General features: G+C 60.6%; 55 protein-coding genes (1 of these 55 cut by a window edge). 38 read left to right on the top strand and 17 right to left on the bottom strand.

Features of this window, described 5'->3' with window-relative positions; genetic code table 11:
- Positions 1 to 452, top strand: partial view of a methylated-DNA--[protein]-cysteine S-methyltransferase gene (locus SOP95_RS22955; protein WP_274074782.1) — the 3' portion only. Its footprint begins 49 nt before the window's first position; only the last 452 of its 501 coding nucleotides appear in the window; the start codon falls outside the window, past its left edge; the stop codon is at positions 450 to 452.
- Between the two features lie 15 nt (positions 453 to 467).
- Here the strand turns inward: SOP95_RS22955 and SOP95_RS22950 are convergent, their stop codons facing one another.
- Positions 468 to 905, bottom strand: coding sequence for a hemerythrin domain-containing protein (locus tag SOP95_RS22950; RefSeq protein ID WP_274074781.1), 438 nt, complete (start codon positions 903 to 905; stop codon positions 468 to 470).
- A 145-nt stretch (positions 906 to 1,050) separates the two neighbouring features.
- On the opposite strand from SOP95_RS22950, the gene SOP95_RS22945 reads away from it, so the two are divergent.
- Positions 1,051 to 1,476, top strand: a complete 426-nt coding sequence (locus SOP95_RS22945; RefSeq protein ID WP_323608418.1) for a GNAT family N-acetyltransferase — start codon at positions 1,051 to 1,053, stop codon at positions 1,474 to 1,476.
- A 125-nt stretch (positions 1,477 to 1,601) separates the two neighbouring features.
- On the opposite strand, the gene SOP95_RS22940 is transcribed toward SOP95_RS22945, so the two are convergent.
- The gene (locus SOP95_RS22940) at positions 1,602 to 1,952 is read right to left on the bottom strand and encodes a hypothetical protein (protein ID WP_046817189.1); all 351 of its coding nucleotides are present in this window, start codon (positions 1,950 to 1,952) and stop codon (positions 1,602 to 1,604) included.
- A gap of 148 nt (positions 1,953 to 2,100) precedes the next feature.
- Here SOP95_RS22940 and SOP95_RS22935 point away from each other — a divergent pair, with 148 nt between their 5' ends.
- The 9 genes from SOP95_RS22935 to SOP95_RS22895 all read left to right on the top strand — a co-directional run bounded on the left by SOP95_RS22935 (position 2,101) and on the right by SOP95_RS22895 (position 7,099).
- Positions 2,101 to 2,349 carry a hypothetical protein gene (locus SOP95_RS22935; RefSeq protein ID WP_034146936.1) on the top strand — a complete coding sequence of 83 codons (249 nt, stop codon included), beginning with the start codon at positions 2,101 to 2,103 and terminating at the stop codon, positions 2,347 to 2,349.
- 20 nt (positions 2,350 to 2,369) lie between these two features.
- A complete protein-coding gene (locus tag SOP95_RS22930; protein ID WP_323608417.1) occupies positions 2,370 to 2,699 on the top strand; it encodes a DUF6388 family protein in 330 nt (109 codons plus the stop codon).
- A 25-nt stretch (positions 2,700 to 2,724) separates the two neighbouring features.
- Positions 2,725 to 3,429, top strand: coding sequence for a YoaK family protein (locus tag SOP95_RS22925; protein ID WP_323608416.1), 705 nt, complete (start codon positions 2,725 to 2,727; stop codon positions 3,427 to 3,429).
- Positions 3,430 to 3,627: 198 nt separating this feature from the next.
- The gene (tusD, locus tag SOP95_RS22920; protein ID WP_274074802.1) at positions 3,628 to 4,020 is read left to right on the top strand and encodes a sulfurtransferase complex subunit TusD; all 393 of its coding nucleotides are present in this window, start codon (positions 3,628 to 3,630) and stop codon (positions 4,018 to 4,020) included.
- 1 nt (position 4,021) lies between these two features.
- Complete coding sequence (gene tusC, locus SOP95_RS22915; RefSeq protein WP_274074777.1) at positions 4,022 to 4,384, top strand: sulfurtransferase complex subunit TusC; 363 nt, start codon at positions 4,022 to 4,024, stop codon at positions 4,382 to 4,384.
- On the top strand, positions 4,384 to 4,677 hold the full coding sequence (gene tusB, locus SOP95_RS22910; RefSeq protein ID WP_274074776.1) for a sulfurtransferase complex subunit TusB: 294 nt from the start codon (positions 4,384 to 4,386) through the stop codon (positions 4,675 to 4,677). Before tusC ends, tusB begins: the two co-directional genes overlap by 1 nt.
- Entirely contained in the window at positions 4,674 to 5,009 is a 336-nt protein-coding gene (locus SOP95_RS22905; RefSeq protein ID WP_323608415.1) for a TusE/DsrC/DsvC family sulfur relay protein, read from the top strand. The genes tusB and SOP95_RS22905 overlap by 4 nt, the downstream gene beginning before the upstream one ends.
- Positions 5,006 to 6,007: a glycosyl transferase family protein gene (locus tag SOP95_RS22900; protein ID WP_323608414.1), complete on the top strand. Its 1,002-nt coding sequence runs from the start codon at positions 5,006 to 5,008 to the stop codon at positions 6,005 to 6,007. The genes SOP95_RS22905 and SOP95_RS22900 overlap by 4 nt, the downstream gene beginning before the upstream one ends.
- A 90-nt stretch (positions 6,008 to 6,097) precedes the next feature.
- Positions 6,098 to 7,099 (top strand): glutathione S-transferase family protein, encoded by a 1,002-nt coding sequence (locus tag SOP95_RS22895; protein WP_274074773.1) that lies wholly within the window; start codon positions 6,098 to 6,100, stop codon positions 7,097 to 7,099.
- 117 nt (positions 7,100 to 7,216) lie between these two features.
- On the opposite strand, the gene cysG is transcribed toward SOP95_RS22895, so the two are convergent.
- The 6 genes from cysG to SOP95_RS22865 all read right to left on the bottom strand — a co-directional run bounded on the left by cysG (position 7,217) and on the right by SOP95_RS22865 (position 14,892).
- Complete coding sequence (cysG, locus tag SOP95_RS22890) at positions 7,217 to 8,611, bottom strand: siroheme synthase CysG (protein WP_323608413.1); 1,395 nt, start codon at positions 8,609 to 8,611, stop codon at positions 7,217 to 7,219.
- Entirely contained in the window at positions 8,612 to 9,892 is a 1,281-nt protein-coding gene (gene serS / locus SOP95_RS22885; protein WP_323608412.1) for a serine--tRNA ligase, read from the bottom strand.
- A gap of 15 nt (positions 9,893 to 9,907) precedes the next feature.
- Positions 9,908 to 10,282, bottom strand: a complete 375-nt coding sequence (gene crcB, locus SOP95_RS22880) for a fluoride efflux transporter CrcB (protein ID WP_274074770.1) — start codon at positions 10,280 to 10,282, stop codon at positions 9,908 to 9,910.
- Positions 10,282 to 11,604 carry a replication-associated recombination protein A gene (locus SOP95_RS22875; RefSeq protein ID WP_323608411.1) on the bottom strand — a complete coding sequence of 441 codons (1,323 nt, stop codon included), beginning with the start codon at positions 11,602 to 11,604 and terminating at the stop codon, positions 10,282 to 10,284. Before SOP95_RS22875 ends, crcB begins: the two co-directional genes overlap by 1 nt.
- A 154-nt stretch (positions 11,605 to 11,758) precedes the next feature.
- On the bottom strand, positions 11,759 to 12,382 hold the full coding sequence (gene lolA / locus SOP95_RS22870) for an outer membrane lipoprotein chaperone LolA (protein WP_274074768.1): 624 nt from the start codon (positions 12,380 to 12,382) through the stop codon (positions 11,759 to 11,761).
- 68 nt (positions 12,383 to 12,450) lie between these two features.
- Positions 12,451 to 14,892: a DNA translocase FtsK gene (locus SOP95_RS22865; RefSeq protein WP_406592019.1), complete on the bottom strand. Its 2,442-nt coding sequence runs from the start codon at positions 14,890 to 14,892 to the stop codon at positions 12,451 to 12,453.
- A 274-nt stretch (positions 14,893 to 15,166) separates the two neighbouring features.
- Here SOP95_RS22865 and trxB point away from each other — a divergent pair, with 274 nt between their 5' ends.
- From trxB to infA, 4 genes are all read left to right on the top strand, one after another.
- Positions 15,167 to 16,126 carry a thioredoxin-disulfide reductase gene (trxB, locus tag SOP95_RS22860; RefSeq protein ID WP_274074766.1) on the top strand — a complete coding sequence of 320 codons (960 nt, stop codon included), beginning with the start codon at positions 15,167 to 15,169 and terminating at the stop codon, positions 16,124 to 16,126.
- Positions 16,127 to 16,188: 62 nt separating this feature from the next.
- Complete coding sequence (gene aat / locus SOP95_RS22855) at positions 16,189 to 16,869, top strand: leucyl/phenylalanyl-tRNA--protein transferase (protein WP_274074765.1); 681 nt, start codon at positions 16,189 to 16,191, stop codon at positions 16,867 to 16,869.
- 56 nt (positions 16,870 to 16,925) lie between these two features.
- Complete coding sequence (locus tag SOP95_RS22850) at positions 16,926 to 17,633, top strand: arginyltransferase (RefSeq protein ID WP_274074764.1); 708 nt, start codon at positions 16,926 to 16,928, stop codon at positions 17,631 to 17,633.
- 111 nt (positions 17,634 to 17,744) lie between these two features.
- A complete protein-coding gene (gene infA, locus SOP95_RS22845; RefSeq protein ID WP_002553999.1) occupies positions 17,745 to 17,963 on the top strand; it encodes a translation initiation factor IF-1 in 219 nt (72 codons plus the stop codon).
- A 239-nt stretch (positions 17,964 to 18,202) separates the two neighbouring features.
- On the opposite strand, the gene clpA is transcribed toward infA, so the two are convergent.
- Positions 18,203 to 20,473 (bottom strand): ATP-dependent Clp protease ATP-binding subunit ClpA, encoded by a 2,271-nt coding sequence (gene clpA, locus SOP95_RS22840; protein ID WP_046817173.1) that lies wholly within the window; start codon positions 20,471 to 20,473, stop codon positions 18,203 to 18,205.
- A 30-nt stretch (positions 20,474 to 20,503) separates the two neighbouring features.
- The gene (gene clpS, locus SOP95_RS22835) at positions 20,504 to 20,887 is read right to left on the bottom strand and encodes an ATP-dependent Clp protease adapter ClpS (protein ID WP_020799529.1); all 384 of its coding nucleotides are present in this window, start codon (positions 20,885 to 20,887) and stop codon (positions 20,504 to 20,506) included.
- A gap of 224 nt (positions 20,888 to 21,111) precedes the next feature.
- On the opposite strand from clpS, the gene cspD reads away from it, so the two are divergent.
- Positions 21,112 to 21,378, top strand: a complete 267-nt coding sequence (cspD, locus tag SOP95_RS22830; RefSeq protein ID WP_274074763.1) for a cold shock domain-containing protein CspD — start codon at positions 21,112 to 21,114, stop codon at positions 21,376 to 21,378.
- 80 nt (positions 21,379 to 21,458) lie between these two features.
- On the opposite strand, the gene icd is transcribed toward cspD, so the two are convergent.
- Positions 21,459 to 22,715 carry an NADP-dependent isocitrate dehydrogenase gene (gene icd, locus SOP95_RS22825; RefSeq protein ID WP_057399856.1) on the bottom strand — a complete coding sequence of 419 codons (1,257 nt, stop codon included), beginning with the start codon at positions 22,713 to 22,715 and terminating at the stop codon, positions 21,459 to 21,461.
- Between the two features lie 495 nt (positions 22,716 to 23,210).
- Here icd and SOP95_RS22820 point away from each other — a divergent pair, with 495 nt between their 5' ends.
- The 22 genes from SOP95_RS22820 to nuoN all read left to right on the top strand — a co-directional run bounded on the left by SOP95_RS22820 (position 23,211) and on the right by nuoN (position 49,374).
- Positions 23,211 to 25,436 carry an NADP-dependent isocitrate dehydrogenase gene (locus SOP95_RS22820; protein ID WP_274074762.1) on the top strand — a complete coding sequence of 742 codons (2,226 nt, stop codon included), beginning with the start codon at positions 23,211 to 23,213 and terminating at the stop codon, positions 25,434 to 25,436.
- Positions 25,437 to 25,626: 190 nt separating this feature from the next.
- Positions 25,627 to 26,073, top strand: coding sequence for an NUDIX hydrolase (locus tag SOP95_RS22815; RefSeq protein ID WP_323608410.1), 447 nt, complete (start codon positions 25,627 to 25,629; stop codon positions 26,071 to 26,073).
- Positions 26,074 to 26,132: 59 nt separating this feature from the next.
- The gene (gene mnmA / locus SOP95_RS22810) at positions 26,133 to 27,266 is read left to right on the top strand and encodes a tRNA 2-thiouridine(34) synthase MnmA (protein WP_274074760.1); all 1,134 of its coding nucleotides are present in this window, start codon (positions 26,133 to 26,135) and stop codon (positions 27,264 to 27,266) included.
- Positions 27,263 to 27,886 carry a high frequency lysogenization protein HflD gene (gene hflD, locus SOP95_RS22805; RefSeq protein WP_046817168.1) on the top strand — a complete coding sequence of 208 codons (624 nt, stop codon included), beginning with the start codon at positions 27,263 to 27,265 and terminating at the stop codon, positions 27,884 to 27,886. Before mnmA ends, hflD begins: the two co-directional genes overlap by 4 nt.
- Before the next feature lie 124 nt (positions 27,887 to 28,010).
- Positions 28,011 to 29,381 carry an adenylosuccinate lyase gene (gene purB / locus SOP95_RS22800; RefSeq protein ID WP_007940861.1) on the top strand — a complete coding sequence of 457 codons (1,371 nt, stop codon included), beginning with the start codon at positions 28,011 to 28,013 and terminating at the stop codon, positions 29,379 to 29,381.
- Positions 29,382 to 29,467: 86 nt separating this feature from the next.
- A complete protein-coding gene (locus SOP95_RS22795; RefSeq protein WP_323608409.1) occupies positions 29,468 to 30,637 on the top strand; it encodes a ribosomal protein uL16 3-hydroxylase in 1,170 nt (389 codons plus the stop codon).
- Positions 30,630 to 31,055 carry a GNAT family N-acetyltransferase gene (locus tag SOP95_RS22790; RefSeq protein ID WP_032831798.1) on the top strand — a complete coding sequence of 142 codons (426 nt, stop codon included), beginning with the start codon at positions 30,630 to 30,632 and terminating at the stop codon, positions 31,053 to 31,055. The genes SOP95_RS22795 and SOP95_RS22790 overlap by 8 nt, the downstream gene beginning before the upstream one ends.
- 353 nt (positions 31,056 to 31,408) lie before the next feature.
- On the top strand, positions 31,409 to 32,170 hold the full coding sequence (locus tag SOP95_RS22785; RefSeq protein ID WP_274074758.1) for a secretin N-terminal domain-containing protein: 762 nt from the start codon (positions 31,409 to 31,411) through the stop codon (positions 32,168 to 32,170).
- 476 nt (positions 32,171 to 32,646) lie between these two features.
- Complete coding sequence (gene aceA, locus SOP95_RS22780) at positions 32,647 to 33,972, top strand: isocitrate lyase (RefSeq protein ID WP_007970439.1); 1,326 nt, start codon at positions 32,647 to 32,649, stop codon at positions 33,970 to 33,972.
- A gap of 462 nt (positions 33,973 to 34,434) precedes the next feature.
- Positions 34,435 to 34,848: an NADH-quinone oxidoreductase subunit A gene (locus SOP95_RS22775; RefSeq protein WP_007905050.1), complete on the top strand. Its 414-nt coding sequence runs from the start codon at positions 34,435 to 34,437 to the stop codon at positions 34,846 to 34,848.
- A gap of 10 nt (positions 34,849 to 34,858) precedes the next feature.
- Positions 34,859 to 35,533, top strand: a complete 675-nt coding sequence (locus SOP95_RS22770) for a NuoB/complex I 20 kDa subunit family protein (RefSeq protein ID WP_046037844.1) — start codon at positions 34,859 to 34,861, stop codon at positions 35,531 to 35,533.
- A gap of 73 nt (positions 35,534 to 35,606) precedes the next feature.
- Complete coding sequence (gene nuoC, locus SOP95_RS22765) at positions 35,607 to 37,391, top strand: NADH-quinone oxidoreductase subunit C/D (protein WP_274074757.1); 1,785 nt, start codon at positions 35,607 to 35,609, stop codon at positions 37,389 to 37,391.
- A gap of 2 nt (positions 37,392 to 37,393) precedes the next feature.
- Entirely contained in the window at positions 37,394 to 37,891 is a 498-nt protein-coding gene (gene nuoE, locus SOP95_RS22760; RefSeq protein WP_008053447.1) for an NADH-quinone oxidoreductase subunit NuoE, read from the top strand.
- Complete coding sequence (nuoF, locus tag SOP95_RS22755) at positions 37,888 to 39,243, top strand: NADH-quinone oxidoreductase subunit NuoF (protein ID WP_034146908.1); 1,356 nt, start codon at positions 37,888 to 37,890, stop codon at positions 39,241 to 39,243. Before nuoE ends, nuoF begins: the two co-directional genes overlap by 4 nt.
- A 137-nt stretch (positions 39,244 to 39,380) precedes the next feature.
- Positions 39,381 to 42,095 carry an NADH-quinone oxidoreductase subunit NuoG gene (nuoG, locus tag SOP95_RS22750; RefSeq protein WP_323608399.1) on the top strand — a complete coding sequence of 905 codons (2,715 nt, stop codon included), beginning with the start codon at positions 39,381 to 39,383 and terminating at the stop codon, positions 42,093 to 42,095.
- Positions 42,092 to 43,099: an NADH-quinone oxidoreductase subunit NuoH gene (gene nuoH, locus SOP95_RS22745; protein WP_274074755.1), complete on the top strand. Its 1,008-nt coding sequence runs from the start codon at positions 42,092 to 42,094 to the stop codon at positions 43,097 to 43,099. The genes nuoG and nuoH overlap by 4 nt, the downstream gene beginning before the upstream one ends.
- 12 nt (positions 43,100 to 43,111) lie before the next feature.
- Positions 43,112 to 43,657 (top strand): NADH-quinone oxidoreductase subunit NuoI, encoded by a 546-nt coding sequence (gene nuoI / locus SOP95_RS22740; protein WP_007970449.1) that lies wholly within the window; start codon positions 43,112 to 43,114, stop codon positions 43,655 to 43,657.
- 9 nt (positions 43,658 to 43,666) lie between these two features.
- Entirely contained in the window at positions 43,667 to 44,170 is a 504-nt protein-coding gene (gene nuoJ, locus SOP95_RS22735; RefSeq protein ID WP_274074754.1) for an NADH-quinone oxidoreductase subunit J, read from the top strand.
- A 2-nt stretch (positions 44,171 to 44,172) separates the two neighbouring features.
- A complete protein-coding gene (nuoK, locus tag SOP95_RS22730; protein WP_007946416.1) occupies positions 44,173 to 44,481 on the top strand; it encodes an NADH-quinone oxidoreductase subunit NuoK in 309 nt (102 codons plus the stop codon).
- On the top strand, positions 44,478 to 46,331 hold the full coding sequence (nuoL, locus tag SOP95_RS22725; RefSeq protein ID WP_274074753.1) for an NADH-quinone oxidoreductase subunit L: 1,854 nt from the start codon (positions 44,478 to 44,480) through the stop codon (positions 46,329 to 46,331). The genes nuoK and nuoL overlap by 4 nt, the downstream gene beginning before the upstream one ends.
- A 39-nt stretch (positions 46,332 to 46,370) precedes the next feature.
- A complete protein-coding gene (gene nuoM, locus SOP95_RS22720) occupies positions 46,371 to 47,903 on the top strand; it encodes an NADH-quinone oxidoreductase subunit M (protein ID WP_274074752.1) in 1,533 nt (510 codons plus the stop codon).
- Positions 47,904 to 47,910: 7 nt separating this feature from the next.
- Complete coding sequence (gene nuoN / locus SOP95_RS22715; protein WP_274074751.1) at positions 47,911 to 49,374, top strand: NADH-quinone oxidoreductase subunit NuoN; 1,464 nt, start codon at positions 47,911 to 47,913, stop codon at positions 49,372 to 49,374.
- A 551-nt stretch (positions 49,375 to 49,925) separates the two neighbouring features.
- Here the strand turns inward: nuoN and SOP95_RS22710 are convergent.
- From SOP95_RS22710 to SOP95_RS22685, 6 genes are read right to left on the bottom strand one after another with little or no spacing between them, the layout of a single operon-like run.
- Entirely contained in the window at positions 49,926 to 51,668 is a 1,743-nt protein-coding gene (locus SOP95_RS22710; RefSeq protein WP_274074750.1) for an ABC transporter substrate-binding protein, read from the bottom strand.
- Between the two features lie 47 nt (positions 51,669 to 51,715).
- Complete coding sequence (locus tag SOP95_RS22705) at positions 51,716 to 51,988, bottom strand: DUF2160 domain-containing protein (RefSeq protein WP_274074749.1); 273 nt, start codon at positions 51,986 to 51,988, stop codon at positions 51,716 to 51,718.
- 10 nt (positions 51,989 to 51,998) lie between these two features.
- A complete protein-coding gene (locus tag SOP95_RS22700; protein WP_274074748.1) occupies positions 51,999 to 52,799 on the bottom strand; it encodes a carbohydrate ABC transporter permease in 801 nt (266 codons plus the stop codon).
- A gap of 7 nt (positions 52,800 to 52,806) precedes the next feature.
- The gene (locus tag SOP95_RS22695) at positions 52,807 to 53,673 is read right to left on the bottom strand and encodes a carbohydrate ABC transporter permease (protein ID WP_020801179.1); all 867 of its coding nucleotides are present in this window, start codon (positions 53,671 to 53,673) and stop codon (positions 52,807 to 52,809) included.
- Entirely contained in the window at positions 53,670 to 54,785 is a 1,116-nt protein-coding gene (locus SOP95_RS22690; protein WP_323608394.1) for an ABC transporter ATP-binding protein, read from the bottom strand. Before SOP95_RS22690 ends, SOP95_RS22695 begins: the two co-directional genes overlap by 4 nt.
- Positions 54,785 to 55,879 (bottom strand): ABC transporter ATP-binding protein, encoded by a 1,095-nt coding sequence (locus SOP95_RS22685; protein ID WP_274074746.1) that lies wholly within the window; start codon positions 55,877 to 55,879, stop codon positions 54,785 to 54,787. The genes SOP95_RS22690 and SOP95_RS22685 overlap by 1 nt, the downstream gene beginning before the upstream one ends.
- Positions 55,880 to 56,164: the final 285 nt, after the last annotated feature.

Below are 56,164 nucleotides of genomic sequence, written 5' to 3'. Positions count from 1 at the left end.
TGGTGGCGAACGGTTCACGTCTGGCGGCCATCCTCTGGGAAAACGACAAACCGGGCCGGGTGCGCCTGGGGCCGATGAGTGAAGCGCCGGACAACCCGCTCCTGCAACGCACCGCGCAACAACTGCGCGAATACTTCGCGGGCACGCGCCAGTCTTTCGAGCTTGAGCTTGATTTCGTCGGGACGGACTTTCAGAAGAAGGTCTGGATGGCCTTGTTGACCATCCCCTTCGGCGAGACCCGCAGCTACAGCCAGATCGCCACGCAGATAGGCAACCCGAGCGCGGTGCGGGCAGTGGGCGCGGCGAATGGCAGGAATCCGATTTCGATCATCGCGCCCTGTCACCGGGTGATTGGCGCGTCGGGGAAACTGACCGGGTTCGCCGGGGGGCTGGAGGCGAAGCAGACGTTGCTCAGCCTGGAAAGCCGAACACCTCGCCTGCCCGGGTTTTGATTTGTCGGGTTTACCTCACGCAAGCTGCGCCTGGTATTCCTTCTCGTATTGGCCCGCCAGCGACTCTTTCTGCTTGTCGTCAAGCAACTTGCCGGCCATCTGGAAGAACTTCTGCTCCTCTTCCTCGAGATGGTGATGAACCTTTTCCGACAGCTTCTTCGCGGTCGCGAGCCAGGACGGGCTGGACATCTCTGTACTGTCCAGTTCTTCCATCATTTCATCCATCTCGTGGTGCTCGGCGATCGCGTGCCGGCTCAAGTCGACGCCGTTGTCGAACTCCATCAGCGGGATGTAGAAATGCCGCTCTTCGGCGGTTTCGTGAGCCTGCAGTTCTGACTTGAGCTGCTTGTACGCCTCGACGCGTTCAGGGGTATCGCCGCTGGTGCGGATCAAGGCTTTGGCGTAGGTACGCTGGCGCTCGTGGCTTTCGCGCAAGGCTTCGAAAATATTCACGGAATGTCCTCATCGGTCGCACTCTGGAATGGCGCGTCACAGTAAATGACATCTGCGTATTGGCGAGGGTTCCACTGGCTGAGGGTGCTGGAACAATGACAGGGACCACGATAGGCTGCCGGTTCACTGCCATAAGGATATAGCCATGAACCTGCGAATAGAGTTTACGCCCACCCCCACGGAAGAAGAGCGCCAGGCCATCCTGCTGCCGCTGCGCGCCTACAACGCCTCGAAGGCCGACGGCGCGGTACCCGAGCACATCGCCCTGCTGGTGCGCGACGATAACGATGCGATCCTCGGCGGCCTCTATGCCCGGTTGTTTTACCAGTGGATGTTCATCGACCTGCTGTCGGTACCGGAACAGGCCCGGGGACAGGGCATGGGCACCCGGCTGATGCAGATGGCCGAAGAGCTGGCGCGGGAGAGGAAGTGCGTAGGACTGTGGCTCGACACCTTTGAATTCCAGGCGCCGGAGTTCTACAAAAAATGCGGTTACAGCGAGATCGGCCACATCGCCGATTACCCGCCGGGGTACAAGCATTTCTTCTTCCAGAAACGCCTGAGCTACTGACCACAACACAAAAACCCTGTGGGAGCGGGCTTGCTCGCGAAAGCGGTTTTTCATTCAACATCGATGCTGACTGACCCACCGGCTTCGCGAGCAAGCCCGCTCCCACATGGGGAATTGCATTGACCTTAAAGGCAGGTGGCCAACGCCGCCAACCGCCGCTTGGCGACAAAATCATCCTGCTGCGCGTAGTAACTCAGCACCGTGCCCGAGGCATCGGTGGTCACGTCGACAAAAGACTCCGCCGAGCGGGTGTACACGGTGGTGCTGCCCTTCTCTCCCGGTTCCAGGTACGCGGCAGCATCGACACCGAACACCGCTTCGTCCTGCCAGGAAAACTGCACGCACTGGGCGACGTCCTTGGCCGGCTTGTCCGAGTTGAGGGTCTTGTACGGGGCCTTGGTACGAGCGTCGTTCATCGCCGAGCTCGCGCATCCCGCCAGCAAGGTAACCGCCAGCGCCACCATCAGAATTCGCATTGCATTCACTCATCAGGAAAAAGCGGACTGTATCACCGTGGCACTGCGTATCGTTCTGCTTTACTTCATTTATACCGCGACAGCGCCTGACGATTCGCGCACCCTGTCGCGCCAATAGCGCTGAATTGCACTTTTCACTGGAAGCCCCATGACACCCAATGCCGAATTCTACAAACCGACCACTGAATACGCCGACAAACTGATCAGCCAGATCGGTCAGACACCTTCCTGGATCGCCAAGCGAATCGGCGTCACCGACAAGCGCATTCGTTACATCCTCGACGGCGAAAGAACCGTCAAGGGCGAAACCACGCCGATCCAGATGACCTATACCGAGCAGTTCGCCCTCGAGTGCCTGGCGGCAGCGGCCAAGGCCAGCAAGAAACAGTCTTCATAATCCGTTCCCAAGGAGTGACCATGGCGGCATCCGAGCAGCAACACGAACACGCACTGAAGAAGTTTCTCGACGAGCGTCCCGAACTGCGCGTCGAGCTCGACAACCTCAACCCGCTGCTTGCCCAGGCCAAGGGCGAAACCCTCGCGCAGTTTCGCGATGAGCGTTTGCATGAGGCCTTTGAGGCCGAAGCCGAGCGCTTGAAGTTGTTTGCCTGGGAGCTGACGCTGCTTTTGACCGCCGCCACACCTGAGGAATATGAGGCCCAGCGCCTGGAAGTACACAAGGAAGTGGCGGAAATGGCCGGCATGGACTGGCTGGCGTATTGCGACCTGTACGGGATAACCCCCTGACCACCGCTCGAGGACGTCACCGCCAATGCTGCCTTCCGCCTCCAGGCCCCACGCCAGCCCCGGACACCTGCACACGCAGAAATGGCGCGGACGAATCGGCATGAGCCTGGTGGCCATGCTCTCGGTGCTGGCCGGCATGACCGACGCGATCGGTTTCATGGCCAGCGGCGACTTCGTCTCGTTCATGAGCGGCAACACCACGCGAATGGCGGTGGCCATCAGTGCCGGCGACCTGGGGTTGACCCTGCGCCTGGTGATCCTCATCGCCACCTTCATTGTCGGCAATGCGCTGGGCATTATCGTCAGCCGCCTGGGCCGGCGCCGGTCACTGCCCTTGCTGTTGTGCATTGCCGCCCTGCTGTGCGCCGCAGCGGCCTGGCCCTACGACAATCAACTGCCCGCCCTGCTGGCGGCGATCATCGCCATGGGCATGCTCAATGCTGCCGTGGAAGAGGTCAACGGCCTGCCGGTCGGCCTGACCTACGTCACCGGCGCCCTGTCGCGCTTCGGCCGTGGGCTGGGGCGCTGGATGCTCGGCGAGCGCCGCAATGGATGGAGGGTGCAATTGATCCCCTGGACCGGCATGTTTGCCGGTGCGGTGCTCGGTGCGGTGCTGGAACATCACTTTGGGCTCAAGGCGTTGTTTGCCAGCGGCTTGCTGGCGGCGGCGCTGGGGCTGTTGTCGTTGAAGATTCCGCGGCGTTGGCAGTTGGGGTATATGCCACGCTGAGCTTTATGTCGCCTAGGCGGGCCTCTTCGCTGGCAAGCCAGCTCCTACAGTTGATCTGTGGCGATCTGCAATTTTGTGACCGACGCATTTCCTGTAGGAGCTGGCTTGCCAGCGATGAGGGCCCCACAGGCGACATCGATTTAGCCCCTGCGCCGATAAAGCTTTATCATGGCCGCAGTTTCGCTGATCGAGTCCGCCATGAAGTTCGCCATCGCCGTATTTTCCGCCGCCCATGCGCCCTCCTCGCGCCGCGCCTTGCTGTTCGCCCAGGCTGTGCTGGCCGGTGGGCATGAGATTGTCCGGCTGTTTTTCTACCAGGATGGCGTCTACAACGCGTCCGCCAGCGTGGTCACGCCCCAGGACGAGCTGGACTTGCCCAAGCAATGGCGCGCCTTCGTCAGCGAACACCAATTGGATGGCGTGGTGTGCATCGCCGCCGCCCTGCGCCGTGGGGTGTTGAACGAAGAAGAAGCCAAACGCTATCAGCGCGAAGCTGTCGCCGTCGGCGCGCCGTGGGAATTGTCCGGGCTCGGCCAGTTGCACGATGCGGTGCAGGACGCCGACCGCCTGATCTGCTTCGGAGGTGCGTGAGATGGCCAAATCCTTGCTGATCATCAGCCGCCAATCGCCATGGTCCGGGCCGGGCGCGCGGGAAGCGCTGGACATCGTGCTGGCGGGCGGTGCCTTCGATTTGCCGATCGGCCTGCTGTTTCTCGACGACGGCGTGTTCCAGCTCGCCGCGAAACAGGACGCCAGGGCCCTGCAACAGAAAGACTTGAGCGCCAACCTGCAGGCCTTGCCGATGTTCGGCGTCGAAGAACTGTTTGTCTGTGCCGACAGCGTTGCCGAACGCGGCCTGGACCCTGGCGCCTTGTCGCTTGCGGAAGCCCGCGTGTTGGCCGCCGACGAAATCACTGCGCTCATTGACCGTTACGACCAGGTGATCACCCTCTGATGTCGACTTTGCATGTGTTGTCTCATTCCCCGTTCGGCGACGACCGCCTGAACAGTTGCCTGCGCTTGATCGGTGCCAACGACGCGCTGCTGCTGTGCGGCGACGCGGCCTATGCCCTGCAGCCCGGCACCGCACCTTTTACGGCGCTGAATGCCCGCGGCCTGACACTCTACGTGTTGACCGAAGATGCCCAGGCCCGGGCTATCGACGTGCCAGGCTGGGCAACGGCTGTGGATTACCCGGCCTTCGTCGAACTGTCGATCCACCATGACAAGGTCAACAGCTGGTTATGAATGTATTGACGGTCGGCGCGCGCGCCATCGAGCTGGACAAGGACGGTTTTCTTGTGGATCTCAGCGACTGGTCGGCGGATGTCGCCAGTGCCCTGGCCGCCGCCGAAGACATCGAGTTGAGCCCCGAGCACTGGGAGATCCTCGAACTGCTGCGCAGCTTCTACGCCGAATTCCAGCTGTCGCCGGCCACCCGGCCGCTGATCAAGTACACCACATTGAAACTCGGCCCGGACAAAGGCAACAGCCTGCACCTGAACCGACTGTTCAAAGGCACCCCTGCCAAACTCGCCGCAAAACTGGCGGGCCTGCCCAAACCGACGAATTGCCTATGACCGACTACCCAGCGCTGACCCTCGAAACGCCCGCCGAGCACCCGTTCGCCCAATTCGTGCGGATCCTCGGCAAAGGCAAGCGTGGCGCCCGCGACCTGACGCGTGAAGAAGCCCGCGCCGCCATGGGCATGGTGCTTGACGACAAGGTCGAGGACACCCAGCTTGGTGCCTTCCTGATGCTGCTGCGCCACAAGGAAGAAAGCGCGCAGGAAATGGCCGGCTTCACCGAAGCCCTGCGTGAACGCTTGCAGGCGCCGGCCCTGGCGGTGGATCTGGATTGGCCGACCTATGCCGGCAAGAAACGTCATCTGCCGTGGTATCTGCTGGCGGCCAAGTGCCTGGCACAGAACGGTGTGCGCATCTTCATGCATGGCGGCGGCGCGCACACTGCGGGTCGGCTCTACAGCGAACAATTGCTGGATGAGCTGAACATCCCGTTGTGCCGCGACTGGCAGCAGGTCGGCACGGCGATGGACAACGGCGGCCTGGCCTTCATGCCGTTGGTGGACTGGGCACCGCAGCTGCAACGCATGATCGACCTGCGCAACACCCTCGGCCTGCGCTCGCCAATCCACTCGCTGGCGCGAATCCTCAACCCGCTAGGCGCCCGTTGCGGCCTGCAAAGCATCTTCCACCCCGGCTACCAGGCGGTGCACCGCGATGCCAGCGGCCTGCTCGGCGACACGGCGATCGTGGTCAAGGGCGATGGCGGCGAGATCGAGATCAACCCCGACGCTGACAGCCACCTGTACGGCACCCGCGGTGGCGAGAGCTGGGATGAGCAATGGCCGCAACTGTCGAGTCAGCGCCACGTCAAACCCGCCAGCCTGGAACCTGCGCATTTGAAGGCGGTATGGCGCGGCGATGTCGTCGACAGTTACCCGCAAATGGCCCTGATCTCGACCATGGCCCTGGCGTTGCGCGGCCTGGGCCAGAGCCGCGAGCAAGCGTTCGAAACTGCCCAGCAATACTGGGACGCGCGGGACAAATCGATTTAATCGATCATAACCCTTCAAGCTTTGCGCTTTTTTATCGAACCTAACAGCCTAGACTCTTCTCCAACGCTTATCGGTTGAGGAGTCTCGAACATGGGTTTGTTAGTAGAAGGTCGCTGGCAGGACAAATGGTACGAAAGCAGCAAGGACGGCGCGTTCCAGCGTGAACAGGCGCAGCGTCGCAACTGGGTCACGGCTGACGGCCAACCCGGCCCAAGTGGTGTCGGTGGCTTTGCTGCCGAGGCTGGCCGCTATCACCTCTACGTATCCCTCGCTTGTCCGTGGGCGCATCGCACGCTGATCCTGCGCAAACTCAAGGGCCTCGAAAGCCTGATCGATGTATCAGTGGTCAGCTTCTTGATGCTGGAAAACGGCTGGACCTTCGACAAGTCCCACGGCTCCACCGGCGACAAGCTCGATCACTTCGACTTCATGCACCAGCGCTACACCGCCGACACCGCCGACTACACCGGCCGCGTCACCGTGCCTGTGCTGTGGGACAACCAGCAGAAGCGCATCGTCAACAATGAATCGGCGGAAATCATCCGCATGTTCAACGGCGCCTTCGATGAATTGACCGGCAATGACCTGGATTTCTATCCGGCTGCGCTGCGCGGTGAAATCGATGCGCTGAACGAGCGGATCTATCCGGCTGTGAACAACGGCGTGTACCGCGCCGGGTTTGCCACGTCGCAGAGCGCTTATGAACAGGCCTTCGATGAATTGTTTGCCGAGCTGGATCGACTGGAGCAGTTGCTGGGCGCCAACCGTTACCTGGCCGGTGAGTACCTGACCGAAGCGGACATCCGTCTGTTCACCACGTTGATTCGTTTCGATGCGGTGTATTTCGGGCACTTCAAGTGCAACCTGCGGCGGATCGCGGATTATCCGAACCTGTTGAACTGGCTAAGGGAGATTTACCAGTGGCCGGGGATTGCCGAGACGGTGAGTTTTGAACACATCAAGAATCACTACTATGGCAGCCACAAGACCATCAATCCGACGGGGATCGTGCCGAAGGGGCCGCAGCAGGATTTTACCACCCCGCATGATAGGGAGCGGTTGAGTGGGAAAGGGGTTTGGCGCAAGGCCTGAGATTAATGCAGGTTTTGAGGGCCCCAATCGCCAGCAGGCTGGCTCCCACAGGGGATTTGTGTCGTGCACAAAACCCTTGTGGGAGCCAGCCTGCTGGCGATGGCGGCACCTCGGTCTCTAGACCTGCGCCTGAGCCCCTTCAAACCACGCCAGTTTCTCGCGCAGTTGCACCACTTCCCCCACGATCACCAATGTCGGCGCATGCACTTCATGTTCCGCCACCAGCCGTGGCAGGTCCGCCAACGTGCCGGTAAACACCCGCTGATTGACCGTGGTGCCCTGCTGGATCAACGCCGCCGGGGTATCCGCCCCGCGACCATGCTTGATCAACTGCTCGCAGATGCTCGGCAAGCCCACCAACCCCATGTAGAACACCAGGGTTTGCGCCGGCGCGACCAGGTCGGCCCAAGGCAGATCGCTGGAACCGTCCTTCAGGTGACCGGTGATGAACCGCACCGACTGCGCGTAATCGCGATGGGTCAGCGGTATCCCGGCATAGGCCGCGCAACCGCTGGCCGCCGTGATGCCTGGTACCACCTGGAACGGGATGCCATGGGCCGCCAGTTCTTCGATCTCTTCGCCACCACGGCCGAAGATGAACGGATCGCCACCCTTCAACCGCACCACACGCTTGCCCTGTTTCGCCAGGTCGACCAATTGCTGGTTGATCTGGTCCTGGGGCACGGCGTGATCGGCGCGGCGCTTGCCGACGTAGACGCGCTCGGCATCGCGACGGCACAGCTCGAGAATCGCCGGCGCCACCAGGCGGTCGTAGAGCACCACGTCGGCTTGCTGCATCAGGCGCAAGGCCTTGAACGTCAGCAGGTCGGGATCACCTGGCCCTGCGCCCACCAGATAGACCTCACCGGTCGCCACTGGCGCTTCACCTTCGATTTTCGCCTGCAGCAAACGCTCGGCTTCACCGCCCTGCCCGGCCAGTTGCCGGTCGGCAATCGGGCCCTGGAAGACGTCTTCCCAGAACGCGCGGCGCTGCTGCACATCCGGGAACAGCTTTTTCACCTGATGACGGAACCGCGCCGCCAGGCCAGCCAGTTGACCGTAGGTGGAAGGAATCCAGGTTTCGATCTTGGCGCGGATCAATCGCGCCAGTACCGGCGCATCGCCACCGCTGGACACGGCAATGATCAGCGGCGAACGGTCGACGATCGCCGGGAAGATCACGCTGCACAAGGCCGGCGCATCCACCACGTTGACCGGCACGCAACGCCGATGGGCATCCTTTGAGACTTGTGCGTTCAGCGCTTCGTCGTCGGTGGCGGCAATGATCAGCACGCAACCGTCCAGGTCCGCCTCGACGTAACCGCGCGTGAGGCACTCGCCACCGTGGGCGCTGACCAGCTCGCGCAGCTGCGTTTCGATCTCAGGTGCGACCACCCGCAGCAGCGCACCGGCATCGGCCAGCAGGCGGGATTTGCGCAAGGCAATTTCCCCCCCACCGACGACCAACACACGACTGCCGCGAAGGTTATGGAACAGCGGCAGATAGTTCATTTAGCCGATGACCTCGAGGCCACCCATGTACGGCTTGAGTACCTCAGGAATACGGATCGAACCGTCGGCCTGCTGGTAGTTCTCCAGCACCGCCACCAGGGTACGACCGACCGCCAGGCCGGAACCGTTCAGGGTGTGTACCAGTTCCGGCTTGCCGGTTTCCGGGTTGCGGAAACGCGCTTGCATACGACGGGCCTGGAAGTCGCCGCAGTTGGAGCACGACGAGATTTCGCGGTATTTGTCCTGGCTCGGAATCCACACTTCCAGGTCGTAGGTCTTGACCGCGCTGAAGCCCATGTCGCCAGTGCACAGGGCAATGGTGCGATAAGGCAGTTCCAGCAGTTGCAGGACTTTCTCGGCGTTGGCGGTCAGGCCTTCCAGCGCTTCCATGGAGGTCGACGGCTCGACGATCTGTACCATCTCGACCTTGTCGAACTGATGCTGGCGGATCATGCCGCGGGTATCGCGACCCGATGCACCGGCTTCACTGCGGAAGCACGGCGTGTGCGCGACGAACTTGATCGGCAGCAGTTTCGAATCGACGATTTCGCCGGCGACAATGTTGGTCAGCGACACTTCGGCGGTCGGGATCAGGTACAGGTCGGCTTCGCCTTCGCGGGCGATCTTGAACAGGTCTTCTTCGAATTTCGGCAGTTGACCGGTACCTTGCAGTGCCGGAGCCTGGACCAGATAAGGCGTATAGGCCTCTTCGTAGCCGTGCTCGGCGACGTGCAGGTTGATCATGAACTGCGCCAGGGCGCGGTGCAGACGGGCGATAGGGCCGCGCAGCAACGCAAAGCGCGCGCCGGACAGCTTGGCGGCGGTCTCGAAGTCCAGCCAGCCGAATTTTTCGCCCAGGGCGACGTGGTCCTGCACCGGGAAGTCGAACGCGGTCGGCGTGCCCCAGCGGCGCACTTCGACGTTGCCGTCTTCGTCTTCGCCGATCGGCACCGATTCGTGCGGCAGGTTGGGAATGCCGAGCACGATGGCGTCCAGTTCGGTCTGGATCGCGTCCAGCTCGGTTTTACCGGCACTCAACTCGCCCGCCATGCGCTCGACGTCCGCCATCAACGGCGCGATGTCTTCGCCGCGTTGCTTGGCCTGACCGATGGATTTGGAGCGCGCGTTACGTTCAGCCTGCAGTGCTTCGGTGCGGGTCTGGACGGTCTTGCGCTGTTCTTCCAGCGCTTCGATGCGCGCGACATCCAGGGCAAAGCCACGGGATGCCAGGCGGTCCGCTACGTCCTGAAGGTTGCTACGTAACAGTTTGGAATCGAGCATGTCGGTCTCTCGTTATCAAAGTTTGGTCAAGGACAGGCCAGCCCAGGTGGCGAGCAGCCCGCCGAATACGCTGATGGCAGCATAGCCCAGGGCCAGAAGCACTTGCCCGCTTTCCAGCAGGCGCACCGTATCCAGTGAAAAGGATGAAAAAGTCGTCAGCCCTCCGAGGAAGCCGACGATCAACCCGGCGCGCACCTCGATCGGCACCTCCGGGCGTAGCAAAAACAGACCGTATAAAACGCCGATCAGCAAACAGCCGACGATATTAACGGCCAGCGTCGCGGTATAGAAGTGCCGCGGCCAATTAGCGTTGATCCAGTTGCCCGTGGCAAAGCGTAGCAAGGTGCCGGCGGTTCCGCCGATGGACACTGCAATGATCAGGGGGAGCACTATTTTCTCCGCTGCCGGGGGCTCAGACGGTCGAGCTTGGCCAGGTGATTGAGCTTCTCGCCGATCTTCAATTCCAGGCCACGGGGCACCGGTTGATAGAAGGGTATCGGGTCGAGTTCTTCCGGGAAGTAATCTTCCCCGGCGGCGTAGGCATCCGGTTCGTCGTGGGCATAACGGTATTCGTCGCCATAACCGAGCTGCTTCATCAGCTTGGTCGGTGCGTTGCGCAGGTGCAGCGGCACTTCCAGCGAACCGTGTTCGGCGGCGGCACGCAGTGCGGTCTTGAAACCCATGTACACCGCGTTGCTCTTCGGCGCGCAGGCCAGATAGGTAATGGCCTGGGCCACCGCCAATTCGCCCTCGGGGCTGCCGAGGCGCTCCTGCACTTCCCACGCCGCCAGGCACAGGCTCAGCGCACGCGGGTCGGCATTGCCGATGTCTTCGCTGGCCATGCGCACCACGCGCCGGGCCAAGTACAGCGGATCGCAGCCACCATCGATCATGCGCGCGAACCAGTACAACGCACCGTCGGGGTTGGAACCGCGCACGGATTTATGCAGCGCGGAGATCTGGTCGTAGAAGGCTTCGCCACCCTTGTCGAAGCGCCGACGGGTATCGCCGAGCAGGCTTTGCAGCAGGTCGGTGCCGATCTCGCTGTTGTCTTCGGCCAGGTCCGAGGCGTTTTCCAGCAGGTTGAGCAAGCGCCGGCCATCGCCATCAGCAGCCGACAGCAGCATCTGGAAGCCTTCATCGCTGAGGGTCAGGTTGCGCTTGCCCAGGCCGCGCTCTTCGGTCAACGCGCGGTGCACCAGTTTGCGCAGTGCGGCTTCGTCGAGGCTCTTGAGCACATAGACCCGCGCGCGGGAGAGCAAGGCGTTGTTGAGTTCGAACGAGGGGTTTTCCGTGGTCGCGCCGATGAAGATCAGCGTGCCATCTTCGACATACGGCAGGAACGCATCCTGCTGGGACTTGTTGAAGCGGTGCACTTCGTCGACGAACAGGATCGTCCGCCGGCCGTACTGCGCGGCCTGCTGCTTGGCGATTTCCACCGCCTGGCGGATTTCCTTCACCCCGGCCAGCACCGCTGACACCGTTTCGAAATGCGCCTCGGAGACTTCCGCGAGCAACCGCGCCAGGGTGGTCTTGCCCACTCCCGGCGGTCCCCAGAAAATCATCGAATGCAGGGCACCCTGCTCCAGGGCTTCGCGCAAGGGCTTGCCGCGAGCGAGCACGTGTTCCTGACCGACGTACTCGTCCAGGTTAGTCGCGCGCAGGCGGGCGGCCAGGGGCTGGGCGATGGGGGCGCTGCGAAACAGGTCCATGGCGTACGTTTAAAACCTCTAGATAATCCTGAGATCGATGATTAACCCCTGTGGGAGCGGGCTTGCTCGCGAAGGCGGTGTATCAGTCACCTTCAATGCTGAATGACACATCGCCTTCGCGAGCAAGCCCGCTCCCACAACGGGTTTTTGCGTTTTATTCCTGGATCACGTCCGCACCCTTGGGGATGTCGAACTTGAACTTGGAAGCGGGGATCGGCTCGTTGGCCTTCACCCCGGTGAACAGGATATTGGTGCGCTGGCCGACGCTGTCGATCAGCTGCATATCGTTGACCAGGCCATTGCGGAACGACAGGCGCAGGCTGTCGAACAGAGTGTCCTTGGTTTTCGGCTTCAAGGTGAAGTCGATCACGCCGCCGGCTTCCTTGGCGCTGATATCGAAGCTCTGGCTGATCTTCGACACGTCACCGGACAGCAGCAACGCTGGGGTCTGGGTCAGGCGCTGGTCGAGGTTCTTGATGGTGGCCTGTTCCAGGTCCGGGTCCCACAGGGTGACCTTCTTGCCGTCGGAGACCATGGTCTGCTCGGCGGGCGCATTGGTGTGCCAATAGAACAGGCCCGGGCGCTGCAGCGACATTTCGCCGGCGGTTTCCTGCAACTGGGTACCCGAGCCATCCAGGGTCAGCTGGGAGAAACGCGCGGTCAGGGTCTGGGATTTTTCCAGCAATTGGGTCAGGCGTGCCACGTCCTTGTCATCGGCGTGGGCCGAGAGCGTGCTCAAAGCCAGTACCGGCAGCAACAGCATGCGGATCAGACGCATGGGAGTCCTCATAACATTCGTGGGAGTGCGGGCGGCGCCTCAGGACGCCGCCCCTTGTCAGTGTCGGGTCAGTCGCGTACCGGGCCGGGGGCCAGGACTTCACGCGAACCGTTGGTGTTCATGGACGTCACGACGCCGGCCATTTCCATGGCTTCGATCATGCGCGCGGCGCGGTTGTAGCCGATCTTCAGCTTGCGCTGCACCGCGGAAATGGACGCACGACGGCTTTCCAGGACGAACTGCACCGCTTCGTCATACAGCGCGTCAGCTTCGGGATCATCGCCGTCGCCGCCACCGCTGCTGCCTTCAAAGCCGCTGCCCGCCTCTTCGACACCGTTGAGGATGTCGTCGTTGTATTCCGGCGCACCGCGCAGTTTCCAGGCCTCGACCACGCGATGAACCTCGTCGTCGGACACGAACGCGCCGTGAACCCGGATCGGCAGGCTGGTACCCGGCGGCATGTAGAGCATGTCACCGTGGCCGAGCAGTTGTTCAGCGCCGCCCTGGTCGATGATGGTCCGCGAGTCGATCTTGCTCGACACCTGGAACGCCATGCGGGTCGGGATGTTGGCCTTGATCAGGCCGGTGATCACGTCCACCGACGGACGCTGGGTCGCGAGGATCAGGTGGATACCCGCCGCCCGCGCCTTCTGGGCGATACGGGCGATAAGCTCTTCAACCTTCTTGCCGACGATCATCATCATGTCGGCGAATTCGTCGACCACCACCACGATGGTCGGCAGCTTCTGCAGCAACGGCGCTTCGTCGTGGATGCTTTCGCGCTTGTACAACGGGTCGCTCAATGGCTCGCCGGCGTCCTGCGCTTCCTTGACCTTGGCGTTGAAGCCGGAGAGGTTGCGCACGCCCATCTTCGCCATCAGCTTGTAGCGTCGCTCCATCTCGGCGACGCTCCAGCGCAGGGCGTTGGCGGCGTCCTTCATGTCGGTCACCACCGGGCACAGCAGGTGCGGAATGCCTTCGTAGATCGACAGCTCGAGCATTTTCGGGTCGATCATGATCAGCTTGGCGTCTTCCGGGCCGGACTTGAACAGGATCGACAGGATCATCGCGTTCACACCCACCGACTTACCGGAACCGGTGGTACCGGCCACCAGCAGGTGCGGCATCTTCGCGAGGTCAGTGATCACCGGCTTGCCGCCGATGTCATGGCCCAGGGCCAGGGTGACCGGGGACTTGAAGTTGTCGTACTCGGGGGTCGACAGCACTTCGGAGAAGCGCACGATCTGCCGGTCTTCGTTGGGAATCTCGATACCGACCGTGGTCTTGCCCGGAATCACTTCCACCACACGCACACTGGTCACGGCCAGGGACCGCGCCAGGTCCTTGGCGAGGTTGGCGATACGGCTGACCTTGACCCCTGCCGCCGGCTGGATCTCGTAACGGGTAATCACCGGACCCGGATGAATCGAGTCCACGGTGACTTCGACGCCGAATTCCTTGAGCTTGATTTCCAGCAGGTGGCCGACGGCCGCCAGGGATTCGGGCGAGTAATTGAGCTGTTTCTTTTCCGCCGGGTCGAGAATCGAGATCGGCGGCAAGGTGCCTTCAACGGCGCTGTCGACGAACAACGGCGCCTGCTTCTCTTTTTCCACGCGCTTGCTCGGCGCTGGCGGCTTGGGTGGCGCCGGGGCGATCACCGGCGGCACCTGCTTCTCGCGCTCGGACATGTGCTTGCTCAGGGCCTGCTCGCGTTCGATCAGGCGTTCCTTGACCTTGGCCTGCTCACGCTTGTCGGTGACGGTCGGCGCGACCACATCGTGCACGCGGTCATCGACTTCACGCAGTTGCGCAACCAGTTGCTTGCGCTCGACACGGGCCGCCCACCAGCGATTGGCGGCGCCCTGGAACAGTTCGAACAGATCGAGGGTGATCTTGCCGGTGACGTCCATCACCTTGAACCATGACAGGTCGGTGAACACCGTGAGGCCGAACAGGAACAGGGCGATGAACAGCAGCGTGCTGCCCTGGATGTTCAGCGCGTTCTTCGCCAGGTCGCCAAGGCTCTCGCCCAGCGCCCCGCCAGCGCCGGCCGGCAGACCGGTGGCAGCATGGAAATGGATGTGCGCCAGCGCGGCACCGGACAGCACCAGGAACACCAGGCCGATCAGGCGCCAGGAGAACAGCCAGCCGCTCCACTCCCACGGCTCGTGGCGTTGACGGAAGATCTGGTAGGCCTTGATCGCCAGCAACAGCGGGAAGATATAGGCAAAGTAACCCAGCACCATGAACAGGATATCGGCGCTGTAGGAGCCCGCCGGGCCGCCGAAGTTCTGCACGTCATCGATCTTGCTGTTGTGGCTCCAGCCCGGATCGTCCTTGCCATAGGTCAGCAAGGCCATCATCAGGAACAGGCACAACGCTCCGATGGCGATCAATGCACCTTCCTTGAGGCGGTAGTGCAAGTGCTGGCGCCAGAGTGGAACAACTGTTTTGGGTGCTACGGTGGATTTCTTCAAAACCTGCTTTTCCTGCGCCAACGGCGCGTCCATCTGTTAATGACTATGAAAAAACTGCCCAATCCAGGCAGGTAAAAAAGTTAACAGGCGTAACCGGGACTACTTTTAACACTGCGCATCGGTTTTCATAAACAGCAAATGCGCTGCCTATTTTGTTACAAACACTGTTACAGCGAGGCATTGTACGGGTTTGTACGGGCGATGCCATGCTGGCAACCCTTGGGTGTAGCATAGTCAACAGCACATGACGTGCGACTCAATTTGAGCACGCATTCTCTTTCGTGACAAAGGCTTATGAGGTGTTTTTATGAGCGAAGCGAAGCATTCCCGCCTGATCATCCTGGGTTCCGGTCCCGCGGGCTACAGCGCAGCCGTGTATGCCGCTCGCGCCAACCTCAAGCCCGTTGTCATTACCGGCATACAGGCAGGTGGCCAGCTCACCACCACCGTGGAAGTCGATAACTGGCCAGGCGATGTCGAAGGCCTGACCGGCCCGGTCCTGATGGAGCGCATGCAAAAACACGCCGAGCGCTTTGCCACCGAGATCGTTTACGACCACATCCATACCGCCAAGTTGCAACAGCGCCCCTTTGAACTCATCGGCGACAGCGGCACTTATACCTGCGACGCCCTGATCATTGCCACGGGTGCCTCGGCACAATATCTGGGGTTGCCCTCGGAAGAGACTTTCGCGGGCAAAGGGGTTTCTGCCTGCGCGACCTGCGACGGCTTCTTCTATCGCAAACAGGTGGTCGCGGTGGTGGGCGGTGGCAATACCGCCGTAGAAGAAGCGCTGTATCTGTCGAACATTGCCAGTGAAGTCCATCTGATTCACCGTCGCGACAAGTTGCGTTCGGAAAAGATTCTTCAGGACAAACTCTTCGAAAAAGCCGCCAAGGGCAATATCCGCCTGCACTGGAACCAGAACCTGGACGAGGTGCTGGGCGATTCCAGCGGCGTGACCGGCGCCCGCCTGCGCGACAGTCATACCGGTGCCATCACCGAGCTGCCGCTGACCGGCGTGTTCATCGCCATCGGCCACAAGCCCAATACCGACCTGTTCACCGGTCAACTGGAAATGCGCGATGGCTATCTGCTGGTCAAGGGCGGCAGCGAGGGCAATGCGACAGCCACCGCCATCGAAGGCGTGTTTGCCGCGGGCGACGTCGCTGATCACGTCTATCGCCAGGCCGTCACCTCCGCCGGCGCCGGCTGCATGGCCGCCCTGGACGCGGAAAAATACCTCGACGACATTCCCGTTGTTTGACCGCACACTTCACGGCGGGCCCAACGCCCGCCCCGCCCTCCCCTTCTGCAAGCCCTGATGCCATGCTGACTTGGTTACAACGCAACACCCTGACGTTCCCGGCGCTGGAAAAGGCCATGCGCGATCCCAATGGATTGCTGGCGGCCGGTGGCGACCTGTCCGCCGACCGGTTGATCCAGGCTTACCGCCATGGCTGCTTCCCCTGGTTTTCCGAAGGCCAGCCGATTCTCTGGTGGTCGCCGGACCCTCGCACCGTGCTGTTTCCCGATGAACTGCATGTGTCCCGCAGCCTGAAGAAACTTCTGCGCCAACAACGCTACCAGGTGACCTTCGATCAGGATTTCGCCGCGGTCATCCGTGCCTGCGCCGCACCCCGGGAGTATGCGGACGGCACCTGGATCACCGATGCCATGCAGGACGCCTATATCGAGCTGCACAGGCGTGGCCATGCGCACTCAGTGGAAGTCTGGGACCAGGACGAACTGGTGGGCGGGCTGTACGGCCTGGCGATGGGCCAGCTGTTTTTCGGCGAATCCATGTTCAGCCTGGCCGACAACGCCTCCAAATTTGGCTTTGCCACACTGGTGCAACATCTGAAAGACTCGGGTTTTGTGCTCATCGACTGCCAGATGCCCACCGACCATTTGCACAGCCTGGGTGCCCGGGCGATTCCACGCCGCGAGTTTGCCGACTACCTGGCGCGGCATCTGGATCAACCCAATCATGCAACCTGGGTTTGCTGAGCGACTTTTGTCCGCGTGGCTTACACTTATTCAAAAGCTTATCCCGAGGGTTGATCATGACCGAGTTGGCGCGTTTGAAGTTTTATGCCACTCAACCCCACTCCTGCAGTTATCTGCCCGAGGAGCAGGCCACGACCCTGTTTCTCGACCCTAGCCAGCCCATGGATGTGCACGTCTATGCAGACCTGTCTGAAATGGGTTTTCGGCGCAGTGGCGACCATTTGTATCGACCCCATTGCCAGAATTGCAATGCGTGCGTACCGGCGCGCATTCCAGTCGGGCAATTCACCCCCAATCGTCAGCAAAAACGCATTTTCAAACGCAACGCCGACTTGCAGGTGCGCCCCGCAAAGCCGGGCTTCAGCGAAGAGTATTTCGATCTTTACCAGCGCTACATCGAAGAACGCCATGCCGATGGCGACATGTACCCACCCAGTCGCGATCAGTTTTCCACCTTCCTGGTCCGCGACCTGCCATTTTCCCGGTTCTACGAATTCCGCCTCCAGGGTCGATTGCTGGCCATTGCCGTCACCGACCTTCTGCCGAACGGTCTGTCGGCGGTCTACACCTTCTATGAACCCGCCGAAGAGCGCCGCAGCCTGGGGCGCTACGCCATACTCTGGCAAATCGCCGAAGCCCGGCGACTGGGGCTGGATGCGGTTTACCTGGGCTACTGGATCAAGAACTGCAAAAAAATGAGCTACAAGACCCAGTATCGCCCCATCGAACTGCTGATAAACCAGCGCTGGGTCGTCCTGAACTAGAGCAGGCCCTAAACCCCTTGGCTTGAACACCCTTTTTCGGGCACAATGCACGCCGCTTTTGCCTGGCGCAGTTGCACCGGGCCATTCATTGGACACCGAGGGCTTTACTGCATGTCGAAAGAAGACAGCTTCGAAATGGAAGGCACTGTCGTCGACACCCTGCCCAACACCATGTTTCGTGTGGAGTTGGAAAATGGGCACGTCGTAACCGCGCATATTTCCGGCAAGATGCGCAAGAACTACATTCGTATTCTTACCGGTGACAAGGTGCGCGTCGAGCTGACGCCCTATGACTTGAGCAAAGGGCGCATCACTTACCGCGCTCGCTAATCAGGTCAATACAAGACGCCCGGCTTATGCCGGGCGTTTTTGTTTGCCTGCGATTTGATGCAGCACGCAAAACCAATGTGGGAGCGGGCTTGCTCGCGAAAGCGGCGCATCAGTCAGCATCGATGGTGAATGCTAAGCCGCCTTCGCGAGCAAGCCCGCTCCCACAGGGGATCGGTGTACACCTGACAGACAGCAAAAAGGCGCCAATCGGCGCCTTTCTGCTTTGTTGCGGTTTGACGTCAGGCCATTTCAGCCGTGGTTTCGAACTCGAAGGTCAGCTCGCCGTCCTTGATGTCGATGTGGACCACACCGCCATGTTCGGCCAGTTCGCCAAAGAGGATCTCCTCCGCCAGTGGACGCTTGATCTTGTCCTGGATCAGGCGCGCCATCGGGCGAGCGCCCATTGCCGAGTCGTAACCGCCAGCCGCCAACCAGCTGCGGGCTGCATCGGTGACTTCCAGCAATACACGCTTGTCTTCCAGCTGCGCCTGAAGTTCGGTAAGGAACTTGTCCACCACGCTCTTGATGACCTCATGGCTGAGGCGACCAAACTGGATGATGGTATCCAGACGGTTGCGGAACTCCGGCGTGAAGCTCTTCTTGATCACTTCCATCGCATCGGACGAGTGGTCCTGATGGGTGAAACCGATCGAAGCACGGGCTGCGGTTTCGGCACCGGCGTTGGTCGTCATGATGACGATCACGTTACGGAAGTCGGCCTTGCGCCCGTTGTTATCGGTCAGCGTCCCGTGGTCCATGACCTGCAGCAGCAGGTTGAAGACTTCCGGGTGCGCCTTCTCGATTTCATCGAGCAACAGCACGCAGTGTGGCTGCTTGGTGATGGCTTCGGTCAACAGACCGCCCTGATCGAACCCGACATAACCTGGAGGTGCACCGATCAGACGCGATACGGTGTGGCGCTCCATGTACTCGGACATGTCGAAGCGAATCAGCTCGACCCCCAGCGCCTTGGCCAGCTGACGCGCCGCTTCGGTTTTACCGACACCGGTGGGACCGGCGAACAGGAACGAACCGACTGGCTTGTCAGGCGACTTGAGGCCGGCGCGGGACAGCTTGATCGCGGTCGCCAGCGAGTCGATCGCGGCATCCTGGCCAAATACCGTCAGCTTCAGGTCACGCTCAAGGTTACGCAGCAGCTCTTTATCGGAGCTGGTGACGTGTTTTGGCGGAATACGCGCGATTTTCGCGACGATGTCCTCGACTTGAGGCACTTCGATGCGTTTGACGCGCATTTCGATCGGTTGCAGGCGTTGGTAGGCACCCGCCTCGTCGATCACATCGATCGCCTTGTCCGGCATGTGCCGGTCATTGATGTAGCGCGAGGCCAGTTCGGCAGCGGCGCGCAGGGCCTCATCACTGTATTCGATATTGTGATGGGACTCGAAACGCCCTTTCAGGCCGCGCAGGATACCGATGGTGTCTTCCACCGAAGGCTCCGATACATCGACCTTCTGGAAGCGACGTGCCAAGGCACGGTCCTTCTCGAAGATCCCGCGGAATTCCTGGAAGGTGGTCGAGCCGATGCAACGGATATCACCGGACGACAGCAGCGGCTTGAGCAGGTTCGAGGCGTCCATGACGCCACCGGACGCGGCACCCGCACCGATGATGGTGTGGATCTCGTCGATGAACAGGATCGCCTGCGGACGTTTTTTCAGCTCATTGAGCAGCGCCTTGAAGCGCTTCTCGAAATCGCCGCGGTATTTGGTCCCGGCCAGCAGGGCACCCAGGTCGAGGGAGTACACCACGCTGTTGGCCAGCAGGTCCGGCACCTGGTTGTCGACAATGCGCTTGGCCAGGCCTTCGGCAATCGCGGTTTTACCCACGCCCGCCTCACCCACCAGCAGCGGATTGTTCTTGCGGCGACGGGCCAGGATCTGGGCGACGCGCTCGACTTCCAGCTCACGGCCTACCAATGGATCGATTCGACCCTGGCGCGCGAGTTCATTGAGGTTACTGGCATAAGCATCCAGTGGATTGCCTGAAGATGAAGACTCCCCGCCCTCGTCGTCCTGCATATCTTGCTCGCCCTCGGAGTGATCGCCGTGCCCTGGCACCTTGGAAATGCCGTGGGCGATGTAGTTGACGACATCGATACGGGCAACGCTCTGCTGTTTCAGCAGGAACACTGCCTGACTCTCTTGCTCACTGAAGATCGCGACCAGCACGTTGGCGCCAGTCACTTCGCGTTTGCCCGAGCTCTGTACGTGAAACACAGCACGTTGCAGGACACGCTGGAAGCCCAGGGTTGGCTGGGTCTCACGATCCTCGTCATGCACGGGGATCAGTGGCGTGGTGGAGTCGATGAACTCCTGCAGGTCATGCTTGAGTTTGTCGAGGTTCGCGCCGCACGCACGCAAAACGGTGGCGGCAGCCTCATTGTCCAATAGGGCCAGCAGCAGGTGTTCGACGGTCATGAATTCATGACGCTTCGAACGAGCCTCCTTGAAGGCAAGATTGAGGGTGACTTCGAGCTCGCGGTTTAACATAGCTTCACCTCATACCCAAGTGGTCGGCGATTAACCGTCCTTCTCGATTTCACAGAGTAGCGGATGCTGGCTTTCCCTGGCGTACTGGTTGACCTGCATGGCCTTTGTCTCGGCGATGTCGCGGGTAAACACTCCACATACTGCCCGCCCTTCTGTATGGACGGCCAGCATGACCTTGGTCGCCAGCTCGCGATTCAGGTTAAAAAACACCTCGAGCACTTCGACGACGAAATCCATCGGTGTGTAGTCATCATTGAACAAAACCACCTTGTACATCGGCGGCGCCTGTAAAGCAGGCTTGGCCTCCTGAACAGCAATGCCTGCGGAATCGTCGTCGTGTTCCTCCGGGCGATCTTTCTGGAGAGTCGGGCGATCCTGATTGAATGTTAGTCGAATCTGGCTGATTGCATGCATGGAAAGAAAGGTTCGTCAGTTGTGCAAATACAGTGGTGGGGGCGGTCTTGGGTGATTTCAACTCCGACTGCCTGGTCACCTTGACTATCGGCAAAACGGTGTTACAACCAATAGAGCCCACAGTGGGTAAAAAAGGTCCGCGGAGTCAACTTTTTTTCTAAGAAGTGACTGCGGATGTACTGGATGATACTCCAGTGATGGAGTCTGTTGCAGAGGGAGTTGGTATGTCAGGTGTCAAGGTCAGTGGCAAGGTGAAATGGTTCAACAACGCCAAGGGTTACGGTTTCATCAACGAGGATGGCAAGACAGAAGACCTGTTTGCCCACTACTCGGCCATTCAAATGGACGGTTATAAAACCCTGAAGGCCGGTCAAGCCGTCGTCTTCGAGATCATCCAGGGGCCCAAGGGGCTGCACGCCGTCAACATTGGCAACCCTGTCGATAGCACAAATGCCGTGACCCCTGCTACGCAACAAACCGTTACCGTTTAACGCAGCAGCGTCATCCAGTCATAAAAAAACCGCCCGACTCAATCGCTTGAGCCGGGCGGTTTTCGCATTCCCGGATTTTCTTACATGTGCGAGATCAGCGCATCACCGAAGCCGGACGAGGAAACCAGCTTGGCACCTTCCATCAGGCGTTCAAAGTCATAGGTCACGGTCTTGGCGGAAATCGCGCCGTTGGTGCCCTTGATGATCAGGTCGGCCGCTTCGGTCCAGCCCATGTGGCGCAACATCATTTCAGCCGACAGGATCAACGACCCCGGGTTGACCTGGTCCTTGCCGGCGTATTTCGGCGCGGTACCGTGGGTGGCTTCGAACATGGCCACGGTGTCGGACAGGTTGGCGCCCGGTGCGATACCGATACCGCCCACTTCCGCCGCCAGGGCATCGGAGAGGTAGTCGCCGTTGAGGTTCAGGGTCGCGATCACATCGTATTCCGCGGGGCGCAGCAGGATCTGCTGGAGCATGGCGTCGGCGATAGCGTCCTTGACGACAACGTTCTTGCCGGTTTTCGGGTTCTTGAACTGCATCCACGGACCGCCGTCGAGCAGGGTCGCGCCGAACTCTTCGGCCGCCACTTCATAGGCCCATTCCTTGAAGGCACCTTCGGTGAACTTCATGATGTTGCCTTTGTGCACGATGGTCAGCGAATCGCGATCGTTGTCGACCACATATTGCAGGGCCTTGCGCGCCAGGCGCTTGGTGCCTTGCAGGGAAACCGGCTTGACGCCGATACCGCAGTTTTCGTCGAAACGGATCTTGGTGACGCCCATTTCTTCTTTAAGGAACTTGATGACCTTGGTGGCTTCCGGGGTACCGGCCTTCCACTCGATGCCGGCATAGATGTCTTCGGAGTTCTCGCGAAAGATCGTCATGTCGACGTCGCCTGGCTTCTTGACCGGGCTTGGCACGCCTTCGAACCAGCGCACCGGGCGCAGGCAGACGTACAGGTCGAGTTGCTGGCGCAGGGCCACGTTGAGGGAACGGATACCGCCACCGACCGGCGTGGTCAGGGGGCCCTTGATGGAAACCACGTAATCCTTGACCGCGTCCAGGGTTTCCTGAGGCAGCCAGGTGTCCTGATCGTAGACCTGGGTCGCTTTTTCCCCGGCGTACACTTCCATCCAGGAAATCTTGCGCTCGCCGCCGTAAGCCTTTTTCACAGCAGCATCGACAACCTTGATCATGACCGGGCTGATGTCGACACCAATGCCGTCGCCTTCGATGAAAGGAATGATCGGGTTATTAGGAACATTGAGAGAATGGTCTGCATTGACGGTGATTTTGTCGCCGACGGCTGGAACCTGAATCTTCTTGTAACCCATGCTGAACTCCATTGATTGGATTGAACATCTGGCTTGGTTCGAGCGTAACCCAGTTAAATCGGCGCGCAAACCCTATGTTCTATCGATATGCCGCAAAGCCATACAACCTGCGCCCTACAAGCCTGAAATCAAAGGGAAAAGCGCCAAACTCAAGCACGACGAACGACCTTACGCCTTGCTCGCCCCTGCGACCTTTAGACCAATGGACGACAAACGTTGTGTGTGAACCATCGGCAGATTGCCAGCTACCTATGTATAATGCCGCCGCTGACTAAAGGGTCACGTCAGGTTGAACAGCTCTACGACGAGTGTTTCCACCCGATGAGACGGTCTGCTACCGCAGCCCGCCTACTTGACGCCCTACTTGATGCACCCAACATCACAGCAACGAAATCTCGATATTCGGCTCATGGATGACTTTGAACGAACGCGCTTACCCGGCGCCCCTCGAGTTTCTGCGCACGCTTTAGCAAAGAAGAGAGAGTTAATCCGAATATGCCCACCCGCTCGAAGATCATCTATACCTTCACCGACGAAGCTCCCGCCCTCGCCACCTATTCACTGTTGCCTATCGTAGAGGCGTTCACCGCCTCGGCTGATATCGCCGTTGAAACCCGCGATATCTCTCTTGCAGGGCGTATCCTGGCCAGCTTCCCCGAGCAATTGGGTGACAAAGCCGTAGCCGACCACCTCGCCGAACTGGGCGCCCTGGCCGTTACGCCTGAAGCCAACATCATCAAGTTGCCGAACATCAGCGCCTCGGTTCCGCAGTTGCAAGCCGCGATCAAGGAACTGCAGGCCCAGGGCTACGCCCTGCCGGACTATCCGGAAACCGTGAGCAGCGACGCCGACAAAGAAGCCAAGGCCCGTTACGACAAGGTCAAGGGCAGCGCCGTGAACCCGGTACTGCGCGAAGGCAACTCCGACCGTCGCGCGCCGCTGTCGGTGAAGAACTACGCGCGCAAGCACCCGCACAAGATGGGCGCCTGGGCTGCTGACTCCAAATCCCACGTTGCACACATGAGCAGCGGTGACTTCTACGGCAGCGAAAAAGCCGCCCTGATCGACGCTGCTGGCGCCGTGAAGATCGAACTGATCGCTCAAGACGGCACCACCACCGTCCTGAAAGAAAAGACCACCGTTCAGGTTGGCGAGATCCTCGACTGCGCCGTCATGAGCAAAAATGCTCTGCGTGCCTTCATCGCCGCTGAAATCGAAAGCGCCAAGGCCCAGGGCGTGCTGCTGTCGGTTCACCTGAAAGCGACCATGATGAAGGTCTCCGACCCGATCATGTTCGGCCAGATCGTTGCCGAGTTCTACAAGGACGCACTGGCCAAGCACGCTGACGTGCTGGCGCAGATCGGCTTCAACCTGAACAACGGCATCGGCGACCTGTACGCTCGCATCAAGGCCCTGCCGGCCGAGCAACAAGCGCAGATCGAAGCCGACATCCAGGCGGTCTACGCCGTTCGTCCATCCCTGGCGATGGTCAACTCCGACAAGGGCATCACCAATCTGCACGTGCCGAGCGACGTCATCGTCGACGCCTCGATGCCAGCCATGATCCGTGACTCCGGCAAGATGTGGGGCACCGACGGCCAGCTGCACGACACCAAGGCCGTGATCCCGGATCGCTGCTACGCCACCATCTACCAGGCGGTCATCGAAGACTGCAAGGCCAATGGCGCGTTCGATCCCACCACCATGGGCAGCGTGCCGAACGTTGGCCTGATGGCGAAAAAAGCCGAAGAGTACGGCTCCCACGACAAGACTTTCCAGATCAAGACCAACGGTGTAGTCCGCGTGACCGACACCAACGGCACCCTGCTGCTGGAACAGTCGGTTGAAGCCGGCGACATCTTCCGCATGTGCCAGACCAAAGACGCGCCGATCCAGGACTGGGTCAAACTCGCCGTCAACCGTGCTCGCGCAAGCAGCACGCCAGCGATCTTCTGGCTGGACCCGATGCGCGCCCACGACGGCGTGGTGATCGAGAAAGTCCAGGCTTACCTGAAGGATCACGACACGGCCGGCCTGGACATCCAGATCATGGCGCCAGTCGACGCGATGAAGTTCACCCTGCAGCGCACCCGCGAAGGCAAGGACACCATCTCGGTGACCGGCAACGTCCTGCGCGACTACCTGACCGACCTGTTCCCGATCATGGAACTGGGCACCAGCGCCAAGATGCTGTCGATCGTGCCGCTGATGAACGGCGGTGGCCTGTTCGAAACCGGCGCCGGCGGTTCGGCTCCGAAGCACGTGCAGCAACTGCTGGAAGAGAACTTCCTGCGTTGGGATTCGCTGGGTGAATTCCTGGCCCTGGCCGCGTCCCTGGAACACCTGGGCGTGACCTACAACAACCCCAAGGCGCTGGTTCTGGCCAAGACCCTGGACCAGGCCACCGGCCAGTTCCTGGACAACAACAAGTCGCCATCGCGTAAAGTCGGCAACATCGACAACCGCGGCAGCCACTTCTACCTGGCGCTGTACTGGGCCCAGGCCCTGGCTGCCCAGACCGAAGACACTGCACTGCAAGCGCAGTTCGCGACCCTGGCCAAGACCCTGACCGAGAACGAGGCGACCATCGTTGCCGAGCTCAACGCCGTCCAGGGCAAGCCAGTGGACATCGGCGGTTACTACCACGCCGACGCCGAGCTGATCAGCAAGGCCATGCGTCCTAGCGCAACTTTCAACGCAGCGGTTGCAGCGTTGGTTTAAGGTTGTAAGGAAGCACCACAAACCCCGGCCATGTGCCGGGGTTTGTGTTTTCAGAATTCACACAATCCCCTGTAGGAGCTGGCTTGCCAGCGATGGCGGCCTACCATTCAACATTGAGGGCGGCTGATCCACCGCATTCGCTGGCAAGCCAGCTCCTACAGGGGCAGCATTTCAACATTGAGGGAATTTTATGGAGTGGAAACCCCACATCACCGTCGCCACCATCGTCGAAGACAACGGCCGCTTCCTGATGGTCGAGGAACTCAAGCACGGACGCGTGGTGCTCAACCAGCCCGCCGGCCACCTGGACCCGGACGAAACCCTGACCGAAGCCGCCGTGCGTGAAACCCTCGAAGAAACCGGCTGGGACGTCGAACCCACCGGCGTACTGGGCATTTATCTCTATACCGCCCCAAGCAACGGCGTCACCTACCAACGGGTCTGCTTCATCGCCAAAGCGCTGAAACATCACCCCGATTATCAACTGGACGAGGGCATCGTCGGCGCCAAGTGGTTGACCCGCGAGGAATTAATCGAGCAGCGCGAAAACTGGCGCAGCGAGCTGATCATGCGCTGCATCGACGACTATCGGGCCGGTATTCGCTTCGGTCTCGAATTGATCCGTCCTTCTCTTTAGCCTTGCGGGCTTCGGCCTGTTAGAATCGCGTCCTTTTTCAAGACACTCATTGAATCCCTATGCGTGATCCAGCCCCTTCTGACACACAAAAGAAGCGCGTCATTGTCGGCATGTCCGGCGGCGTGGACTCTTCCGTTTCCGCCCTCCTGCTGATCGAGCAGGGCTATGAGGTGGAAGGCCTGTTCATGAAGAACTGGGAAGAAGACGACGGAACCGAATACTGCACCGCCATGGATGACCTGGCGGACGCCCAGGCCGTGTGCGACAAGATTGGCATCAAGCTGCACACCGCCAACTTCGCCGCCGAGTACTGGGACAACGTGTTCGAGCACTTCCTGGCCGAATACAAGGCCGGCCGCACGCCGAACCCGGACATCCTGTGCAACCGGGAGATCAAGTTCAAGGCGTTCCTCGACTACGCCATGATGCTCGGCGCCGACCTGATCGCCACTGGCCACTACGTGCGTCGCCGCGACATCGACGGCCGCACCGAGTTGCTCAAGGGCCTGGACCCGAACAAGGACCAGAGCTACTTCCTGCACGCCGTGGGTGGTGAGCAGATCGCCAAGACCCTGTTCCCGGTCGGCGAGCTGGAAAAACCGCAGGTGCGGGCGATTGCCGAGAAATACGAGTTGGCGACCGCGAAGAAAAAGGATTCCACCGGCATCTGCTTTATCGGCGAGCGCCGCTTCAGCGACTTCCTCAAGCAGTACCTGCCGGCGCAACCGGGCGAGATCAAGACCACCGAAGGCGAAATCATCGGCCGCCACCATGGCCTGATGTACCACACCATCGGCCAACGCCAGGGCCTGGGCATCGGCGGTCTGAAAGACGCCAGTGACGAGCCGTGGTACGTGTTGATCAAGGATCTTGCGCACAACGAACTGATCGTTGGCCAGGGTAACGATCACCCGTGGCTGTTCTCCCGCGCCCTGCTCGCCTCGGACATCTATTGGGTCAACCCGATCGACCTGAGCCAGCCGCGCCAGCTGACCGCCAAGGTTCGTTATCGCCAGAGCGACCAGCCCTGCACCCTGGAGAAGACCGCCACCGGCTACCGCGCGACCTTCGATGACCCGCAACGCGCGGTCACCCCGGGTCAGTCGGTGGTGTTCTACGACGGCGAGATTTGCCTCGGCGGCGGCGTCATTGAAGTGGCTGAACCCTGGACCAGCAAAGGCCAGGCTCAATGACCCCCACTCAGGAGCAACTGACGGCCCTCGGCGGTGTATTTCTCGCCGCGGTGCTGGTCGACAAGATTGCCAAGACCGGCCAGACCAACGAGGCCGGCCTGACCTGCATGCTCGGCAGCCTGCTGATCCGCGACCCTAAGGACACCCTGGAGGTCTACGGCGGCGACGACATCAACCTGCGCGAAGGCTATCGCGCATTGATCGGCGCCCTCGAACGCGATCCGAGCGCCCTGCAGCGTGAGCCGCTGCGTTATGCCCTGGCTATGCTTGGCCTGGAACGTCAATTGGCCAAGCGCAGCGACATGCTGGACGTGATCGGCAAACGCCTGCCGCAGATCCAGTCCCAGGTCGAGCACTTCGGCCCGGCCCACGAAAACGTGATCGCCGCCTGCGGCGCGCTGTATCAGGACACCCTGAGCACCCTGCGCCAACGCATCCAGGTGCACGGCGACATGCGCAACCTGCAGCAACCGAGCAACGCCTCGAAAATTCGTGCCCTGCTGCTGGCCGGCATCCGTTCGGCTCGCCTGTGGCGGCAATTGGGCGGTCATCGCTGGCAACTGGTGATCAGCCGCCGCAAATTGCTCAAAGAGCTTTACCCATTGATGCGTAACGAATAACCCGCATCTACAGCACCGAACTCAGCAATACGCGTAATACGCCGGTCAGTTGGCGACGGACCGGCGGATTTTTTCATGTATGATACGCGCCCCATTTCGTTGCCCGACTGTCCGAGAACACCCCATGCAGCTTTCTTCGCTCACTGCGGTTTCCCCTGTTGACGGCCGCTACGCCGGCAAAACCCAGGCCCTGCGCCCAATTTTCAGCGAGTACGGCCTGATCCGTGCCCGCGTCCTGGTTGAAGTGCGCTGGCTCCAGCGCCTGGCCGCTCACCCTGCCATCAGCGAAGTGCCGGCGTTCTCCGCCGAAGCCAACGCTGTGCTGAACACCCTGGCGGAAAACTTCTCCCTGGAGCACGCCGAGCGTGTCAAAGAGATCGAGCGCACCACCAACCACGACGTAAAAGCCATCGAATACCTGCTCAAGGAGCAGGCGGCCAAGCTGCCGGAACTGGCCAAGGTCAGCGAATTCATCCACTTTGCCTGCACCAGCGAGGACATCAACAACCTGTCCCACGCCCTGATGCTGCGCGAAGGCCGTGATGATGTGATGCTGCCGCTGATGCGCCAGACCGCCAACGCCATCCGCGAACTGGCCATCCGTTTCGCCGACGTGCCGATGCTGTCGCGCACTCACGGTCAACCGGCTTCGCCGACCACCCTGGGTAAAGAGCTGGCGAACGTGGTTTACCGTCTGGAGCGCCAGATCGCTCAAGTCGCTGCCGTACCGCTGCTGGGCAAGATCAACGGCGCTGTGGGCAACTACAACGCGCACCTGTCGGCCTACCCTGAGATTGACTGGGAAGCCAACGCTCGCGCTTTCATCGAAGACGAGCTGGGCCTGGGCTTCAACCCGTACACCACGCAGATCGAACCGCACGACTACATCGCCGAGCTGTTCGACGCCATCGCGCGCTTCAACACCATCCTGATCGACTTCGACCGCGACATCTGGGGCTACATCTCCCTGGGTTACTTCAAGCAGCGCACCATCGCTGGCGAAATCGGTTCGTCGACCATGCCGCACAAGGTCAACCCGATCGACTTCGAAAACTCCGAAGGCAACCTGGGTATTGCCAACGCACTGTTCCAGCACCTGGCGAGCAAACTGCCGATCTCCCGCTGGCAGCGCGACCTGACCGACTCCACCGTACTGCGCAACCTCGGTGTCGGCTTCGCCCACAGCGTGATCGCGTACGAAGCCAGCCTCAAAGGCATCAGCAAGCTGGAGCTCAACGAGCAGAAGATTGCCGCTGACCTGGACGCTTGCTGGGAAGTGCTGGCCGAGCCGATCCAGACCGTGATGCGTCGCTACAACATCGAAAACCCGTACGAAAAGCTGAAAGAATTGACCCGTGGCAAGGGCATCAGCCCTGAAGCGCTGCAGACTTTCATCGACGGCCTGGACATGCCAGCCGCGGCCAAGGCCGAGCTGAAACTGCTCACCCCGGCCAACTACATTGGCAACGCTGTAGCGCAAGCCAAGCGCATCTGATCGACCGCTAGACCCGTTTAAGACGCCCGGCCGCGCCGGGCGTTTTTATTCCCGTATGAAAAGTGCTTTTTTTCAATAGGTTACACATGAATCCTGACATTCCTCTTCAACTTCTGGGCGGCATCACGGCACGCGAGTTCCTGCGCGACTACTGGCAGAAAAAACCGTTGCTGATCCGTCAGGCGATTCCCGATTTCGAAAGCCCGATCGACGCCGACGAACTAGCCGGCCTGGCGCTGGAAGAAGAAGTCGAATCGCGTCTGGTGATCGAGAACGGCGAGCGCCCTTGGGAATTGCGTCGCGGCCCGTTCGCCGAAGACGAATTCAGCAAACTGCCGGAACGCGAGTGGACCCTGCTGGTACAAGCCGTGGACCAGTTCGTGCCGGAAGTCAGCGAACTGCTGGAAAACTTCCGCTTCCTGCCGAGCTGGCGCATCGACGACGTGATGATCAGCTTCGCCGCCCCCGGTGGCAGCGTCGGTCCGCACTTCGACAACTACGACGTGTTCCTGCTGCAAGGCCACGGCAAGCGCAACTGGAAAATTGGCCAGATGTGCGACTCCGAAAGCCCGCTGCTGCAACACGCGGACCTGCGCATCCTCGCCGAATTCGAAGCCACCGATGAGTGGGTCCTGGAACCGGGCGACATGCTCTACCTGCCGCCGCGCCTGGCCCATTGCGGGGTGGCCGTCGATGACTGCCTGACCTACTCGGTCGGTTTCCGTGCACCGAGCGCCGCTGAAGTGCTGACCCACTTCACCGACTTCCTCAGCCAGTTCCTGCCGGACGAAGAGCGCTACACCGACGCCGACGCCCAGCCGGTGGCGGATCCGCATCAGATCCAGCACGACGCCCTCGATCGCCTCAAAGGCCTGCTGGCCGAGCACATGAACGACGAGCGCCTGCTGCTGACCTGGTTCGGCCAGTTCATGACCGAGCCGCGTTACCCGGAACTGGTGGTCGGCCCGGAAGATCTCGAAGAAGACGACGTCCTCGGCGCGCTGGAACAAGGCGCGGTGCTGATCCGCAATCCAAGCGCACGCTTGGCCTGGTCGGAAGTCGATGACGACCTGCTGCTGTTCGCCAGCGGCCAGAGCCGTTACCTGCCGGGCAAACTGCGCGAGTTGTTGAAGATGATCTGCGCGGCCGACGCCTTGCACGTCGACAACCTGGGTGACTGGCTGGCCGACGAAGACGGCCGCGGCCTGCTGTGCGAACTGGTCAAGCAAGGAAGCCTGGGGTTTGCCGATGAATAAGATTCACGTACGTGTCGCAGACTGGCAGAAAGACAACGCCGAGATCCGGCGCATTCGTGAAGCGGTGTTCGTCGCCGAGCAATCCGTTCCGCCCGAGCTGGAATGGGATGCCGATGATGTGACGGCCGTGCATTTCCTCGCCCTCGAAGGCGACTTTCCCGTGGGCACCGCCCGCCTGCTGCCCGACGGTCACGTCGGCCGGGTGTCGGTCCTCAAGGACTGGCGCGGTCTGAAAGTCGGCGATGCACTGATGCACGCGGTGATCGGCGAAGCCGAAGAGCGCGGGCTGAAGCAGCAGATGCTCAGCGCCCAGGTGCAAGCCACGGCGTTCTATGAGCGCCTGGGCTTTCACATGGTCAGCGAGGAGTTCCTGGAAGCAGGGATTCCGCATGTGGACATGGTTCGCCATTCGGCCTGATACCGAGTCGCGGCCTTCGCGAGCAAGCCCGCTGCCACAATTGGAATGCATTCCCCTGTGGAAGCGGGCTTGCTCGCGAAGAGGCCAGTAGGCACACCACAAAACGCCCCGCCATCACGCGATGCCGGGGCGTTTTGCTGTCTAGCATTAAACTTGCCCCCTCCCAGGCCGACACACTGCTATCACCCAAACCTGTAGGAGCGAGCTTGCTCGCGATGTAGGTGAACGATGACGCGTGCTGCCTGAAGCAACGTGTCGCGATCAAGTTTTTCGCGAGCAAGCTCGCTCCTACAGACATCCCAGGCCGACAAACTGGCAATATCAACATTTTGAAGCTGGCGGAGATAACGGATATGTCCCTACGCACCCTGCTCACCACACTGCTGGTGACCTGCAGTTTACCGCTCATGGCCGCCACCGAAATCGTGCCGCTGAACTACCACACCAGCGCCGACATGTTGCCGGTGGCGCAGGATTTCATCGGCAAGGACGGCCAGGTCAGCGCCTACGGCAATCAGCTGATCGTCAATGCCGATCAGCGCAAGATCGACGAACTTAAGGCCTTGATCGGTCAACTCGACACCGCGCCCAAACGCCTGTTGATTACCGTCGACACCAACGAAAACAACTCCCAGGGCAATCAGGGTTATTCGGTCAACGGCGCCAAACCGGGCCAGACCCGCATCATCAGCCACAGCACCGACAGCCGGGACGGTGGCATCCAGCAGGTCCAGGCCACCGACGGCATGCCAGCGCTGATCCAGGTGGGCCAAAGCGTACCGCTGACGAGCAGCCAGACCGACTCCTACGGCGACCTGCGCAGCCAGACCGAATACCGCAACGTCACCCAGGGCTTCTACGTCACCGCCAACGTCACCGGCGAGATCGTTCACCTGTCGATCAGCACAAACCGTGACCGAATGAGCCAGGAACGTCCCGATGTAGTGAACGTGCAAAGCACCGACACAACCGTCACCGGCCGCCTGGGCGAGTGGATCCTGCTGGCCGGGGTCAACGGTCAGACCCAGGCCGACAAACAGGGCGGGAGCCGCAGCTACTCGACCCAGAGCCGCAACGACATGACCTTGCGGGTGAAAGTCGATACTTTGGACTAAAGCCCCGAAAACTGACTGAGGAGTCGTATTAGACCAAAGATGTAGTGCTTGAAAAAAAGCACTACAAAACGTTTGACGAGCCAAAAAAGCAAAGGCATGATGGCCTCGCTCCCGCTAATCAGGGGCCCTGGCAAGGGCCTTCGAGGCGATGTTCGCATCTACCCCGCGAACCGCTTCGTGTCTGTACCGCCCACAAGGTGTGTTTGACGAGGTTGCCGACTGGAACGAAGTTGTCCCGAGGGACGGAAGCGTATTTAGGTAAACCCGGCATCACACTGAAGTTCGCACCAAGGCCCACGACGCCCGAATGCGCCCGCCAGTTCGCCCTTACCTGCTCACTTCCCCTCGAGCCCATCGTTCATCCCGTCGCCATCCCCGCCGAACCCGACTTGACCACCTAAGCTTCTGGTCAGCGAGCGCAGGAATTTTCCACCGCAGAACAACTTTTCATAAAGACGCGACGAGGTTTATCTCCCATGGCACTGACACGCGAACAGCAAATTGCAGCCCTCGAAAAAGACTGGGCTGAGAACCCGCGCTGGAAAGGCGTGACACGCACTTACTCCGCTGCTGACGTCGTCCGCCTGCGTGGCTCGGTTCAACCTGAGCACACCTTTGCAAAAATGGGCGCCGAGAAGCTGTGGAACCTGGTTACCCAGGGTGCCAAGCCCGCCTTCCGTCCTGAGAAAGATTTCGTCAACTGCATGGGCGCCCTGACCGGCGGCCAGGCTGTACAACAAGTCAAAGCCGGTATCCAGGCAATCTACCTGTCGGGCTGGCAAGTGGCTGCGGACAACAACTCCGCCGAATCGATGTACCCGGACCAGTCTCTGTACCCGGTTGACTCGGTACCGACCGTGGTCAAGCGCATCAACAACTCGTTCCGTCGCGCCGACCAGATCCAGTGGAAAGCCGGCAAGAACCCGGGCGACGCTGGCTACATCGACTACTTCGCGCCAATCGTGGCTGACGCCGAAGCCGGTTTCGGCGGCGTACTGAACGCCTACGAGCTGATGAAGAGCATGATCGAAGCAGGCGCCGCCGGCGTTCACTTCGAAGACCAACTGGCTTCCGTGAAGAAATGCGGCCACATGGGCGGCAAGGTACTGGTTCCTACCCAGGAAGCCGTACAGAAGCTGACCGCTGCCCGTCTGGCAGCCGACGTTGCCGGTACCCCGACCATCATCCTGGCCCGTACCGACGCCAACGCCGCTGACCTGCTGACCTCCGACTGCGACCCGTACGACCAGCCATTCGTGACTGGCGAACGTACCCAGGAAGGTTTCTACAAGGTGCGCGCCGGCCTGGATCAAGCCATCGCCCGCGGCCTGGCCTACGCTCCGTACGCCGACCTGATCTGGTGCGAAACTGCCAAGCCGGACCTGGACGAGGCCCGTCGCTTCGCTGAAGCGATCAAGAAGGAATACCCGGACCAACTGCTGTCGTACAACTGCTCGCCTTCCTTCAACTGGAAGAAAAACCTGGACGACGCGACCATCGCCAAGTTCCAGCGCGAACTGTCCGCCATGGGCTACAAGCACCAGTTCATCACCCTGGCCGGCATTCACAACATGTGGCACAGCATGTTCAACCTGGCGCACGACTACGCCCGCAACGACATGACTGCCTACGTGAAGCTGCAAGAGCAAGAGTTCGCTGATGCTGCCAAGGGTTACACCTTCGTGGCTCACCAGCAGGAAGTGGGCACCGGCTACTTCGACGACATGACCACCGTGATCCAGGGTGGCTCGTCTTCGGTAACCGCGCTGACCGGTTCGACCGAAGAAGAACAGTTCCACTGATCTGCTTCACTTGAGACATCAGCCGCCGCGGGCCTTATAGAAAGCTAACCGCAGCGCTGCACACCTGACGCCCCGACTGGTTCGGGGCGTTTTTTTGCCCGCAATTCCCCATACACAACAAAACCCTGTAATGCGCAAATAAGACAACTTCCCCACCCTAAACCCACTAAACAGTTTAAAAACCGGCACAAACAATATTGATTATCATTTAGCGAAAACTATGTTCGTTACATTCCTTACAAAACATAATTCCCGAAATGCCGGCTAATGCCCGCAACGCAAGGGCTACGGCGCTTTTACCGCTCGCTATGTCCTTATTCCTATAAATAATTTCGCTATAGGAATTTTACTTGCTGGGTGTTTAGCCATAAAATCAGCGGGATTGATTGCTGCGACATATCGTCACTGCTTTGTTACTTTTTCAAGCTCAGAGACCTTTGCTCTCTGTTAAGGATTACCAGCATGCCCGAAGCGACAGGACTCATGGCCCACAACTGGGGCTTTGCCATTTTCCTTCTAGGCGTCGGCGGCCTCTGCGCCTTCATGCTCGGTGTCTCCAGCCTACTCGGGTCAAAAGCCTGGGGCCGCAGCAAAAACGAACCGTTCGAGTCCGGCATGCTACCTACAGGTGGCGCCCGCTTGCGGCTCTCAGCCAAATTCTATCTGGTCGCGATGCTGTTCGTGATCTTCGATATCGAAGCCCTCTTTCTCTTTGCATGGTCTGTGTCCGTCCGCGAAAGCGGCTGGACCGGATTCGTCGAAGCTCTCGTTTTCATAGCAATTCTGTTGGCAGGTCTTGTCTACCTATTCCGAGTGGGTGCCCTTGACTGGGCTCCGGAAGCTCGGCGCAAGCGGCAAGCGAAGCTGAAACAATGAGGCTTTGGCAATGCAATACAATCTCACCAGGATCGACCCCGATGCTCCTAACGAGCAGTATCCGATTGGCCAGCGGGAAACCGTTTCCGATCCGTTAGAAGATCAAGTCCACAAAAACATCTTCATGGGCAAGCTCGAAGACGTGCTTAACGGCACGATCAACTGGGGGCGCAAGAACTCCCTGTGGCCGTACAACTTCGGCCTTTCGTGCTGCTACGTGGAAATGACCACCGCCTTCACGGCGCCCCACGACATCGCGCGCTTTGGCGCCGAGGTTATCCGGGCATCGCCGCGCCAGGCGGATTTCATGGTTATCGCCGGTACCTGCTTCATCAAGATGGCGCCGATCATCCAGCGTCTCTACGAGCAAATGCTCGAACCTAAATGGGTCATCTCCATGGGTTCGTGCGCCAACTCCGGTGGCATGTACGACATCTACTCCGTCGTTCAAGGGGTGGACAAGTTCCTGCCCGTGGACGTCTACGTGCCTGGCTGCCCGCCCCGTCCTGAAGCTTTCCTGCAAGGTTTGATGCTGCTGCAGGAGTCGATTGGACAGGAGCGTCGTCCGCTTTCCTGGGTCGTTGGTGATCAAGGCGTCTACCGCGCCGAGATGCCTTCGGAGAAGGAAAAGCGCCGCGAACAGCGAATCGCAGTCACCAACCTGCGCAGCCCCGACGAAGTCTGATCCAGATCTGCTTCTTTAATAGAACGAGACACTGGCTTCATTCTTTACGTTGACCGAAAGCGATAAAATAACCATGACTACAGGCAGTGCTCTGTACATCCCGCCTTACAAGGCAGACGACCAGGATGTGGTCGTCGAACTGAACAACCGTTTTGGCCCGGAGGCGTTCACCGCCCAGCCTACCCGCACCGGCATGCCGGTGCTTTGGGTTGCCCGTGCCAAACTCGTCGAAGTCCTGACATTCCTGCGCAACCTGCCCAAGCCGTACGTCATGCTCTATGACCTGCACGGCGTGGACGAGCGTCTGCGTACCAAGCGTCAAGGGCTGCCGAACGGCGTCGACTTCTCCGTGTTCTACCACTTGATGTCGATCGAGCGTAATAGTGACGTAATGATCAAGGTCGCCTTGTCCGAGAGCGACCTCAGCCTGCCGACCGTCACCAGCATCTGGCCGAACGCCAACTGGTACGAGCGTGAAGTCTGGGACATGTACGGCATCGACTTCAAAGGTCACCCGCACCTGTCGCGCATCATGATGCCGCCGACCTGGGAAGGTCACCCGCTGCGCAAGGACTTCCCGGCCCGTGCCACCGAGTTCGACCCGTTCACCCTGAACCTGGCCAAGCAGCAACTCGAGGAAGAGTCCGCGCGCTTCAAGCCGGAAGACTGGGGCATGAAGCGTTCCGGCCCGAACGAGGACTACATGTTCCTCAACCTCGGCCCGAACCACCCTTCGGCGCACGGTGCATTCCGCATCATCCTGCAGCTGGACGGTGAAGAGATCGTCGACTGCGTTCCGGACATCGGTTACCACCACCGTGGCGCCGAGAAGATGGCCGAGCGTCAGTCCTGGCACAGCTTCATCCCGTACACCGACCGTATCGACTACCTCGGCGGCGTGATGAACAACCTGCCGTACGTGCTCTCGGTCGAGAAGCTGGCCGGCATCAAGGTGCCCGAGAAAGTCGACGTCATCCGCATCATGATGGCTGAGTTCTTCCGGATCACCAGCCACCTGCTGTTCCTGGGTACCTACATCCAGGACGTCGGCGCCATGACCCCGGTGTTCTTCACCTTCACCGACCGCCAGAAAGCGTACACGGTGATCGAAGCCATCACCGGTTTCCGCCTGCACCCGGCCTGGTACCGCATCGGTGGCGTCGCCCACGACCTGCCGCGCGGCTGGGAAAAACTGGTCAAGGATTTCGTCGAGTGGATGCCCAAGCGCCTGGACGAATACCAGAAAGCCGCACTGGACAACAGCATCCTGCGCGGCCGGACCATCGGCGTCGCCGACTACAACACCAAGCAAGCCCTGGAATGGGGCGTCACCGGTGCAGGCCTGCGTGCCACCGGTTGCGACTTCGACCTGCGTAAGGCGCGTCCGTACTCGGGCTACGAGAACTTCGAGTTCGAAGTGCCGCTGGCCGCCAATGGCGATGCCTACGACCGTTGCATCGTGCGCGTCGAAGAGATGCGCCAGAGCATCCGGATCATCGACCAGTGCATGCGCAACATGCCGGAAGGCCCGTACAAGGCGGATCACCCGCTGACCACGCCGCCACCGAAAGAGCGCACGCTGCAGCACATCGAAACCTTGATCACGCACTTCCTGCAGGTTTCGTGGGGCCCGGTCATGCCGGCCAACGAATCCTTCCAGATGATCGAAGCGACCAAGGGCATCAACAGTTATTACCTGACGAGCGATGGCGGCACCATGAGCTACCGCACCCGGATTCGTACCCCAAGCTTCCCGCACCTGCAGCAGATCCCTTCGGTGATCAAAGGCAGCATGGTCGCGGACTTGATCGCGTACCTGGGTAGTATCGATTTCGTTATGGCCGACGTGGACCGCTAAGCATGAACAGCACGCTTATCCAGACAGACCGTTTCACCTTGAGTGAAACCGAGCGCTCGGCCATCGAGCACGAGTTGCATCACTACGAAGACCCGCGCGCGGCGTCGATCGAAGCCTTGAAGATCGTCCAGAAGGAACGTGGCTGGGTGCCGGATGGCGCCCTGTACGCCATCGGCGAGATCCTCGGCATCCCGGCCAGCGACGTGGAAGGCGTGGCGACGTTCTATAGCCAGATCTTCCGTCAGCCGGTTGGCCGCCACATCATTCGCGTCTGCGACAGCATGGTCTGCTACATCGGCGGCCATGAATCCGTGGTCAGCGAAATCCAGAGCAAACTCGGCATCGGCCTGGGTCAGACCACCACCGATGGTCGTTTCACCCTGCTGCCGGTCTGCTGCCTCGGCAACTGCGACAAGGCGCCGGCGTTGATGATCGACGACGACACTTTCGGGGATGTGCAGCCAGCAGGCGTTGCCAAATTGCTCGAGGGCTACGTATGACCCTGACTTCCTTCGGTCCAGCCAATCGCATCAAGCGTTCGGCCGAGACTCACCCGCTCACCTGGCGTCTGCGTGACGACGGCGAAGCCGTCTGGCTCGACGAGTACCAGGCCAAGAACGGTTACGCCGCTGCGCGCAAGGCCTTCGCCGACATGGCCCAGGACGACATCGTCCAGACCGTGAAAGACGCAGGCCTCAAGGGCCGCGGCGGTGCAGGCTTCCCCACGGGCGTGAAGTGGGGCCTGATGCCCAAGGACGAATCCATCAACATCCGCTACCTGCTGTGCAACGCGGATGAAATGGAGCCGAACACCTGGAAAGACCGCATGCTGATGGAGCAACTGCCCCATCTGCTGATCGAAGGCATGCTGATCAGTGCCCGCGCGCTGAAAACCTACCGTGGCTACATCTTCCTGCGTGGCGAGTACACCACCGCCGCCAAGCACCTCAACCGTGCCGTGGAAGAAGCCAAGGCTGCAGGCCTGTTGGGCAAGAACATCCTGGGTTCGGGTTTTGATTTCGAGCTGTTCGTCCACACCGGTGCCGGGCGTTACATCTGCGGTGAAGAAACCGCACTGATCAACTCCCTCGAAGGCCGTCGCGCCAACCCGCGCTCCAAGCCGCCCTTCCCTGCCGCCGTTGGCGTGTGGGGCAAGCCGACCTGCGTGAACAACGTCGAGACCCTGTGCAACGTGCCGGCGATCATTGCCGACGGCGTGGACTGGTACAAATCCCTGGCCCGCGAAGGCAGCGAAGACATGGGCACCAAGCTCATGGGCTTCTCCGGCAAGGTCAAGAACCCGGGCCTGTGGGAACTGCCATTCGGCGTCACCGGTCGCGAGTTGTTCGAAGACTACGCCGGCGGCATGCGCGACGGCTTCAAGCTCAAGGCCTGGCAGCCAGGCGGCGCCGGTACCGGCTTCCTGTTGCCGGAACACCTGGACGCACAAATGTACGCCGGCGGCATCGCCAAGGTGGGTACCCGTATGGGTACCGGCCTGGCCATGGCGGTGGACGACAGTGTCAACATGGTGTCCCTGCTGCGCAACATGGAGCAGTTCTTCGCCCGCGAATCCTGTGGTTTCTGCACCCCGTGCCGCGATGGCCTGCCATGGAGCGTCAAGCTCCTGATGGCCATCGAGAACGGTGAAGGCCAGCCAGGCGACATCGAGACCCTGCTGGGTCTGGTCGGCTTCCTCGGCCCAGGCAAGACCTTCTGTGCTCACGCACCGGGCGCCGTGGAGCCATTGGGCAGCGCAATCAAATACTTCCGCCATGAGTTCGAAGCCGGTATCGCGCCTGTCAGCGCCGCCGTCCCGCCTCTGGCAAGGCCGATCGTAGTCGGCGCGTAAACGCTTAAAAAAGGCGAAGGGTCCGTGCCCTTCGCTTTTCGTGCGATGACGCCTTTACCGGCTGTGTTGATTCGCGCGGATAACAAGATTCCATTAGCCACGCCCGCTGACACCGGGCCAACGAAGAACTTTGAACCATGGCCACTATCCACGTAGACGGCAAAGCGCTCGAAGTCGATGGGGCAGACAACCTGTTACAGGCATGTCTGTCTCTGGGCCTCGATATTCCGTATTTCTGCTGGCACCCTGCCCTTGGCAGCGTTGGCGCTTGCCGCCAGTGCGCGGTCAAGCAGTACACCGACGAGAACGACACCCGTGGTCGTATCGTCATGTCCTGCATGACCCCTGCCACCGACAACACCTGGATCTCCATCGAAGATGAAGAATCCAAGGCCTTCCGCGCCAGTGTTGTCGAATGGCTGATGACCAACCACCCTCACGACTGCCCGGTCTGTGAAGAAGGCGGTCACTGCCACCTGCAAGACATGACGGTAATGACCGGCCATAACGAGCGCCGTTACCGCTTCACCAAGCGTACCCACCAGAACCAGCAACTGGGCCCGTTCATTTCCCACGAGATGAACCGCTGCATCGCCTGCTACCGCTGCGTGCGCTTCTATAAGGACTACGCCGGCGGCACCGACCTCGGCGTATTCGGCGCCCACGACAACGTGTACTTCGGTCGCGTTGAAGACGGCACCCTCGAAAGCGAGTTCTCCGGCAACCTCACCGAGGTCTGCCCGACCGGTGTGTTCACCGACAAGACTCACTCCGAGCGCTACAACCGTAAGTGGGACATGCAGTTCTCGCCGAGCATCTGCCATGGCTGCTCCAGCGGTTGCAACATCTCCCCGGGCGAGCGTTACGGCGAACTGCGTCGTATCGAAAACCGTTTCAACGGTTCGGTAAACCAGTACTTCCTGTGCGACCGTGGCCGTTTCGGCTATGGCTACGTCAACCGCGAAGACCGCCCGCGTCAGCCGCTGCTGGCCAATGGTGCCAAGCTGAGCCTGGACGAAGCCCTGGATAAAGCCGCCGACCTGCTGCGCGGTCGCAACATCGTCGGTATCGGTTCGCCACGCGCCAGCCTCGAAAGCAACTACGCGTTGCGCGAACTGGTCGGTGCCGAGCACTTCTACTCGGGTATCGAAGCTGCCGAGCTGGACCGCATCCGTCTGGTCCTGCAAGTGCTCAAAGACAGCCCGTTGCCAGTACCGAACATGCGCGACATCGAAGACCACGACGCCATCTTCGTCCTCGGCGAAGACCTGACCCAGACTGCTGCGCGCATGGCCCTGTCCCTGCGTCAATCGGTCAAGGGCAAGGCCGAAGACATGGCCGACGCCATGCGCGTCCAGCCATGGCTCGACGCCGCGGTGAAGAACATCGGCCAGCACGCGCTGAACCCGCTGTTCATCGCCAGCCTGGCTGAGACCAAGCTCGACGACATCGCTGAAGAGTGCGTACACGCCGCTCCAGACGACCTGGCCCGCATCGGTTTCGCCGTGGCTCACGCCCTCGATGCCAGCGCGCCTGCCGTTGAAGGCCTGGACGCTGAAGCCCTCGAACTGGCCAAGCGCATTGCCGACGCCCTGCTCGCCGCCAAGCGCCCACTGATCATCGCCGGTACTTCCCTGGGCTCCAAAGCCCTGATCGAAGCCGCCGCGAACATCGCCAAAGCCCTGAAGCTGCGCGAGAAGAACGGTTCCATCAGCCTGATCGTGCCAGAAGCCAACAGCCTCGGCCTGGCCATGCTCGGTGGCGAGTCGGTCGACGCTGCGCTGCAAGCAGTCATCGACGGTAAAGCCGACGCCATCGTCGTGCTGGAAAACGATCTGTACACCCGTACCGACAAGGCCAAGGTCGATGCTGCCCTGAGCGCGACCAAAGTGCTGATCGTCGCCGACCACCAGAAGACCGCCACCAGCGATCGCGCGCAACTGGTCCTGCCAGCCGCCAGCTTTGCTGAAGGCGACGGTACCCTGGTCAGCCAGGAAGGCCGCGCCCAGCGTTTCTTCCAGGTTTTCGATCCGAAGTACATGGATGCGAGCATCCTGGTTCACGAAGGCTGGCGCTGGCTGCATGCCCTGCGCGCGACCCTGCTGAACCAGCCGATCGACTGGACCCAACTGGACCACGTCACCGCTGCCGTCGCTTCCAGCACCTCGATCCTGAACCGCATCGTCGATGCCGCACCGTCCGCCGCGTTCCGCATCAAGGGCATGAAACTGGCCCGTGAACCGCTGCGCTACTCCGGTCGTACCGCCATGCGCGCCGACATCAGCGTGCACGAACCGCGTACCCCGCAGGACAAGGACACCGCGTTCGCCTTCTCCATGGAAGGTTACTCGGGTTCCGCCGAACCGCGTCAGCAAGTGCCCTTCGCCTGGTCTCCGGGCTGGAACTCGCCGCAGGCCTGGAACAAGTTCCAGGACGAAGTCGGTGGTCACATCCGTGCTGGCGACCCGGGCACCCGCCTGATCGAAAGCACCGGCGACTCGTTGAACTGGTTCGCCAGTGTTCCGCGCGCGTTCAACCCGGCTCCAGGTACCTGGCAGGTCGTGCCGTTCTTCCACCTGTTCGGCAGCGAAGAGAACTCTTCGAAAGCCGCGCCGGTCCAGGAACGCATCCCGGCTGCCTATGTTGCCCTGGCCAAGTCCGAAGCCGATCGCCTCGGTGTCAACGACGGTGCCCTGCTGAGCTTGAACGTGGCTGGCCAGACCCTGCGTCTGCCGCTGCGCATCAACGAAGAACTGGGCGCCGGTCTGGTGGCATTGCCTGCGGGCATCGCCGGCATTCCGCCAGCCATCTTTGGCAAATCCGTTGACGGTCTGCAGGAGGCAGCTCAATGACCTGGTTCACTCCTGAGGTGATCGACATCATCCTCGCGGTCCTCAAGGCCGTGGTGATCCTGCTCGCCGTGGTGGTCTGCGGCGCCCTGCTCAGCTGGGTCGAGCGTCGTCTGCTCGCCCTCTGGCAGGACCGTTACGGTCCGAACCGTGTGGGTCCGTTCGGCGCGTTCCAGATCGCCGCCGACATGATCAAGATGTTCTTCAAGGAAGACTGGACGCCTCCGTTCGCCGACAAGATGATCTTCACCCTGGCACCGGTAGTCGCCATGAGCGCCCTGCTGATTGCCTTCGCGATCATCCCGATCACCCCGACCTGGGGCGTGGCGGACCTGAACATCGGCATCCTGTTCTTCTTCGCCATGGCCGGTTTGTCGGTCTACGCGGTGTTGTTCGCCGGTTGGTCGAGCAACAACAAGTTCGCCCTGCTGGGCAGCTTGCGTGCCTCGGCGCAGACCGTGTCGTACGAAGTGTTCATGGGCCTGTCGCTGATGGGCATCGTGATCCAGGTCGGCTCGTTCAACATGCGCGACATCGTCGACTACCAGGCGCAGAACCTGTGGTTCATCATTCCGCAGATCTTCGGTTTCCTGACCTTCTTCATCGCTGGCGTGGCCGTGACTCACCGTCACCCGTTCGACCAGCCGGAAGCGGAACAGGAACTGGCCGACGGTTACCACATTGAATACGCCGGCATGAAATGGGGCATGTTCTTCGTCGGCGAGTACATCGGCATCGTGTTGATTTCGGCGCTGCTGGTGACCTTGTTCTTCGGTGGCTGGCACGGTCCGTTCGGCATCCTGCCGCAGATCCCGTTCATCTGGTTCGCACTGAAAACCGCGTTCTTCATCATGATCTTCATCCTGCTGCGCGCTTCGATTCCGCGCCCACGGTATGACCAAGTGATGGATTTCAGCTGGAAGTTCTGCTTGCCGCTGACCCTCGTCAACATGCTGGTGACCGCTGCGATCGTGTTGCTCAACACGCCCGCCGTCGCGGCTCAGTGAGGATAGAGAATCATGAAGTACATATTTGACATCGTGCATGGCTTCTACACCCAGCTTCGCAGCCTGGTGATGATCTTCGGCCACGCCTTCCGCAAGCGCGACACGCTGCAGTACCCGGAAGAACCGGTCTACCTGCCGCCGCGCTACCGTGGACGTATCGTCCTGACCCGCGACCCCGACGGCGAAGAGCGTTGTGTAGCCTGCAACCTGTGCGCCGTGGCGTGCCCGGTCGGTTGCATCTCGCTGCAGAAAGCTGAAACCGAAGACGGTCGCTGGTACCCGGACTTCTTCCGCATCAACTTCTCGCGCTGCATTTTCTGTGGCCTCTGCGAGGAAGCCTGCCCGACCACCGCGATCCAGCTCACGCCGGACTTCGAAATGGCCGAGTTCAAACGTCAGGACCTGGTTTACGAGAAAGAAGATCTGCTGATCTCCGGCCCCGGCAAAAACCCTGATTACAACTTCTATCGTGTTGCAGGTATGGCGATTGCCGGTAAGCCAAAAGGCTCCGCGCAGAATGAAGCCGAACCGATCAACGTGAAGAGCTTGCTGCCTTAAGGAAGAAAGATGGAATTCGCTTTCTATTTCGCATCGGGTATCGCTGTGGTGTCCACGCTCCGCGTGATCACCAACACCAACCCTGTGCACGCCCTGCTCTACCTGATCATTTCGCTGATCGCCGTGGCCATGACGTTCTTCGCCCTCGGCGCACCGTTTGCCGGTGTCCTGGAAGTGATCGCCTACGCTGGCGCCATCATGGTGCTGTTCGTGTTCGTGGTGATGATGCTGAACCTGGGGCCCGCCTCGGTTCAGCAGGAGCGCGTCTGGCTCAAGCCCGGCATCTGGCTCGGCCCGGTCGTACTCGGCGCCCTGCTGCTGGTGGAACTGCTGTACGTGCTGTTCGCCCACCAGAGCGGCCAGGCCGTCGGCCACACCACCGTAGACGCCAAGGCCGTGGGCATCAGCCTGTTCGGTCCTTACCTGCTGGTGGTCGAACTCGCCTCGATGCTGCTGCTCGCCGCAGCCGTGACGGCGTTCCATTTGGGCCGTAACGAAGCCAAGGAGCAATGACGATGCCTGCTATCCCCATGGAGCATGGTCTGGCGGTCGCCGGCATCCTGTTCTGCCTCGGCCTGGTCGGCCTGATGGTCCGCCGCAACATCCTCTTCGTACTGATGAGCCTGGAGGTCATGATGAATGCCTCCGCCCTGGCGTTCATCGTTGCCGGTAGCCGCTGGGCGCAGCCGGATGGACAGATCATGTTCATCCTGGTGATCAGCCTGGCAGCCGCCGAGGCCAGTATTGGCCTGGCGATCCTGCTGCAACTGTATCGCCGCTTCCACACGCTCGATATCGACGCTGCCAGTGAGATGCGCGGATGAATCTTCTCTATCTGACTTTCGTATTCCCTCTCATAGGTTTCCTGCTGCTGTCGTTCTCCCGTGGACGCATCTCGGAAAACCTCGCCGCGCTGATCGGCGTCGGCTCCATCGGTCTGTCGGCGATCGTCACCGCCTACGTGATCTGGCAATTCAACGTCGCCCCGCCACAAGGCGGCCACTACACCCAGGTGTTGTGGCAGTGGATGGCGGTGGAAGGTTTCACGCCGAACTTCGCGCTGTACCTGGACGGCCTGTCCGTAACCATGCTCGGCGTGGTTGTCGGCGTCGGCTTCCTGATCCACCTGTTCGCGTCCTGGTACATGCGCGGTGAAGCCGGTTACTCGCGCTTCTTCGCCTACACCAACCTGTTCATCGCCAGCATGCTGTTCCTGGTGCTGGGCGATAACCTGTTGTTCCTGTACTTCGGCTGGGAAGGCGTGGGCCTGTGCTCGTACCTGTTGATCGGTTTCTACTACAGCAACCGCAACAACGGTAACGCGGCACTCAAGGCGTTCATCGTCACCCGTATCGGCGACGTGTTCATGGCCATCGGCCTGTTCATCCTGTTTGCCCAACTGGGCACGCTGAATGTCCAGGAACTGCTGGTGCTGGCACCGCAGAAATTCCAGGCCGGCGACTTCTGGATGGTCATGGCCACCCTGATGCTGCTGGGCGGCGCTGTCGGTAAATCCGCGCAACTGCCGCTGCAAACCTGGCTGGCGGACGCGATGGCCGGTCCTACCCCGGTTTCGGCACTGATCCACGCCGCAACCATGGTGACCGCCGGTGTCTACCTGATCGCCCGTACCCACGGCCTGTTCACCCTGGCGCCGGAAATCCTGCATCTTGTAGGTATCGTTGGTGGTGTGACCCTGGTGCTTGCAGGTTTCGCCGCCCTGGTCCAGACCGACATCAAGCGTATCCTCGCCTACTCGACCATGAGCCAGATCGGCTACATGTTCCTGGCCCTGGGCGTGGGTGCCTGGGATGGCGCGATCTTCCACCTGATGACCCACGCCTTCTTCAAGGCCCTGCTGTTCCTTGCCTCCGGTGCGGTGATCGTTGCCTGCCACCACGAGCAGAACATCTTCAAGATGGGCGGCCTGTGGAAGAAACTGCCTCTGGCCTACGCCAGCTTCATCGTCGGCGGCGCGGCCCTGGCGGCCCTGCCACTGGTGACCGCAGGCTTCTACTCCAAGGACGAAATCCTCTGGGAAGCGTTTGCCAGCGGTAACGAAGGCCTGCTGTATGCCGGTCTGGTCGGTGCGTTCATGACCTCGCTGTACACCTTCCGCCTGATCTTCATCGCGTTTCACGGTGAAGCGAAGACCGAAGCCCACGCCGGTCACGGCATTGCCCACTGGCTGCCACTGTCGGTGCTGATCGTATTGTCCACCGCCATCGGCGCGATGATCGTTCCGCCACTGCACGGCGTGCTGCCGCAAAGCGTCGGCCATGCCGGCGGCGAAGCCAAGCACAGCCTGGAAATCGCTTCGGGCGCCATCGCCCTGGCCGGTATCCTGCTGGCAGCCTTGCTGTTCCTCGGCAAGCGTCGCTTCGTCACCGCCATCGCCAACAGCGGCATCGGCCGTTTCCTCTCGGCCTGGTGGTTCGCTGCCTGGGGCTTCGACTGGATCTACGACAAACTGTTCGTCAAGCCATACCTGGCGATCAGCCACATCCTGCGCAAAGACCCGCTCGACCAGACCATCGGTCTGATCCCGCGCATGGCCAAAGGCGGTCACACCGCCCTGAGCCGTACCGAGACCGGTCAACTGCGTTGGTACGCCGCCTCGATGGCTGCTGGTGCCGTGCTGGTCATCGGCGCTGTCGTGCTGGTAGCGGTCTGATATGAACCTTGCGAATTTGCGAAAGGAAACGAACCCGTCATGATTCTGCCTTGGCTAATCCTGATTCCCTTCATCGGCGGCCTGCTGTGCTGGATGGGTGAGCGCTTCGGCGCCACCCTCCCCCGCTGGATTGCGCTGATCACCATGTCCCTGTTGCTCGCTCTCGGCCTCTGGCTGTGGGCCAACGGTGATTATTCATTTGCCCCGGCGCCTGGCGCCGACCCGACCTGGGCGCTTGAGTTCAAGCACGTCTGGATCGAACGCTTCGGCATCAACGTGCACCTGGCCCTCGACGGCCTGTCGCTGTTGATGATCATGCTGACCGGTCTGCTGGGTGTGCTCTCGGTACTCTGCTCGTGGAAAGAAATCCAGCGTCACGTGGGCTTCTTCCACCTGAACCTGATGTGGATCCTGGGCGGTGTCGTCGGCGTGTTCCTCGCCCTCGACCTGTTCATGTTCTTCTTCTTCTGGGAAATGATGCTGGTGCCGATGTACTTCCTCATCGCGCTCTGGGGTCACAGTTCTTCGGATGGCAAGAAAACCCGGATCTACGCGGCGACCAAGTTCTTCATCTTCACTCAGGCTTCCGGCCTGATCATGCTGGTGGCGATCCTCGGTCTGGTACTGGTCAACTTCAACGACACCGGCGTGATTACCTTCAACTACGCCGACCTGTTGAAGACCAAGATGTCGATGACCACCGAGTACATCCTGATGCTCGGCTTCTTCATCGCCTTCGCGGTCAAGCTGCCAGTCGTGCCGTTCCACTCCTGGTTGCCTGACGCTCACGCCCAGGCGCCGACCGCAGGTTCCGTCGACCTCGCCGGTATCTTGCTGAAAACCGCGGCCTACGGCCTGCTGCGTTTCGCCCTGCCGCTGTTCCCGAATGCCTCGGCCGAGTTCGCGCCGTTTGCAATGGCCCTGGGCCTGATCGGGATCTTCTACGGTGCGTTCCTGGCGTTCGCGCAAACCGACATCAAGCGTCTGATCGCCTTCTCGTCCGTTTCCCACATGGGCTTCGTACTGATCGGCATCTACTCCGGCAGCCAACTGGCGCTGCAGGGCGCGGTGATGCAGATGCTGGCGCACGGCCTGTCGGCGGCGGCACTCTTTATCCTCAGCGGCCAGCTGTACGAGCGCACCCACACCCGCGACATGCGTGAAATGGGTGGTCTGTGGTCGAAGATCGCCTACCTGCCAGCCCTCAGCCTGTTCTTTGCAGCGGCGTCCCTAGGCCTGCCGGGTACCGGTAACTTCGTCGGTGAGTTCCTGATCCTGATCGGTACTTTCCCGATCGCTCCATGGGTGACCATCATCGCCACCACCGGCCTGGTGTTCGGTTCGGTCTACTCGCTGATCATGATCCACCGTGCCTACTTCGGCCCGGCCAAATCGGACGCGGTACTGCATGGCATGGACGGTCGCGAAATGATCATGGTGGTCGGCCTGGCAGCACTGCTGATCTACATCGGCGTGTACCCGCAACCGTTCCTCGATACCTCTGCCGCGACGATGCATGGCGTGCAGCAGTGGCTCGGCACCGCCTTCACTCAACTCGCTTCGGCCCGGTAAGAGCGCTATGGAATTCACGACTCAACACTTTATCGCGCTAGCGCCGTTGTTGATCACCAGCGCCACGATCATCGTGGTGATGCTGGCGATTGCCTGGCGCCGCAACCACTCCCAGACCTTCCTGCTGTCGGTGGCAGGTCTGAACCTGGCTCTGCTGTCGATCCTGCCAGCCCTGAAAGTCGCGCCTCTGGCGGTGACTCCACTGCTGCAGATCGACACCTTCGCCTGCCTGTACATGGCGCTGATCCTGGTCGCCACCCTCGCCTGTGTCACCCTCGCCCACGCCTACCTCGGCGATGGCGGTTCGGGTTACCCGGGCAACCGTGAAGAACTGTACCTGCTGATCCTGATGGCCGCCGCCGGTGGCCTGGTACTGGTCAGCGCGCAGCACCTGGCCGGCTTGTTCGTCGGCCTGGAACTGCTCTCGGTACCGGTCTACGGCCTGGTGGCCTATGCCTTCTTCAACAAGCGCTCGCTGGAAGCCGGCATCAAGTACATGGTGCTGTCGGCTGCCGGTTCCGCGTTCCTGTTGTTCGGTATGGCCCTGCTCTACGCCGACGCTGGCAGCCTGAGCTTCAACGGCATCGGCCAGGCCCTGGCGGCCACTGGTCTGCCAAGCTCCCTGGCGCAACTGGGCCTGGGCATGATGCTGATCGGCCTGGCGTTCAAGTTGTCGCTGGTACCGTTCCACCTCTGGACCCCGGACGTTTACGAAGGTGCTCCGGCACCGGTGGCAGCGTTCCTGGCCACCGCGTCGAAAGTCGCTGTGTTCGCGGTGATGGTGCGTCTGTTCCAGATCTCGCCAGCAGCGAGCAGCGGTGTGCTGAGCGACGTACTGACCATCATCGCCATCGCGTCGATCCTGTTCGGTAACCTGCTGGCACTGACCCAGAGCAACCTCAAGCGTCTGCTGGGTTACTCGTCCATCGCCCACTTCGGCTACCTGCTGATCGCCCTGGTGGCGAGCAAGGGCCTGGCCGTGGAAGCCATCGGCGTGTACCTGGTCACCTACGTGATCACCAGCCTCGGCGCGTTCGGCGTGATCACCCTGATGTCCTCGCCGTACAACGGCCGCGACGCCGATGCCCTGTACGAGTACCGCGGCCTGTTCTGGCGCCGTCCGTACCTGACCGCCGTACTGACCGTGATGATGCTGTCCCTGGCCGGTATCCCGCTGACCGCGGGCTTCATCGGCAAGTTCTACATCATCGCCACAGGTGTGCAGTCGCAACAATGGTGGCTGGTCGGCTCCCTGGTACTGGGCAGCGCCATCGGCGTGTTCTACTACCTGCGCGTCATGGTCACCCTGTACCTGATCGAACCGAACCTGCGTCGCCACGATGCCCAGCTGCACTGGGAACAACGCGCAGGCGGCGTGATGCTGCTGGCCATCGCGGTACTGGCGTTCTTCCTCGGCCTGTATCCACAGCCGTTGTTGAGCCTGGTACAGCAATCGGGGCTGGCGGGTTGATCGCTTAAGCTTTATGCGGTAGAAAACAGAAACGGCACCTTCGGGTGCCGTTTTTGCGTTTGGAGTTTCAAGATCAAAGATCGCAGCCTTCGGCAGCTCCTACAGGTGGATCGCATTTCAAGGTAGGAGCTGCCGCAGGCTGCGATCTTATGATCTTTATTACCCTCTCTTTTTTCAGGAAGTTACCTGCAGGGCGGTACGCAGTAGCTGACATTCAACAGGAGGCATTTGCCGTTAAATTTGAAGACCAGCTATCCAGAAAGAAAACCCGGTAACCGACGTTTAGGAACTGATGACATGCTTGATGACTTCGAAGGTACTCAAATCTGAGACTTCCGTCCTGCTGTCAAATGTTTGTTCGGCTGATGAAGTTTGGTGACTGGGATGGCCTCATCGCGAGCAAGCTCGCTCCCACAGGGGATCTTCTGTGGACACACTAATCGCGAACACCGCCGATCAATTGTAGGAGCAAGCTTGCTCGCGATGGCGTCGGAACAGGCACAAACGCAAACGGCACCTTACGGTGCCGTTAACGTTTCACAGCTCAGATATTACTTACGCGCCGCCTCCCACGATTTCAGCAGCTCGGCATAGCTCACGGTCTCACCCTGAGGCTTCTCGTTCGCCAGTTTCGGTTTCGGTGCACCCGGCTGATCGAACCAGTATTGCGCATCGCGCTCCGGGTTCATTTTCGGCGCGCAGGTGGCTTGGGCCTTCGAGCGTTCCAGACGGGACATGATCGCGTCCTGATCCTTGGCCAGGCCGTCCAGGGCTTCTTGCGGGGTTTTCTCGCCGCTGGCGGCTTCGGCGATGTGGCTCCACCACAGCTGCGCGAGACGCGGATAGTCCGGCACGTTGGTGCCGGTCGGGGTCCATTGCACGCGGGCCGGGCTGCGGTAGAACTCCACCAGGCCGCCGAGTTTCGGTGCCAGGTCGGTCATGGCTTGTGAGTTGATGTCCGACTCGCGGATCGGGGTCAGGCCGACAATGGTTTTCTTCAGCGAAACGGTTTTCGAGGTCACGAACTGCGCGTACAGCCAGGCCGCGAGTTTCTGTTTCTCAGGCGTGGACTTCATGAACGTCCAGGAACCCACGTCCTGATAGCCCAGCTTCATACCCTCTTCCCAATACGGCCCGCGCGGCGATGGTGCCATGCGCCATTTCGGCGTGCCGTCGGCGTTCATCACCGCCAGGCCCGGCTTGGTCATGTCGGCGGTGAAGGCGGTGTACCAGAAGATCTGCTGGGCGATGTTGCCTTGGGACGGCACGGGGCCTGATTCGGAGAAGGTCATGCCCGCCGCTTCCGGTGGTGCGTACTTCTTCAGCCAGTCGACGTATTTGGTGGTGGCGAACACCGCCGCCGGGCCGTTGGTGTCACCGCCGCGGGTCACGCTGGAGCCGACCGGGTGGCAATCCTCGACGCGGATGCCCCACTCGTCCACCGGCAAGCCGTTGGGGATGCCCTTGTCGCCGCCACCGGCCATGGAGAACCAGGCATCGGTGAAGCGCCAGCCCAGGGACGGATCTTTCTTGCCGTAGTCCATGTGCCCGTAGACACGCTTGCCATCGATTTCCTTGACGTCTTCGCTGAAGAATTTGGCGATGTCTTCATAGGCCGACCAGTTCACCGGAACGCCCAACTCGTAGCCGTACTTTTCCTTGAATTTGGCCTTGAGGTCCGCACGCTCGAACCAGTCGGCGCGGAACCAGTACAGGTTGGCGAACTGCTGGTCTGGCAATTGATAGATCTTGCCGTCCGGCGCGGTGGTGAAGGAGATGCCGATGAAATCCTTGATATCGAGGGTCGGCGAGGTGAAGTTCTTGCCCTCGTTGGCCATCAGGTCGGTGATCGATTCGGTCTTGCCGTAACGGAAATGCGTGCCGATCAGGTCCGAGTCGTTGACCCAGCCGTCATAGATGTTCTTGTCCGATTGCATCTGGGTCTGCAGCTTTTCCACCACGTCGCCTTCCTGTAGCAGGTCGTGGGTCAGCTTGATCCCGGTGATTTCGGTGAAGGCCTTGGCCAGCACCTTGGACTCGTATTCGTGGGTGGCGATGGTTTCCGATACCACCTTGATGTTCATCCCGCGAAACGGCTCCGCCGCCTTGATGAACCACTTCAGCTCTTCGAGTTGCTGATCGGCCGTCAGGGTGGACGGCTTGAATTCACTGCCAATCCATTTCTTCGCGGCGTCTTCATAGGCATCGGCCCAGGCAGACGCGCTCAAACCGCTGAGTGCCAGCATGGCTGCCAATGAAATGCTATGTCGCAGCTTATTGTTTTTGTCGAACATAGAGACCTCCTGTTTAAGTTTCGGAGCAACATTGCCGAGCGATTCGACTAGCCCCACCGCATCACAGCCAACAGCCACACCAGGGACATCGCGAAGGCGACCCAGATGCTCCAGTCGGTCACGCCGATTACCAGCAGATGCAGGTAGGCGCTGCCGAGAAGACCGATGAACAACCGATCGCCACGGGTGGTGGCAATCGGCAAAAAACCTCGCCGAAGGATGCTCGGCGAACGCAACTCCCAGGTGGTCATGCCCACCAGGATCAAGGCAATGACAGTGAAGAACGCCGCCGTCGGGACGGTCCAACTCATCCATTCCATCATCAGCTCCTCATACCCGGCCCAGGGCAAAGCCCTTGGCCACGTGGTTGCGCACAAACCAGATCACCAGCATGCCCGGCAGGATGGTCAACACCCCCGCCGCCGCCAGCACGCCCCAGTCGATGCCGGACGCCGAGACCGTGCGGGTCATCACCGCCGCGATGGGCTTGGCGTTCACCGAAGTCAGGGTTCGCGCCAGCAGCAGCTCGACCCAGGAAAACATGAAGCAGAAAAACGCCGTGACGCCGATGCCGGAGCCGATCAGCGGGATGAAAATCTTCACGAAGAACTTGGGAAAACTGTAGCCGTCGATGTAGGCGGTTTCGTCGATTTCCTTGGGCACGCCCGACATGAAGCCTTCGAGAATCCACACCGCCAGTGGCACGTTGAACAGGCAGTGCGCCAGGGCCACCGCGATGTGGGTGTCGAACAGACCGATCGATGAATACAGCTGGAAGAACGGCAACAGGAACACCGCCGGCGGCGCCATGCGGTTGGTCAGCAGCCAGAAGAACAGGTGCTTGTCGCCGAGGAAGCGGTAGCGCGAGAACGCATAGGCTGCCGGCAACGCCACGCTCAGGGAGATGATGGTGTTCAGGCTCACGTAGTACGCCGAGTTGATGTAACCGGTGTACCAGCTCGGATCGGTGAAGATCACCTTGTAGTTGGCCAAGGTGAAATCCTGTGGGAAAAGCGTCAGGCCGCCGAGGATTTCGCTGTTGCTCTTGAAGGACATGTTCAGCAGCCAGTAGATCGGCACCAGCAGGAACAGGATGTAGATCAGCAGTGGAACAAGCTTTCTCATGCTCATGATGGCCTCAGCGGTTGGCGTCAGAGTGAGTCATGGCGGTATAGAACAGCCAGGACACCAACAGGATGATCAGGAAGTACACCAACGAGAACGCGGCAGCCGGCCCCAGGTCGAACTGCCCGATCGCCATCTGCGTCAGGGTCTGGCTGAGGAAGGTGGTGGCGTTGCCCGGTCCGCCCCCGGTCAGTACGAACGGCTCGGTGTAGATCATGAAACTGTCCATGAAGCGCAGCATCACGGCGATCAACAGCACGCTCTTGAGCTTGGGCAGCTGGATATGGCGGAACACCGCCCAGGCGGACGCCCGGTCGATCCGCGCCGCCTGGTAATAAACATCCGGAATCGCCCGCAAGCCGGAGAAACACAACAGCGCCACCAGCGAGGTCCAGTGCCAGACGTCCATCACCAGCACGGTGACCCAGGCGTCCATGGTGTTCGCCGCATAGTTGTAGTTGATGCCCATGGCCTTGAGGCTCGCCCCCAGCAGGCCGATGTCGGCCCGGCCGAAGATCTGCCAGATGGTGCCGACCACGTTCCACGGGATCAGCAATGGGATCGCCAGGATGATCAGCACCACCGACGACCAGCGCCCCTTGGTCGGCATGGTCAGGGCAATCGCGATGCCCAGGGGGATTTCGATCAGCAGCACGCACGCCGAGTAGATGAACTGGCGCAGCAGTGAATCGTGCAGGCGTGGATCTAGCAGCACTTGTTTGTACCAGTCGGCACCGACGAAGTAGCGGCTGGACTGGTCGAAAATGTCCTGCACCGAGTAGTTGACCACGGTCATCATCGGGATCACCGCACTGAACGCCACCAGCAGGAACACCGGCAGCACCAGCCACCAGGCCTTGTTGTTCTGCACCTTGTTCATGGCTGCGCCTCTTGGCTGGCATTGGCTTCGAGCAGGAAATCATCGGCGTAGACCATCAGCCACTGCGCCGGAAAACTGATGTACGCCGTGCCTTCTGGCACCGGTTTGTCTTCGGCCAGGCGCACTTTCAGCGGCGCGCCGTCGAGGTTGAGGGTCATGATCTTGTAGGTGCCAAGGTCTTCGACGTGTACGACTTGTGCCCTCAGCGCGTCATCAAAAGGCTCGTCCCATACATGGATGAACTCCGGGCGAATGCCGACTTTCAGGGTTTTCCACGTGGATTCGGCGATGCGTTTCTGCATGGCCTCGGACAAGGGCAGATGGGTCGAAGCAAAACCGACGCCACCCGGTTGCGGCCGGACTTCGATCAGGTTCATTCCCGGACTGCCGATGAAATAACCGACAAAGGTGTGGCTCGGCCGTTCGAACAGTTCCCGCGGCGTGCCGAACTGCACGATCTGCCCGCCGTACATCACCGCGATCTTGTCGGCGAAGGTCGAGGCCTCCAGCTGATCGTGGGTGACGTAGACCATGGTGATGTTGAACTGCTCGTGGATCTGCTTGAGCTTGCGCCGCAGCTTCCACTTCAAGTGCGGGTCGATCACCGTCAGCGGCTCGTCGAAGAGGATCGCCGAGACGTCATCGCGTACCAGCCCACGGCCCATGGAAACCTTCTGTTTTTCGTCGGCGGTGAGGTTGCTGGCTTTTTTGCTCAGCAGATTCTGCAGGTCGAGGACTTCGGCAATTTCCTGCACCTTGGTGTGAATCTTCGCCTCGGCCATGCCCTGGTTACGCAACGGAAAGGCCAGGTTGTCGAACACCGTCATGGTGTCGTAGACCACCGGAAACTGGAAAACCTGGGCGATGTTGCGCTTTTCCGGGGTCAGGTTGTTGACCGCCTTGCCATCGAACAACACATGTCCCTGGGACGGGCTGAGCAGGCCGGAAATGATGTTGAGCAAGGTCGACTTGCCGCAGCCCGACGGGCCGAGCAACGCATAGGCGCCGCCCTGCTCCCAGATGTGATCCATCTGGCGGATCGCGTAGTCCTCGGGACCGCTCGGCGTGCTGGTGTAGCTGTGGGCGAGGTTCTGCAAACGGATTTCGGCCATCAGGCAACCCTCGCGACGCGCCGGCCGGGCGCCTGGACCAGCCGCCCCTGCGCATCGAACACGAACAGTTTATGGGTCGGGATGTAGATGCGGATCGGCGCATCGACGTCGTATTCGTGAACGCCGGGCAAGTGCAGCACCAGCAGGAAATGCTCGTTGCGCACGTGCAGGAAGGTTTCCGAGCCACTGATTTCCGCGACTTCGACGGTCACCGCCAGTTCCAGGTCGTCGTCGTTGCTCGGTACCAGCGAGATATGGCTGGGGCGCACGCCAAAGCGGAACTCGCCCTCGCCCACCGGGCGTAAATCGACGTTGAGCGGGAAGTGCACGAAATTGGCGAAGCTCACTTCGTTGCCGGCAATGCGACCCGGCATCAGGTTGATCGGCGGCTCGGAGAACAACTCCGCCGCCAGTACGGTCTGCGGCTGGTGGTAGACCTCGGACGACAGGCCGCTCTGGATTACCCGGCCCTCATGCAGAATCGTGGTGGTGCCGCCCAGGGCCAAAGCTTCGTTGGGCTCGGTGGTGGCATAGATGGCGATGGTGTGGCGCGCCTTGAACAGCTCGCGCATTTCCTGGCGCAGCTCTTCGCGCAATTTGTAGTCGAGGTTGACCAGCGGCTCATCGAACAGGATCAGTTCGGCATCCTTGACCAGCGCCCGGGCCATGGCCGTGCGTTGCTGCTGGCCACCGGACAGTTCCAGGGGATAACGCTGCAGGAATTTCTCGATTCGCAGCATCTTCGCTGTTTCCAGCACCTTGCTCTGGATCTGCTCATTGGAGACACCGGCCTGGCGCAACGGCGAGGCGATGTTCTCGAAGACGGTCATGGTCGGGTAATTGATGAACTGCTGATACACCATCGACACGTTGCGAAGGCGCACCGGGCGCTGGGTGACATCGACGCCATTCATCAGGATGCGCCCGGTGTCGGGCTTGTCCAGCCCGGCCATCAGGCGCATGAGGCTGGTCTTGCCGGACAGCGTGCGCCCGAGCAGAACGTTGAAGGATCCGGGTTCGAAACGCAGGCACGCATCGTCGATCCAGGTCTGGCCCTCGACGGTGCGGCTGACATGCTCCAGGGTTAACGACATGGCTCGGCCTTTTTTATTTTTGGAGTCAAGCGACCTGGGTGACAGAGCGACTTTCGTGCCAAAAATTTCAAGCCATTGAGCGGATTGGAGTTTTTATAAAACCGCGAAGAACCGGCGTTCGTAGCTGAACAGAAATGAACAACCTGAAGTGAACAATTGAACAGTTCACCGATTGACAATGAACAATAGTGAACAACACTCTATGGACTGTTCACGACCCCTGTAGGAGCTGCCGCAGGCTGCGATCTTTTGATTTTGTTTTTCAAGATCAAAAGATCGCAGCCT

The organism is Pseudomonas sp. YuFO8 (assembly GCF_035065025.1).
Taxonomy (GTDB): Bacteria; Pseudomonadota; Gammaproteobacteria; order Pseudomonadales; family Pseudomonadaceae; genus Aquipseudomonas; species Aquipseudomonas putida_AE.
Note: the sequence above shows the minus strand (reverse complement) of the source record. Positions and strands in the feature narration are given on the sequence as shown.

Bases quoted from the DNA above. Each gene is read 5' to 3' on its own strand.
- SOP95_RS22945 (WP_323608418.1), top strand. From the start codon at position 1,051: ATGAACCTGCGAATAGAGTTTACGCCCACCCCCACGGAAGAAGAGCGC.
- SOP95_RS22940 (WP_046817189.1), bottom strand. From the start codon at position 1,952: ATGCGAATTCTGATGGTGGCGCTGGCGGTTACCTTGCTGGCGGGATGC.
- SOP95_RS22935 (WP_034146936.1), top strand. From the start codon at position 2,101: ATGACACCCAATGCCGAATTCTACAAACCGACCACTGAATACGCCGAC.
- SOP95_RS22930 (WP_323608417.1), top strand. From the start codon at position 2,370: ATGGCGGCATCCGAGCAGCAACACGAACACGCACTGAAGAAGTTTCTC.
- SOP95_RS22925 (WP_323608416.1), top strand. From the start codon at position 2,725: ATGCTGCCTTCCGCCTCCAGGCCCCACGCCAGCCCCGGACACCTGCAC.
- tusD (WP_274074802.1), top strand. From the start codon at position 3,628: ATGAAGTTCGCCATCGCCGTATTTTCCGCCGCCCATGCGCCCTCCTCG.
- tusC (WP_274074777.1), top strand. From the start codon at position 4,022: ATGGCCAAATCCTTGCTGATCATCAGCCGCCAATCGCCATGGTCCGGG.
- tusB (WP_274074776.1), top strand. From the start codon at position 4,384: ATGTCGACTTTGCATGTGTTGTCTCATTCCCCGTTCGGCGACGACCGC.
- SOP95_RS22905 (WP_323608415.1), top strand. From the start codon at position 4,674: ATGAATGTATTGACGGTCGGCGCGCGCGCCATCGAGCTGGACAAGGAC.
- SOP95_RS22900 (WP_323608414.1), top strand. From the start codon at position 5,006: ATGACCGACTACCCAGCGCTGACCCTCGAAACGCCCGCCGAGCACCCG.
- SOP95_RS22895 (WP_274074773.1), top strand. From the start codon at position 6,098: ATGGGTTTGTTAGTAGAAGGTCGCTGGCAGGACAAATGGTACGAAAGC.
- cysG (WP_323608413.1), bottom strand. From the start codon at position 8,611: ATGAACTATCTGCCGCTGTTCCATAACCTTCGCGGCAGTCGTGTGTTG.
- serS (WP_323608412.1), bottom strand. From the start codon at position 9,892: ATGCTCGATTCCAAACTGTTACGTAGCAACCTTCAGGACGTAGCGGAC.
- SOP95_RS22875 (WP_323608411.1), bottom strand. From the start codon at position 11,604: ATGGACCTGTTTCGCAGCGCCCCCATCGCCCAGCCCCTGGCCGCCCGC.
- lolA (WP_274074768.1), bottom strand. From the start codon at position 12,382: ATGCGTCTGATCCGCATGCTGTTGCTGCCGGTACTGGCTTTGAGCACG.
- SOP95_RS22865 (WP_406592019.1), bottom strand. From the start codon at position 14,892: ATGGACGCGCCGTTGGCGCAGGAAAAGCAGGTTTTGAAGAAATCCACC.
- trxB (WP_274074766.1), top strand. From the start codon at position 15,167: ATGAGCGAAGCGAAGCATTCCCGCCTGATCATCCTGGGTTCCGGTCCC.
- aat (WP_274074765.1), top strand. From the start codon at position 16,189: ATGCTGACTTGGTTACAACGCAACACCCTGACGTTCCCGGCGCTGGAA.
- SOP95_RS22850 (WP_274074764.1), top strand. From the start codon at position 16,926: ATGACCGAGTTGGCGCGTTTGAAGTTTTATGCCACTCAACCCCACTCC.
- infA (WP_002553999.1), top strand. From the start codon at position 17,745: ATGTCGAAAGAAGACAGCTTCGAAATGGAAGGCACTGTCGTCGACACC.
- clpA (WP_046817173.1), bottom strand. From the start codon at position 20,473: ATGTTAAACCGCGAGCTCGAAGTCACCCTCAATCTTGCCTTCAAGGAG.
- clpS (WP_020799529.1), bottom strand. From the start codon at position 20,887: ATGCATGCAATCAGCCAGATTCGACTAACATTCAATCAGGATCGCCCG.
- cspD (WP_274074763.1), top strand. From the start codon at position 21,112: ATGTCAGGTGTCAAGGTCAGTGGCAAGGTGAAATGGTTCAACAACGCC.
- icd (WP_057399856.1), bottom strand. From the start codon at position 22,715: ATGGGTTACAAGAAGATTCAGGTTCCAGCCGTCGGCGACAAAATCACC.
- SOP95_RS22820 (WP_274074762.1), top strand. From the start codon at position 23,211: ATGCCCACCCGCTCGAAGATCATCTATACCTTCACCGACGAAGCTCCC.
- SOP95_RS22815 (WP_323608410.1), top strand. From the start codon at position 25,627: ATGGAGTGGAAACCCCACATCACCGTCGCCACCATCGTCGAAGACAAC.
- mnmA (WP_274074760.1), top strand. From the start codon at position 26,133: ATGCGTGATCCAGCCCCTTCTGACACACAAAAGAAGCGCGTCATTGTC.
- hflD (WP_046817168.1), top strand. From the start codon at position 27,263: ATGACCCCCACTCAGGAGCAACTGACGGCCCTCGGCGGTGTATTTCTC.
- purB (WP_007940861.1), top strand. From the start codon at position 28,011: ATGCAGCTTTCTTCGCTCACTGCGGTTTCCCCTGTTGACGGCCGCTAC.
- SOP95_RS22795 (WP_323608409.1), top strand. From the start codon at position 29,468: ATGAATCCTGACATTCCTCTTCAACTTCTGGGCGGCATCACGGCACGC.
- SOP95_RS22790 (WP_032831798.1), top strand. From the start codon at position 30,630: ATGAATAAGATTCACGTACGTGTCGCAGACTGGCAGAAAGACAACGCC.
- SOP95_RS22785 (WP_274074758.1), top strand. From the start codon at position 31,409: ATGTCCCTACGCACCCTGCTCACCACACTGCTGGTGACCTGCAGTTTA.
- aceA (WP_007970439.1), top strand. From the start codon at position 32,647: ATGGCACTGACACGCGAACAGCAAATTGCAGCCCTCGAAAAAGACTGG.
- SOP95_RS22775 (WP_007905050.1), top strand. From the start codon at position 34,435: ATGCCCGAAGCGACAGGACTCATGGCCCACAACTGGGGCTTTGCCATT.
- SOP95_RS22770 (WP_046037844.1), top strand. From the start codon at position 34,859: ATGCAATACAATCTCACCAGGATCGACCCCGATGCTCCTAACGAGCAG.
- nuoC (WP_274074757.1), top strand. From the start codon at position 35,607: ATGACTACAGGCAGTGCTCTGTACATCCCGCCTTACAAGGCAGACGAC.
- nuoE (WP_008053447.1), top strand. From the start codon at position 37,394: ATGAACAGCACGCTTATCCAGACAGACCGTTTCACCTTGAGTGAAACC.
- nuoF (WP_034146908.1), top strand. From the start codon at position 37,888: ATGACCCTGACTTCCTTCGGTCCAGCCAATCGCATCAAGCGTTCGGCC.
- nuoG (WP_323608399.1), top strand. From the start codon at position 39,381: ATGGCCACTATCCACGTAGACGGCAAAGCGCTCGAAGTCGATGGGGCA.
- nuoH (WP_274074755.1), top strand. From the start codon at position 42,092: ATGACCTGGTTCACTCCTGAGGTGATCGACATCATCCTCGCGGTCCTC.
- nuoI (WP_007970449.1), top strand. From the start codon at position 43,112: ATGAAGTACATATTTGACATCGTGCATGGCTTCTACACCCAGCTTCGC.
- nuoJ (WP_274074754.1), top strand. From the start codon at position 43,667: ATGGAATTCGCTTTCTATTTCGCATCGGGTATCGCTGTGGTGTCCACG.
- nuoK (WP_007946416.1), top strand. From the start codon at position 44,173: ATGCCTGCTATCCCCATGGAGCATGGTCTGGCGGTCGCCGGCATCCTG.
- nuoL (WP_274074753.1), top strand. From the start codon at position 44,478: ATGAATCTTCTCTATCTGACTTTCGTATTCCCTCTCATAGGTTTCCTG.
- nuoM (WP_274074752.1), top strand. From the start codon at position 46,371: ATGATTCTGCCTTGGCTAATCCTGATTCCCTTCATCGGCGGCCTGCTG.
- nuoN (WP_274074751.1), top strand. From the start codon at position 47,911: ATGGAATTCACGACTCAACACTTTATCGCGCTAGCGCCGTTGTTGATC.
- SOP95_RS22710 (WP_274074750.1), bottom strand. From the start codon at position 51,668: ATGTTCGACAAAAACAATAAGCTGCGACATAGCATTTCATTGGCAGCC.
- SOP95_RS22705 (WP_274074749.1), bottom strand. From the start codon at position 51,988: ATGGAATGGATGAGTTGGACCGTCCCGACGGCGGCGTTCTTCACTGTC.
- SOP95_RS22700 (WP_274074748.1), bottom strand. From the start codon at position 52,799: ATGAGCATGAGAAAGCTTGTTCCACTGCTGATCTACATCCTGTTCCTG.
- SOP95_RS22695 (WP_020801179.1), bottom strand. From the start codon at position 53,673: ATGAACAAGGTGCAGAACAACAAGGCCTGGTGGCTGGTGCTGCCGGTG.
- SOP95_RS22690 (WP_323608394.1), bottom strand. From the start codon at position 54,785: ATGGCCGAAATCCGTTTGCAGAACCTCGCCCACAGCTACACCAGCACG.
- SOP95_RS22685 (WP_274074746.1), bottom strand. From the start codon at position 55,879: ATGTCGTTAACCCTGGAGCATGTCAGCCGCACCGTCGAGGGCCAGACC.